This is a genomic window from Streptomyces asiaticus (assembly GCF_018138715.1).
Classification (GTDB): domain Bacteria; phylum Actinomycetota; class Actinomycetes; order Streptomycetales; family Streptomycetaceae; genus Streptomyces; species Streptomyces asiaticus.
Genome location: NZ_JAGSHX010000001.1, coordinates 800,860 through 855,823, shown reverse-complemented (window position 1 = coordinate 855,823; position 54,964 = coordinate 800,860). Strand labels below are relative to the sequence as shown.

The 54,964-nt window shown below is 69.9% G+C and carries 56 protein-coding genes and 3 pseudogenes (2 of these 59 running past the window's edge); 30 read left to right on the top strand and 29 right to left on the bottom strand.

What is annotated here, in order from left to right; translation table 11 throughout:
• A protein-coding gene (locus tag KHP12_RS03435) for a molybdopterin-dependent oxidoreductase (RefSeq protein ID WP_211831385.1) crosses the window boundary here: on the bottom strand, positions 1-33 show its beginning. 3,354 nt of this gene lie to the left of the window's left edge; the window shows 33 of its 3,387 coding nt (coding positions 1-33); it begins with the start codon at positions 31-33; its stop codon lies off the left edge, out of view.
• Between the two features lie 108 nt (positions 34-141).
• On the opposite strand from KHP12_RS03435, the gene KHP12_RS03430 reads away from it, so the two are divergent.
• The 5 genes from KHP12_RS03430 to KHP12_RS03410 all read left to right on the top strand — a co-directional run bounded on the left by KHP12_RS03430 (position 142) and on the right by KHP12_RS03410 (position 4,293).
• Entirely contained in the window at positions 142-834 is a 693-nt protein-coding gene (locus tag KHP12_RS03430; protein ID WP_208652873.1) for a GntR family transcriptional regulator, read from the top strand.
• Positions 831-1,007 (top strand): hypothetical protein, encoded by a 177-nt coding sequence (locus KHP12_RS03425; RefSeq protein WP_208652874.1) that lies wholly within the window; start codon positions 831-833, stop codon positions 1,005-1,007. Before KHP12_RS03430 ends, KHP12_RS03425 begins: the two co-directional genes overlap by 4 nt.
• A gap of 396 nt (positions 1,008-1,403) precedes the next feature.
• A complete protein-coding gene (locus KHP12_RS03420) occupies positions 1,404-1,661 on the top strand; it encodes a hypothetical protein (RefSeq protein ID WP_086880291.1) in 258 nt (85 codons plus the stop codon).
• 225 nt (positions 1,662-1,886) lie between these two features.
• Positions 1,887-2,300, top strand: coding sequence for a DUF5937 family protein (locus KHP12_RS03415; RefSeq protein ID WP_246648395.1), 414 nt, complete (start codon positions 1,887-1,889; stop codon positions 2,298-2,300).
• Between the two features lie 157 nt (positions 2,301-2,457).
• Positions 2,458-4,293, top strand: a complete 1,836-nt coding sequence (locus KHP12_RS03410; RefSeq protein WP_211831384.1) for a hydroxysqualene dehydroxylase — start codon at positions 2,458-2,460, stop codon at positions 4,291-4,293.
• Between the two features lie 202 nt (positions 4,294-4,495).
• On the opposite strand, the pseudogene KHP12_RS03405 reads toward KHP12_RS03410, so the two are convergent.
• The 4 genes and pseudogenes from KHP12_RS03405 to KHP12_RS03390 all read right to left on the bottom strand — a co-directional run.
• Positions 4,496-5,244 (bottom strand): annotated as a pseudogene (locus KHP12_RS03405) (glycerate kinase); the annotation flags it as partial.
• Positions 5,147-5,902 carry a hypothetical protein gene (locus tag KHP12_RS50450; RefSeq protein WP_246648394.1) on the bottom strand — a complete coding sequence of 252 codons (756 nt, stop codon included), beginning with the start codon at positions 5,900-5,902 and terminating at the stop codon, positions 5,147-5,149. The pseudogene KHP12_RS03405 and the gene KHP12_RS50450, both read right to left, overlap by 98 nt.
• A pseudogene (locus tag KHP12_RS03395) lies at positions 5,902-6,348 on the bottom strand (thiamine pyrophosphate-dependent enzyme); the annotation flags it as partial. The gene KHP12_RS50450 and the pseudogene KHP12_RS03395, both read right to left, overlap by 1 nt.
• Before the next feature lie 279 nt (positions 6,349-6,627).
• Positions 6,628-7,020, bottom strand: a complete 393-nt coding sequence (locus tag KHP12_RS03390; RefSeq protein WP_086886026.1) for an allophanate hydrolase-related protein — start codon at positions 7,018-7,020, stop codon at positions 6,628-6,630.
• Positions 7,021-7,263: 243 nt separating this feature from the next.
• Here KHP12_RS03390 and KHP12_RS03385 point away from each other — a divergent pair, with 243 nt between their 5' ends.
• Both KHP12_RS03385 and KHP12_RS03380 read left to right on the top strand, forming a co-directional pair.
• On the top strand, positions 7,264-7,464 hold the full coding sequence (locus KHP12_RS03385) for a DUF3311 domain-containing protein (protein WP_044580669.1): 201 nt from the start codon (positions 7,264-7,266) through the stop codon (positions 7,462-7,464).
• Positions 7,461-8,963, top strand: coding sequence for a sodium:solute symporter family protein (locus KHP12_RS03380; protein WP_211831383.1), 1,503 nt, complete (start codon positions 7,461-7,463; stop codon positions 8,961-8,963). Before KHP12_RS03385 ends, KHP12_RS03380 begins: the two co-directional genes overlap by 4 nt.
• 74 nt (positions 8,964-9,037) lie before the next feature.
• Here KHP12_RS03380 and KHP12_RS03375 read toward each other — a convergent pair whose 3' ends face one another.
• Entirely contained in the window at positions 9,038-10,336 is a 1,299-nt protein-coding gene (locus KHP12_RS03375) for an MFS transporter (RefSeq protein WP_211831382.1), read from the bottom strand.
• A gap of 117 nt (positions 10,337-10,453) precedes the next feature.
• Between KHP12_RS03375 and KHP12_RS03370 the strand changes: the two genes are divergently transcribed.
• Positions 10,454-10,924: a winged helix-turn-helix transcriptional regulator gene (locus KHP12_RS03370; protein WP_086885912.1), complete on the top strand. Its 471-nt coding sequence runs from the start codon at positions 10,454-10,456 to the stop codon at positions 10,922-10,924.
• 117 nt (positions 10,925-11,041) lie between these two features.
• A complete protein-coding gene (locus tag KHP12_RS03365; protein ID WP_086885913.1) occupies positions 11,042-11,614 on the top strand; it encodes a hypothetical protein in 573 nt (190 codons plus the stop codon).
• Positions 11,615-11,633: 19 nt separating this feature from the next.
• Here the strand turns inward: KHP12_RS03365 and KHP12_RS03360 are convergent, their stop codons facing one another.
• Complete coding sequence (locus KHP12_RS03360) at positions 11,634-12,248, bottom strand: NADPH-dependent FMN reductase (RefSeq protein WP_086885914.1); 615 nt, start codon at positions 12,246-12,248, stop codon at positions 11,634-11,636.
• Positions 12,249-12,390: 142 nt separating this feature from the next.
• On the opposite strand from KHP12_RS03360, the gene KHP12_RS03355 reads away from it, so the two are divergent.
• The gene (locus tag KHP12_RS03355; RefSeq protein WP_086885915.1) at positions 12,391-13,260 is read left to right on the top strand and encodes a helix-turn-helix domain-containing protein; all 870 of its coding nucleotides are present in this window, start codon (positions 12,391-12,393) and stop codon (positions 13,258-13,260) included.
• 99 nt (positions 13,261-13,359) lie between these two features.
• Here KHP12_RS03355 and KHP12_RS03350 read toward each other — a convergent pair whose 3' ends face one another.
• On the bottom strand, positions 13,360-14,295 hold the full coding sequence (locus tag KHP12_RS03350) for a LysR family transcriptional regulator (RefSeq protein ID WP_086885916.1): 936 nt from the start codon (positions 14,293-14,295) through the stop codon (positions 13,360-13,362).
• Positions 14,296-14,429: 134 nt separating this feature from the next.
• Here KHP12_RS03350 and KHP12_RS03345 point away from each other — a divergent pair, with 134 nt between their 5' ends.
• Positions 14,430-15,716 (top strand): MFS transporter, encoded by a 1,287-nt coding sequence (locus tag KHP12_RS03345; protein ID WP_086885917.1) that lies wholly within the window; start codon positions 14,430-14,432, stop codon positions 15,714-15,716.
• 197 nt (positions 15,717-15,913) lie between these two features.
• Here KHP12_RS03345 and KHP12_RS03340 read toward each other — a convergent pair whose 3' ends face one another.
• From KHP12_RS03340 to KHP12_RS03275, 14 genes are all read right to left on the bottom strand, one after another.
• A complete protein-coding gene (locus tag KHP12_RS03340) occupies positions 15,914-16,105 on the bottom strand; it encodes a hypothetical protein (RefSeq protein ID WP_211831381.1) in 192 nt (63 codons plus the stop codon).
• Between the two features lie 148 nt (positions 16,106-16,253).
• Positions 16,254-17,216, bottom strand: coding sequence for an electron transfer flavoprotein subunit alpha/FixB family protein (locus KHP12_RS03335; protein WP_210609007.1), 963 nt, complete (start codon positions 17,214-17,216; stop codon positions 16,254-16,256).
• A gap of 84 nt (positions 17,217-17,300) precedes the next feature.
• A complete protein-coding gene (locus KHP12_RS03330; RefSeq protein WP_086882476.1) occupies positions 17,301-18,098 on the bottom strand; it encodes an electron transfer flavoprotein subunit beta/FixA family protein in 798 nt (265 codons plus the stop codon).
• A gap of 53 nt (positions 18,099-18,151) precedes the next feature.
• Positions 18,152-19,012 carry a 3-hydroxybutyryl-CoA dehydrogenase gene (locus KHP12_RS03325; protein WP_211831380.1) on the bottom strand — a complete coding sequence of 287 codons (861 nt, stop codon included), beginning with the start codon at positions 19,010-19,012 and terminating at the stop codon, positions 18,152-18,154.
• 41 nt (positions 19,013-19,053) lie between these two features.
• Positions 19,054-22,284 (bottom strand): fused isobutyryl-CoA mutase/GTPase IcmF, encoded by a 3,231-nt coding sequence (gene icmF / locus KHP12_RS03320; RefSeq protein ID WP_211831379.1) that lies wholly within the window; start codon positions 22,282-22,284, stop codon positions 19,054-19,056.
• A gap of 124 nt (positions 22,285-22,408) precedes the next feature.
• Complete coding sequence (locus KHP12_RS03315; RefSeq protein ID WP_086882479.1) at positions 22,409-23,548, bottom strand: sensor histidine kinase; 1,140 nt, start codon at positions 23,546-23,548, stop codon at positions 22,409-22,411.
• Positions 23,541-24,260: a response regulator transcription factor gene (locus KHP12_RS03310; protein WP_086882480.1), complete on the bottom strand. Its 720-nt coding sequence runs from the start codon at positions 24,258-24,260 to the stop codon at positions 23,541-23,543. Before KHP12_RS03310 ends, KHP12_RS03315 begins: the two co-directional genes overlap by 8 nt.
• Before the next feature lie 68 nt (positions 24,261-24,328).
• The gene (locus tag KHP12_RS03305; RefSeq protein WP_086882481.1) at positions 24,329-25,033 is read right to left on the bottom strand and encodes a VanZ family protein; all 705 of its coding nucleotides are present in this window, start codon (positions 25,031-25,033) and stop codon (positions 24,329-24,331) included.
• Positions 25,034-25,130: 97 nt separating this feature from the next.
• Positions 25,131-26,741: an amidase gene (locus KHP12_RS03300; RefSeq protein WP_086882482.1), complete on the bottom strand. Its 1,611-nt coding sequence runs from the start codon at positions 26,739-26,741 to the stop codon at positions 25,131-25,133.
• A gap of 150 nt (positions 26,742-26,891) precedes the next feature.
• On the bottom strand, positions 26,892-28,190 hold the full coding sequence (locus KHP12_RS03295; protein WP_086882483.1) for a glycosyltransferase: 1,299 nt from the start codon (positions 28,188-28,190) through the stop codon (positions 26,892-26,894).
• A complete protein-coding gene (locus KHP12_RS03290) occupies positions 28,187-29,230 on the bottom strand; it encodes an ABC transporter ATP-binding protein (RefSeq protein WP_086882484.1) in 1,044 nt (347 codons plus the stop codon). The genes KHP12_RS03295 and KHP12_RS03290 overlap by 4 nt, the downstream gene beginning before the upstream one ends.
• Entirely contained in the window at positions 29,227-29,994 is a 768-nt protein-coding gene (locus KHP12_RS03285) for an ABC transporter permease (RefSeq protein WP_211831378.1), read from the bottom strand. Before KHP12_RS03285 ends, KHP12_RS03290 begins: the two co-directional genes overlap by 4 nt.
• Entirely contained in the window at positions 29,994-30,869 is an 876-nt protein-coding gene (locus KHP12_RS03280; RefSeq protein ID WP_086879413.1) for an ABC transporter permease, read from the bottom strand. Before KHP12_RS03280 ends, KHP12_RS03285 begins: the two co-directional genes overlap by 1 nt.
• Positions 30,869-31,951 carry a polyamine ABC transporter substrate-binding protein gene (locus KHP12_RS03275; protein WP_086879418.1) on the bottom strand — a complete coding sequence of 361 codons (1,083 nt, stop codon included), beginning with the start codon at positions 31,949-31,951 and terminating at the stop codon, positions 30,869-30,871. Before KHP12_RS03275 ends, KHP12_RS03280 begins: the two co-directional genes overlap by 1 nt.
• Positions 31,952-32,334: 383 nt before the next feature.
• On the opposite strand from KHP12_RS03275, the gene KHP12_RS03270 reads away from it, so the two are divergent.
• From KHP12_RS03270 to KHP12_RS03245, 6 genes are all read left to right on the top strand, one after another.
• Positions 32,335-32,865 carry a hypothetical protein gene (locus tag KHP12_RS03270; RefSeq protein ID WP_211831376.1) on the top strand — a complete coding sequence of 177 codons (531 nt, stop codon included), beginning with the start codon at positions 32,335-32,337 and terminating at the stop codon, positions 32,863-32,865.
• Entirely contained in the window at positions 32,862-33,944 is a 1,083-nt protein-coding gene (locus KHP12_RS03265) for a sugar ABC transporter substrate-binding protein (RefSeq protein WP_372455156.1), read from the top strand. Before KHP12_RS03270 ends, KHP12_RS03265 begins: the two co-directional genes overlap by 4 nt.
• 48 nt (positions 33,945-33,992) lie before the next feature.
• Complete coding sequence (locus KHP12_RS03260; protein WP_208652818.1) at positions 33,993-34,772, top strand: ATP-binding cassette domain-containing protein; 780 nt, start codon at positions 33,993-33,995, stop codon at positions 34,770-34,772.
• Positions 34,769-36,067 (top strand): sugar ABC transporter permease, encoded by a 1,299-nt coding sequence (locus KHP12_RS03255; RefSeq protein WP_211831375.1) that lies wholly within the window; start codon positions 34,769-34,771, stop codon positions 36,065-36,067. The genes KHP12_RS03260 and KHP12_RS03255 overlap by 4 nt, the downstream gene beginning before the upstream one ends.
• A 118-nt stretch (positions 36,068-36,185) precedes the next feature.
• Positions 36,186-37,544 carry an ABC transporter substrate-binding protein gene (locus tag KHP12_RS03250; RefSeq protein WP_086879410.1) on the top strand — a complete coding sequence of 453 codons (1,359 nt, stop codon included), beginning with the start codon at positions 36,186-36,188 and terminating at the stop codon, positions 37,542-37,544.
• Between the two features lie 139 nt (positions 37,545-37,683).
• Positions 37,684-38,622, top strand: coding sequence for an SDR family oxidoreductase (locus KHP12_RS03245; RefSeq protein WP_086879409.1), 939 nt, complete (start codon positions 37,684-37,686; stop codon positions 38,620-38,622).
• Between the two features lie 20 nt (positions 38,623-38,642).
• Here the strand turns inward: KHP12_RS03245 and KHP12_RS03240 are convergent, their stop codons facing one another.
• Positions 38,643-39,485: a helix-turn-helix transcriptional regulator gene (locus KHP12_RS03240; protein WP_211831630.1), complete on the bottom strand. Its 843-nt coding sequence runs from the start codon at positions 39,483-39,485 to the stop codon at positions 38,643-38,645.
• 598 nt (positions 39,486-40,083) lie between these two features.
• On the opposite strand from KHP12_RS03240, the gene KHP12_RS03235 reads away from it, so the two are divergent.
• Positions 40,084-40,620, top strand: a complete 537-nt coding sequence (locus tag KHP12_RS03235; RefSeq protein WP_308016607.1) for a hypothetical protein — start codon at positions 40,084-40,086, stop codon at positions 40,618-40,620.
• Positions 40,621-41,021: 401 nt separating this feature from the next.
• Entirely contained in the window at positions 41,022-41,555 is a 534-nt protein-coding gene (locus KHP12_RS03230) for an EF-hand domain-containing protein (protein ID WP_086879408.1), read from the top strand.
• Positions 41,556-41,564: 9 nt separating this feature from the next.
• Here the strand turns inward: KHP12_RS03230 and KHP12_RS03225 are convergent, their stop codons facing one another.
• Positions 41,565-41,924 (bottom strand): hypothetical protein, encoded by a 360-nt coding sequence (locus tag KHP12_RS03225; protein ID WP_211831374.1) that lies wholly within the window; start codon positions 41,922-41,924, stop codon positions 41,565-41,567.
• A gap of 489 nt (positions 41,925-42,413) precedes the next feature.
• Here KHP12_RS03225 and KHP12_RS03220 point away from each other — a divergent pair, with 489 nt between their 5' ends.
• On the top strand, positions 42,414-42,851 hold the full coding sequence (locus KHP12_RS03220; protein ID WP_143677730.1) for a hypothetical protein: 438 nt from the start codon (positions 42,414-42,416) through the stop codon (positions 42,849-42,851).
• Positions 42,852-42,965: 114 nt separating this feature from the next.
• Positions 42,966-44,006 (top strand): vWA domain-containing protein, encoded by a 1,041-nt coding sequence (locus tag KHP12_RS03215; protein WP_086879405.1) that lies wholly within the window; start codon positions 42,966-42,968, stop codon positions 44,004-44,006.
• 53 nt (positions 44,007-44,059) lie between these two features.
• Here KHP12_RS03215 and KHP12_RS03210 read toward each other — a convergent pair whose 3' ends face one another.
• The gene (locus tag KHP12_RS03210) at positions 44,060-44,533 is read right to left on the bottom strand and encodes a nuclear transport factor 2 family protein (RefSeq protein WP_211831373.1); all 474 of its coding nucleotides are present in this window, start codon (positions 44,531-44,533) and stop codon (positions 44,060-44,062) included.
• A gap of 86 nt (positions 44,534-44,619) precedes the next feature.
• A complete protein-coding gene (locus KHP12_RS03205) occupies positions 44,620-45,501 on the bottom strand; it encodes an EamA family transporter (RefSeq protein ID WP_244202474.1) in 882 nt (293 codons plus the stop codon).
• 168 nt (positions 45,502-45,669) lie between these two features.
• On the opposite strand from KHP12_RS03205, the gene KHP12_RS03200 reads away from it, so the two are divergent.
• From KHP12_RS03200 to KHP12_RS03170, 7 genes and pseudogenes are all read left to right on the top strand, one after another.
• On the top strand, positions 45,670-46,569 hold the full coding sequence (locus tag KHP12_RS03200; RefSeq protein WP_086879403.1) for a LysR family transcriptional regulator: 900 nt from the start codon (positions 45,670-45,672) through the stop codon (positions 46,567-46,569).
• Positions 46,570-46,760: 191 nt separating this feature from the next.
• Complete coding sequence (locus KHP12_RS03195) at positions 46,761-47,537, top strand: (5-formylfuran-3-yl)methyl phosphate synthase (RefSeq protein WP_086879402.1); 777 nt, start codon at positions 46,761-46,763, stop codon at positions 47,535-47,537.
• An 8-nt stretch (positions 47,538-47,545) separates the two neighbouring features.
• Positions 47,546-48,340, top strand: a pseudogene (locus tag KHP12_RS03190) (aldehyde dehydrogenase family protein).
• Positions 48,337-49,464, top strand: a complete 1,128-nt coding sequence (locus tag KHP12_RS03185; protein ID WP_086879401.1) for an NAD(P)-dependent alcohol dehydrogenase — start codon at positions 48,337-48,339, stop codon at positions 49,462-49,464. The pseudogene KHP12_RS03190 and the gene KHP12_RS03185 overlap by 4 nt, the downstream one beginning before the upstream one ends.
• Positions 49,461-50,381, top strand: a complete 921-nt coding sequence (locus tag KHP12_RS03180) for a class I SAM-dependent methyltransferase (protein ID WP_086879400.1) — start codon at positions 49,461-49,463, stop codon at positions 50,379-50,381. Before KHP12_RS03185 ends, KHP12_RS03180 begins: the two co-directional genes overlap by 4 nt.
• A gap of 29 nt (positions 50,382-50,410) precedes the next feature.
• Positions 50,411-51,526, top strand: coding sequence for an AI-2E family transporter (locus KHP12_RS03175; RefSeq protein WP_211831372.1), 1,116 nt, complete (start codon positions 50,411-50,413; stop codon positions 51,524-51,526).
• A 79-nt stretch (positions 51,527-51,605) separates the two neighbouring features.
• Positions 51,606-51,845 (top strand): DUF6411 family protein, encoded by a 240-nt coding sequence (locus tag KHP12_RS03170; protein WP_086879398.1) that lies wholly within the window; start codon positions 51,606-51,608, stop codon positions 51,843-51,845.
• A gap of 22 nt (positions 51,846-51,867) precedes the next feature.
• Here KHP12_RS03170 and KHP12_RS03165 read toward each other — a convergent pair whose 3' ends face one another.
• Positions 51,868-52,071, bottom strand: a complete 204-nt coding sequence (locus tag KHP12_RS03165; RefSeq protein WP_244202472.1) for a hypothetical protein — start codon at positions 52,069-52,071, stop codon at positions 51,868-51,870.
• Between the two features lie 401 nt (positions 52,072-52,472).
• Between KHP12_RS03165 and KHP12_RS03160 the strand changes: the two genes are divergently transcribed.
• Complete coding sequence (locus KHP12_RS03160) at positions 52,473-53,642, top strand: alpha/beta hydrolase family protein (RefSeq protein WP_086879397.1); 1,170 nt, start codon at positions 52,473-52,475, stop codon at positions 53,640-53,642.
• 115 nt (positions 53,643-53,757) lie between these two features.
• Here the strand turns inward: KHP12_RS03160 and KHP12_RS03155 are convergent, their stop codons facing one another.
• On the bottom strand, positions 53,758-54,216 hold the full coding sequence (locus tag KHP12_RS03155) for a Rid family hydrolase (RefSeq protein ID WP_086879396.1): 459 nt from the start codon (positions 54,214-54,216) through the stop codon (positions 53,758-53,760).
• Positions 54,217-54,342: 126 nt separating this feature from the next.
• Here KHP12_RS03155 and KHP12_RS03150 point away from each other — a divergent pair, with 126 nt between their 5' ends.
• Positions 54,343-54,852 carry a MarR family winged helix-turn-helix transcriptional regulator gene (locus tag KHP12_RS03150; RefSeq protein ID WP_086879395.1) on the top strand — a complete coding sequence of 170 codons (510 nt, stop codon included), beginning with the start codon at positions 54,343-54,345 and terminating at the stop codon, positions 54,850-54,852.
• A gap of 48 nt (positions 54,853-54,900) precedes the next feature.
• On the opposite strand, the gene KHP12_RS03145 is transcribed toward KHP12_RS03150, so the two are convergent.
• Positions 54,901-54,964 carry the 3' end of a hypothetical protein gene (locus tag KHP12_RS03145; protein ID WP_211831371.1) on the bottom strand. 134 nt of this gene lie beyond the right edge of the window, so only the last 64 of its 198 coding nucleotides appear in the window; the start codon falls outside the window, past its right edge; its stop codon occupies positions 54,901-54,903.

Here is a 54,964-nt window from a genome sequence, read left to right as displayed (position 1 = left end):
GCACAGAGTGCAGTACCCCTGCTTCTCAGTCATTATTACTCCTGAGTAACCGGTTACCGGCCACCGGTCGCCGGTAAGACGCTAAGATGCATCCAGGTGGGAGCCGCGTCAAGAAGAGATGAAGAGATGAGCCGAGAACCGATGGCACCCGACGCGCTGGCCGGTCCGCTTCAGCGCACGAACCTGCGCGAACAGGTCCTCGCCCTGGTCCGGCAGGCCCTGGTGTCCGGGGAGATCCGACCGGGAGACATCTATTCGGCCGCGGCCCTGGCGACCAGGCTGGGCGTCTCCAGCAGCCCGGTCCGGGAAGCCATGCTGACACTGGTGAACGAGGGCCTCATGGAGCCGGTCCGCAACCGCGGCTACCGAGTGATCCCCATGAGCGAGCACGACCTCGACGAGGTCTACACCATGCGGTTGCTCTTGGAGGTCCCCGGCACGCTGCAAGCGGCCGCGAATGCCCAGCCTGAGGACCTCACGCGCCTGGCGGTCATCGCAGACGAGATCGAGAAAACGGCTCGGGAAGGCGATGTCGTCGGCTTCCTCGAAGCGGACCGGCGCTTCCACCTCGGCCTGCTCCAACTCTGTGGCAACCGGCGCCTGGTGACCACTGTCGCCGCGATGCGGGACCAGACCCGGCTGTACGGCCTCGAGGCACTTGCGGAACGGGGGGTTCTCGACAGCTCCGCCCATGAGCACCACCACATGCTCGAGGCGATCGCCCGCAATGACATGAACGGCCTGGAAGATCTGATCCGCCAGCACCTGCTGCACATCCGCTCCGACTGGGCCCGGCCCGACAGCGCCTCCCCCGCTCGCGATCGCCGAGCATGATCGAACAGCAGGCGGCGGCGGTCGGAGCGGTGGAAGTCCGCGCCGCCGCGAACGCTGTCGACCGGCTGGACCTCGCCCAGCGCCTCCACCCCACGAGCCAGGCATTCCGGGAACCGCGCGTCCGGCACCACCCACGCGATCTCGATGTCGCTGAAGCCGTCCGCCGCCCCTGATGCCAGCGAGCCGGCCAGCTCCGCGCTCGAGCCCGGGCAACACCGCCTCAGCGCGGAGCACACCTCGGCGGCCAAGGCGGCACGGTCGGTCTCCCTCGCCATGACGCACACCGTAGTCCGCGGTGAGCGGTGGCGGTGGCGGTGGCGGTGGCGGGTGCGAACGGGCCAGGCTCAACCGCGTGAGAGGGTCGCGGCCGGTCGGTTCGGGTGCCGCTGGCCCTGCGGTGCCCGGGGCCGATCGCCGGGGCCTGCTCCGGCACGGTGAGCGCAGGTGTCCTCGGCCGTCGGTCGACCGGGTGACAGGTGTGCCACGAGTCCGGGCCCCTATCCAGGAGTGAGGTTCGCACTCATCGGACCGCGCCCGCGGGGCGGTCGGTGATCGGAAGGGAGAAGGGTATGGCCACGTTCAACACGGAGATCTTCACCGGCGGAGGGGGCTGGCAGCAGGACGAACCCCTCAGTATCAGCATCAGTAACCGCGGAGATGTCGTCCCGCAGGACGGTGGCCCCGCGACAGGGACCACCGTCACATGGAGCGGCTCCAACGCCGGGTCGGGCAGCGTCACCTTCTTCGACGACGGCAGCCGCTTCGAGGGCACCGCCCAGTTCCCGGACGAAGGGCCCGTCGGCTACCGGGGAACCCTGAGCGACTGACCAGCCGCCTTCTGGCGGGGCCGCCGTTCTCGAGAGGGTCCTCTTCGTGGGCGGGTCATCGGCCGAAGGGGCCCGAGCAGCCGGAGCCGACGGCTCCGAGTACGCCGGGCCCCTTCCTGCCGTGCGGCGGCGGGCCCGGACCACGTGGTCTACGCGATGAGCGGGAGCACGCTGATGGTCTGCCCGGCTCTTGACCGAGCCGCGGCATCACCCGATGTTCCACCAGTGGCTTCGACGTCGCCGCCACCGTCTTTCGGGCTCGCCACGCCGACGGACCAGGTGCACGCCGAGCTGGTCGACGCCACGACGGGGCGTGGGGCAGAAATGGGCCGCCGACTGCTCGATGACCCCGACCGAGCCAGGTCCGAGGCCACCGATGCGGTGCGCCGCCTCTGGAAGGCAGCTGTGGAACCGGAGTGGCCGTGCATGCGGCAGGCGCTACGTGCCGAGATGCTGGACCGGGCCATCCAGGTCAACCGGGAGGGGCTGCGCGCGGTCCTGCCGCGCCTGCACCACTCCGCGGCGTGCGAAGGCGACACCATCACCGTCGAGTCGACCGTCGACATCGACCTCGACTGCCCTGAGGGACTCATTCTCGTTCCGTCCTGGACGCGGCCTCGCCGCGAGCCGCGGCCATGACCGGTCTGGGAGCCGCCCGGACCACCTCGCCTGCGTCGGCCCGGCCGCCTGGGGCCAGTGGGAGGGATGGCACAACCGGCTGCGTTTGTGAGGATGCTGTGGGTGACGGGACATAGGGCTTCCGGCTTCCGGAGCCCCTCCATACCCTTCAGTTTTCATGACGAAGGACAACGCGCAGCAGTCCCAGGGGTACAACGGACACGGCCGCAGACGCTTCCTGACGGCGACCGGGGCAGCCGTCGCCGGAGTCGTCGGCGGGGGAACGGTCGGCGCCTTGGGGACTGCCGGCAGCGCGGCCGCGGCCTCCTCCGGCAAGCGCGTCGCCGTCCTCGGCGGCGGAGTCTCCGGCCTCAGCGCCGCCCACGAACTCGCCGAACGCGGCTACGAGGTCACGGTCTACGAGTACTACGACGCCCTCGGCGGCAAGGCCCGCTCCATGGACGTCCCCGGGACCGGGACGGGCGGCCGCAAGCCGCTTCCCGGCGAGCACGGCTTCCGTTTCTTCCCCGGCTTCTACCGGAATCTGCCGGACACCATGCGCCGCATCCCCTTCCCCGGCAACGCGAACGGCGTCCACGGCAACCTCCGCGGCGGTACGGAGGAGTTGTTCGCGCGCGGCTCGGGCCGCCCGGACCTGCACTTCCCGCTCCGCCGGGTCACCACCCCACCCGCTCCCGGCGACCTCACCCCGTCCTGGATCCGCGACCAGATCCTGTCGGTGCTGGATCTCGCCACCCACCTGCCCGCCGACGAGGCCGCCTACTTCGCCGACCGCCTCCTGGTCCACCTCACCAGTTGCGACGCCCGCCGCGAGGGCCAGTGGGAGAAGGTCCCATGGTGGGACTTCATCCGGGCCGGCGAGATGAGCCGCGAGTACCAGGTGCTCCTCGGCATCGGCCAGACCCGTAACCTCGTCGCCACCCGCGCCGAAACGGCCTCCACCCGCACCGTCGGCCGCGTCATCATCGAGGCCCTCATCCTGTGGGGCCTGCTCGGCCGGGGCATGGACGGCGACGCGGACATCGACCGGGTGCTGAACGCCCCGACCAGCGAGGCGTGGATCGACCCCTGGGAGAGTCATCTGCGCTCCCTGGGCGTCGAGTTCGTGCTCGGCACCGAGGTCCGGGAGGTGGTGTACGGCGGCGGCCGGGTGACCGGCGTACGGGTGGCGGCGCGCGACGGCGGCCGGCAGCGCACCATCACCGCCGACCACTACGTCTCCGCCCTCCCGGTCGAGCACGCGCGCGTGACCTGGGGCCCGGCCCTGCGCGCCGCCGACCCGCAGCTCGGGCGGTGCGACGCGCTGAAGACGGACTGGATGACCGGTGTGATGTTCTACCTGCGCACGCCCACCCCCGTCGTGCACGGCCACATCAACTGCCTCGACTCCCCATGGGCGGTCACCGGAATCGGCCAGACGCAGTTCTGGGACGTACGGGACTTTTCGCGCGACTACGGAGACGGGCGGGCCCACGAGTGCCTGTCCACGATCATCTCCGAGTGGGACAAGCCCGGCATCCTGTACGGCAAGACGGCCCGCGAGTGCACCAAGGACGAGATCGTCGCCGAACTGTGGGCCCAGCTGAAGGACGGGCTGAACGACTCCGGCAAGACGACGCTCAGGGACGAGGACCGGCTCGGCTGGTTCATGGACCCGGCGGTGACGGGCCTCGGCGGCCCCGATCCGCAGAACCGCGAACAGCTCCTCATCCACCCCACCGGCACCCTCCACCACCGCCCGTCGGCGAGGACGGCGGTGCCGAACTTCTTCCTCGCGGGCGACTACGTCCGTACGGATGTGGATCTGGCGACCATGGAGGGCGCCAACGAGTCCGCACGACGCGCCGTCAACGCACTCCTGGACGCGGACAATTCGGGCGCCGAACGGTGTCACATCTGGGAGTTGTTCCGGCCGCCGGAGATGGAGCCCCTGAAGCGGGTCGACGAGGTGCGCTATCGGCTGGGGCTGCCCAACACCTTCGACCTGGGTTGACATCCTCTCCCCCCTGAAGGGGGAGATTCCCGCCTACCGCGTCGTTGAACGCTGCGGTGTCGAGTGGGTTCCTGCTTCGCTGCGCGGTCTTCCGGGCCGGTCTCCACGACGAAGGACGCGACGTACCGGCCCGCCGAGTCCTTGACCACCGTCACCGCGGACGGCGTCGACGGCAACGTGCGGGACGGGACCACTTCACCTTTCCGGGGCGAAACCGTGCCCGCAGTGCGGTGCGGGCGCCGAAGCCGGGGCCGTCGGCCGCGCCGGCCCCGGGTTCCCCGGCCGTGCCGAGCGCTCCGCACGTTCGCGCGTAGTGGCGCAGGGCGTCCTCGAGGATGTCCACCTCCTTTGGAGGTGCGCCCTTTTGGGGCCCGTAGACCGCGGCCGCGCCCTTCGGTCGGAGCAGCGGGTTGTCGACGTCGCTCGCCAGTACGAGGTCCACCTCCGCGAGCCGGGGGTCAAGATCGGACAGGTCGGCCTTCGCGAGCCGGGCCAGCGCGGCCCCGCCGGGGCCGACCGAGGCGCCGGAGGCGTCCAGGAACCGCGCGCCGAGCGCCGCCAGCATCCTCGTGCCGCCGGCCGTCGTCGCACTGCCGCCGACGCGCCCAGGGCGATCGAACGGGCACCGGCGTCCAGCGCGGCGCGCAGCACTTCGCCGGTGCCGTACGACGTGGCGGTGAGCGGCGCGAAGCCGCCCGCCGGGAGGTGTCGCAGCCCGGACGCCTCGGCCACTTCGACGACCGCGGAGGCGTTCCGCAGGGCGTAGGCGGCGGTCACCGGCTTGCCCACGGGTCCGGTCATGCGTATCTCGCGCCGGCCGAACCCGGCCATGGCCGCGGCGTCCACCGTCCCGTCACCGCCGTCGGCGACCGGTACGGACACGACCGACGCGTGGGGGGCCGCCCGCCGGAGCCCGGCGGTGAGCCGTTCGGCCACCTGAGCCGCGGTCAGCGGCGACCCCTTGAACTTGTCCGCCGCGATCAGTACGCGCACTCGTTCCCCTCTCCTTCCGGGCCGGGCGGCGATCCATCCGGCGTCGTCCGTCGACGCGGTCAGGGGGCTGTCGCACCAGGTCGCGTACGCGGGCGGCCACGCGCGGCTCGCATCGCTCCAGCGCCTTGGCCAGTCCGTCCGGATCGGTCAGCGGGCGCCCTTCGACGACGTCCCGCGCCCATGCCGGTGCCGCGCCGCACTCGGTGATCAGGATCTGAACCGCCTGGGCGGCGGGCAGCAGGTCGAACCAGCGCAATACGAGCGTGGCGAGGCCGGCGGGGGTGGGCTCGCCGAACAGCCGGAGCCGCGCCAGGCCACCGTCGGGATAGATGGCGAGCTTGACGTGGCTGACGGGGCGGGAGGCGTGGATACGGAAGCGGTGCCGGGTGTCCCGCTGGAGCCGGGTGCGCGGCAGCAGGTCGAACCAGGCCCCGGGGTCGTCCGGGTCCGCCACCGTGGCGTCGATGCCCCACAGCCGTGCCGACCCCGGGGAGTTTCCGATGAAGTACGAGGTGTCGAGCGCCGCTTGGGTGAGATGTCCGCGCGCGGCGAGTTCGACGATCACCCAGTCGTTGCCGCCACCGCGGCGTCGGCGGGTTTCCCATCCGTCGCCCATCACCCGGGGGTGGCCAATTCCTCGAACTCCGCGATGTTGTCGAGTTCGGTTCCCATGGACACGTTGGTGACGCGTTCGAGGATGACCTCGACAACCACCGGTACCCGGTACTCGGCCATCAGCTTCTTGGCCTCTTCGAGGGCGGGCGCGATGCGGTCGGGCTCGAGCACGCGGACGGCCTTGCAGCCCAGCCCCTCGGCGACCTTGACGTGGTCGACGCCGTAGCCGCCCACCTCGGGGGCGTTGACGTTGTCGAAGGACAGCTGGACGCAGTAGTCCATGTCGAAGCCGCGCTGCGCCTGGCGGATCAGACCGAGGTAGGCGTTGTTGACGACGATGTGGAGGTAGGGGATCTGGAACTGGGCGCCGACGGCGAGTTCCTCGATCATGAATTGGAAGTCGTAGTCGCCGGAGAGGGCGACGACGGTGGCGTCCGGATCGGCGGTTGTCGCGGAACTCCGCGGCGCGGCCCGGCCAGGAGACCAGGCCCCGGTCGCCCCCGAGCATGTCCCCGGCGAAGAAGTTCAGGCCGGTCAGGCGGACACCGGCGGCGCGCACCGCCCGCACGAAGGCATCGGCCTCCGCGTCCGTCGGCACGGCCGTCGGGTAGGGCCACCAGAACTCGACCGCGTCGAACCCCGCGGCCTTCGCGGCGGCCGGGCGCTCGAGCAGCGGCAGCTCGGTGAACAGGATCGACAGATTGACCGTGCAGGGAAGACGGCTCTTCACCAGTGCTCCCCGCCGAGGCTCTTCAGGTACGGACGCCAGCCACGGAAGTCGGTGATCTCCTTGTGGACGTCCCTCTCCAGCTCGCTGCGGTAAAGGACCATCGAGAAGGACGCGGAACCGTCCTGGAGCCGGATGATCCCGAACTCCAGTTCCGGCGGCTCGGCGGGCAGCAGTTGGTCGCGCAGCACCTCGTCGGGGATGTCGTAGACCTCGCCCTCCACCGCGGTGCCGACAGCGGGGTCGGGCAGTAGCCCGGGGCAGGTGTCCCGGATCGAGAAGAAGCGGTGGCCGGGGGCGGTGCGGGTCCGGGCGACGAGGGGGGCTCCGCGCAGATGGTGATGGAAGGGGCCGCCCTCCATCGCCTGGCCGTTGAGGAACATGCGCGCCATGGGATCTCCCTTGAGCGTCGGGATCTCGAGCCTTCTGCGATGCGGATAGTATTTTCTGCTACAAAAAGCCTTGACAGGCCCTCACGGCGGACCTATACATCTGCCAATCGAAAAATAAATTCCGCATGACGAAAAGCGCCGCGGCCCCGCCTCATCTGCCGCCGAGGTCTTGCCGGCGGACCCGGTCAGCGGCCCTGGTCAGCCGCCCTGGTGGAGTACGGCCCGGCCCAGGAGGTTCTCGACGTGAAACCCATCCATCTGCTCGGCGCGATCCCGTTCCTCGGGATCCTCGGGGGGATCTTCTTCGCGAACCGGGTGACGCCCTACGTCCTCGGTATGCCGTTCAACCTCTTCTGGCTGGTCATGTGGGTCGTGCTGATCTCGGCGACCATGGCCGTCATCTACCGCCTGGACCCGGCGAACCGTGAGGAGCAGAGCTCATGATCGCCCTCGCCGTCATCTTCGCCTTCCTGCTCGCGGCGCTGGGGCTGGGGCTGCGCGCCCGCCGTGGCAGGGACATGAATCTCGAACAGTGGTCGGTGGGCGGCCGCGGCTTCGGGACGGTCTTCGTCTTCCTGCTGCTGGCCGGCGAGATCTACACGACCTTCACCTTCCTGGGCGCCTCGGGATGGGCCTACGGCAAGGGCGCGCCCGCCTACTACATCCTCTGTTACGCCTCGCTGGCCTACGTCCTGTCGTACTGGCTGCTCCCGGCCGTGTGGCGCTACGCCAAACAGCACCGGCTGATCTCGCAGTCCGACTTCTTCGTCGCCAAGTTCAACAGCCCGCTGCTCGGCGCGCTGGTGGCCCTCGTCGGAGTCGTCGCGATGGTGCCCTATCTCGTCCTCCAGCTCAAAGGGCTGGGGATCATCGTGTCCATCTCCTCCGACGGCCGGATCTCCTCCCACTGGGCCGTCGTGCTCGGCACGGTGGCACTGACCCTCTATGTGACGATCTCGGGCATCCACGGCTCGGCCTGGACCTCGGTGCTCAAGGACGTCGTCATCCTCGCGATCGTCCTCATCCTCGGCATCTACCTGCCGATGCACTACTTCGGCGGTGTCGGGGAGATGTTCCACGCGGTGGACAAGGCCCACCCCCAGCTCCTCACCCTGCCCTCCAGCGGCATGAGCGCCTCGTGGTTCGCCTCCACCGTGCTGCTCTCGGCGGTCGGCTTCTACATGTGGCCGCACAACTTCAGCGCCTCCTACAGCGCCCAGAACGAACGCGTCTTCCGCCGTAACGCCGTCTTCATGCCGCTCTACCAGCTCATCCTGCTCTTCGTCTTCTTCGTCGGCTTCACCGCCATCCTGGTCGTGCCCGGCCTCAAGGGCGCCGACGCGGACCTGTCCCTGCTGCGCATCACCACCGCCACCTTCCCCTCCTGGTTCGTCGGCATCGTCGGTGGCGCCGGGCTGCTCACCGCACTGGTCCCCGGATCCCTGCTGCTCATGACCTCCGCGACCTGCCTGGCGAAGAACGTCTACCGCCTCGCCCGGCCCCACACCAGCGAGCAGCACATCGGCCGCCTCGCACAACTGCTCGTCCCCGCCCTCGCCCTGGTCTCCCTCTACTTCACCTTCAACGGCGGCAGTTCGATCGTCTCGCTGCTGCTCATGGGCTACGCACTGGTCACCCAGCTCTTCCCCGCACTGCTGGCGAGCCTCGCGCCACGGCAGTTCGTCACCAAAGAGGGAGCGGCGGCGGGCATCGTCGTCGGAGTCACCACGGTCGCCGTCGTCACCCTCTCCGGAGCCACGGTGGGCAGCCTCCTGCCGGGACTCCCCCAGGCGGTGAAGGACCTCAACGTCGGCGTCATCGCCCTCGTGCTCAACACCGTGGCCATGGTGGGCATCTCCGCCGTCACCCGCACCGCGAGCCCCGCCCCCGCAACCACCGCCGCCCTGCGCCCCGAACCCGAAGCCACGGCCGGCACCGGCTGACCCGCTCCCCCGGGCCGGGCCCTCATATGGGCGCCCGGCCCGGGGGTCCCGCCGCCAGGTCCATGGCCTGGCGGTCAGTTGACGTCCGGCTCGACTGCCGGGTGGTCGCCGGGCAGCCCCCTACGGCGGGTCGTCGCCCACAGCAGCAGGGCGGCGAGGCTGAAGGACGCGCCGAGAACCGTCACCGCCGGCCAGCCCGCCGTCGCGTAGGCGAGGGAGGAGCCGAGGGCGCCGAGGCTGCTGCCCGCCGAGTAGAAGACCATGTAGCCGCCGATGATCCTGCTGCCCGCGTCGGGCCGGACGGCGTGGATCAGGGTCTGGTTGGTGACGTGGACGGCCTGTACGGCGAAGTCCAGCAGGACGGCGCCGATCGCCAGCGCCCACAGCGATTGCCGGGTCAGTGCGATCGGGAGCCAGGAGAGCGCCAGCAGTGCGAGGCCGACACCGGTCGTGCGCTGGGCGAGTCCCCGGTCGTTCCAGCGCCCGGCCACTCCGGCGGCGACCGCCCCGGCCGCCCCGGCGAGCCCGAACGCTCCGATCGCGGTGTGCGACAGCGACCACGGCGGACCGCTCAGGGGCTGTGCCACGCCGCTCCACAGCGTGCTGAAGGCTGCGAACACCAGCAGGGCGAGCGCGCCCCGGATCCGCAGCAGCGGATGGCGGGCGAACAGGGTGACGGTCGAGGCCACCAGTCGTCCGTACGACGCCTCACGCACCCCGGCGGACGGTGCGCCCAGGGGCAGAACACGACGCAGCAGCAAGGCGAGGACGGCGGTGACGCCCGCGGACGCCAGATAGACCGCCCGCCAGCCGGCGAGGTCGGCGAGGACACCGGCGGCGGCGCGGGCCAGCAGGATTCCGGTGACGATACCGCCGGTGACCGTCCCGACGGCACGGCCGCGCCGGGCGGGCGGGGTCAGAGCGGCAGCCGCCGCGACCATCGTCTGGGCGACGACGGCGAGCAGCCCGACCACGGCGAGCGCGCCGAGCAGCGCCGCCACGCCCGGCGCCAGCCCGGCGGCCAGGAGTGCCAGTGCCAGCAGCCCGAGCTGACCGGTGACCAGCCGCCGGCGGTCGAGCAGGTCGCCGAGCGGCACCAGCGTCAACAGGCCCACCGCATAGCCGAGTTGAGTCACGGTGACGATCACGCCGAGCAATCCTGAGCCGACCGCGAACCGCTCGCCGAGGGTCACCAGCAGCGGCTGGGCGAAGTAGACGGTGGCGACGGAGCTGCCGCAGGCGAGGGCGAGCAGGGGCACGAGCCCGGCGGGCGGCGATGCGTCCGACGCCGACGCCGCGGCAGGCGCCTGGTGACCGCCGGTCCCCCCGGCCCCCCCGGTCCCGCCGCCCGCATCCGAGCATTCGATCGCCATGCCGGCACACCTTCCATTCGGTTGCATCTTGCTACCGACGTGACAGTAGACGTGCGAGGTAGCATGTTGCAACCATCTCTGGAGGAGATCCGGGGAGCCGGAGGAGAGGAGCCACGGATGGTCGCCCGCACCCGTTTCGACGCCGACCCCTGTCCCGTCGCCCGGACCGTGAACGCCATCGGCGACTGGTGGTCGCTGCTGATCGTGCGGGACGCCTTCGACGGCAGCCGCCGCTTCGGCGAGTTCCAGCGCAGCCTCGGCATCGCCAAGAACATCCTGGCGGCACGGCTGCGCGCACTGGAGGAGGCCGGGGTGCTGCGCGGCGAGCCCGCGCCGGACGGCGGGTCCCACCGCGAGTACCTCCTCACGGACAAGGGCCGCGCCTTGTTCCCGGTGATCGTCGCCCTGCGCCAGTGGGGCGAGGAACAGTGCTTCACCCCCGGCGAGGACCACTCCCGCCTACTGGACCGCCGGACCGGCCGCCCGTTGCGCCCTTTGCGGATTCAGGCGGCGGACGGACGGACGGTGGAGCCGGAGGACACGGTCGTGGAGAAGGTGCGGGAGAAGGAGGCCGGGAAGCGAGGGTGATCTCCGGCAGGTGACAGGGTTTGTTGCCGCAGTAGTTGCCGCATCCGAGTCCCGCGCGCACACCGGCGGCAATACGATGCGATCACACGACCCCGCCTCTCCGTCACGGTGGCCATCATGAACAGCGTGTACTCGCCCATCCTGGAGCTCAATCTCCTCCGGGAGTTCGACGACAAGTTCGGGACGCACAGCTACGCGGATGGCTTCGAGCTGCTCGACTACGACGACAAGAACGAGCTCAAGGGCTGGCTGGACGATCCGAAGAACCCCAGCCGCGCCGAGTTCTTCGACCAGCTGATCCCCTTCGCACGGGCCACCGGCAGCGGTTCGGGCTACGCGCTGTGGCGGTTCGACGGCCGGGCCGACCTCGCGGACCTTCCCGTCGTGTTCCTCGGCGACGAGGGCGACGTCTGGGTCCATGCGCGCAACCTGCGAGAGCTGCTCCGGCTGCTCCCCGTCGAACGCGACGTCGCCTACGAGGACGAGGATCTCGACGAGCTCTTCCCGGCACGTCAGGAGTACCTGATCTGGCTGGACCGGAACTTCGGTCTCACCCCGCCAGACGAGGACGAGGAAGCGGCCATCGGCAAGGCGGCCATGTGCGCGTTCGGCCCGCGGTTCGCCACATGGCTGGCACGGTTCACGAACGAAGGCGTGATCGATGACATGGTCAGGCTGCTGGACAGTTGAGCCCGGCGCGGGCGGCCGCTCAGGAGGTCTCGGCCCGGGTGCGACGTGCCTCGTGGAGGAGTTCGCCCCACCACAGCAGCTCGTCGAGCATCGCCTTCGCGGCGCCGTTCGGGCCCTCCGGGTCCCGTAGCTCGCCCTCCGGGCCGAAAAGCTCGTAGTAGCGGGGGAACGTCACGACATTGCGCACCGTGTGGGCCTGGAGTTCGGCGAAGACCTGGCGGAGCTGCTCGATGGCGAGCAGGCCGCCGCTGGCTCCGCTGTAGCCGACGAAGCCGATCGGCTTGGCCTCCCACTCCGTGTAGTGCCAGTCGATCGCGGCCTTCAGGGAGGCGGGGAAGCTGCGGTTGTAGTCGGGCGTCACCACGACCACCGCGTCGGCCCGCTCAAGCCGCCGGGTGAGGTCCGCCATCCCGGCAGGGCGGGCCATACGGGGTTCGAGGGCGGGCGGCACCGCCGGGAGGGCCAGTGGCAGGGCGGTGTCGGCGAGATCGACGAGGCTCACCGTGAAGCGGCCGTACTCCTCGGCGCGTTCCGCGAACCACTTCGCGACCACCGGGCCGAAGCGGCCCTCCCGGACACTGCCGATGATCACCGCGAGGTCGAGGGACGCACCGTTCTGGGGCTCCGTGGTCATGGTTGTTCAGCACCTTTCCTTGTGCTGGGGTCCGTTGGATCGCCTTCGAATCTGCCGGGGCCACCGGGTGCCAGGAAGGCCGGGCCGAGACTGGTAGTGGCACGGCCACCATCCGCACCGGCGCGGCTGTTACGTTCACAGCGTGAGCGACAACGAGCTGGGGCTCTTCCTCCGCAGCCGCCGCGAGGCCGTGGCCCCCGCCGACGTGGGGCTGCCCACCGGGCCGCGCCGCCGGACGCCGGGGCTGCGCCGGGCCGAGCTGGCCACGCTCGCCGGGGTCAGCGTGGAGTATGTGACCCGGCTGGAGCAGGGGCGCGACCGCAGACCGTCCGCGTCAGTGCTCTCCGCGCTCGCCGACGCGCTACGGCTGACCGCGAGCGAGCGGGTCCATCTGCACCGGCTCTCCAAGGGCGCCGAGGGCGGGTTCACCTGCCGGGGCGGAGCGGTGCCCGGCCGTACGGTGCGGCCCACCGTGCGGGCGCTGCTGGACCGTCTCGAGCCCGCCCCGGCCGTTCTGCGCAACGGGCTGGGCGAGCTCCTGGCCTGGACGGAGGCGTACGAACGGCTCACCCGGCCGCTGGGGCTCCTCGATGCCCACGGCGCGGACGGCGGTCCGCCCAGCCTCGTCCGCTACGTCTTCACCGACCCGCGGTCACGCACCGCCTACCCGAACTGGGACCGGGTCGCCGATGACCAGGTGGCCGCGCTCAAGCAGGGGCCGTTCCGCGCGGACCCCCATATCGCGGCGGTCGCCGACGAGCTGACCGTGACCGCCGGTCCGGACTTCGCCGAGCGGGTGGCGACCCTGCCCGGTCTGCCGAGGGCGAACGGCGTCCTGCGTCTCGTTCACCCCGAGGAGGGGGAACTCCGCCTGGCGTACGAGACGCTGGAGCTGCCCGCCGACGACGATCAGCGCCTGGTGGTGCACATCCCCGCCGACGACGCCTCCGCCGCCGCGCTGGACCGGCTGACCGGCCGCCGGTCCGGAGCGCTGCGCGCGGTGTCCGGCTGAGACCGCTGGGGACGGCCGTCGGCCCGACCACGGCGGTCGAGGACGTGGCGGTCACGGCGGTCGAGGACGTGGCGGCGTTCAGCGAGGACGTGGCGGGGTTCAGCGCGGAATCACCCAGCCCGGTGCCCAGGTCCCGGCGGCGTCGTGGCCGGTCGCCGTGGTGGCGAGGTGGGCGCGGAGGGTGGCCAGCGCCGGGTGGGGGTTGTCGCGGTGCCAGAGGAGGGAGTGCGGGTAGACGGGTGTCGGGTCGGTGACCGGGATGCGGCGCAGGCCGTGGCCGGCGGGCCAGACGAGGCGGGTCTGCTCGCTCATGAAGGTGGCCAGGGCCGGGGTGTCGGCGATGGTGTCGAGGAGCGCGTCGGAGCCGAAGTTGGGGCCCGTCGCCTCGATGGTGAGGCCGAACTCGGCGACGAGGTCGTCGTAGTAGGCGGCCCATTCGGTACCGGGGACGATGCCGGGCATCCAGATCCGGTGCCCGGCGAGCTGGGCGACGGTCACCGACCGGGCGCCCGCCAGCGCGTGTGCGGGGCCGGTGAGCAGCTGGAGCGGCTCGTCGAGCACCCGGACGGACTCGATGTCCTCGGGAAGGGGTCGGCCGGGCATGGCGACGGCGCGGAAGGAGGCGTCGATCGTGCCGGACCGGATGGCGGCGACGGCCGTCTCGACATCGAACAGCATCACCACGTCGAGGTCGATCTCGGGGTGCGCACGGTGGAACCCGCGCATCAGGGCCGACTGCGCGGTGCGCGAGGCGATCACGTCGACGCGCAGCGGACGGCGGCCGGCGCGCACGGACGAGACCGCGCGCTCGGCGACGCGCAGCAGCTCGCGCGCGTGCGGCAGGAACGCCTGCCCGTCGATGGTGAGCTCGGCACCGCGCGGAGTGCGGGTGAACAGCCGCACGCCGAGGGCACGCTCCAGCGCGGCGATGCGCTTGGAGACGGCCTGCTGGGTGACCGCGAGCTCGGCGGCGGCCTCCTGGAACTGCCCCGCGTCGGCGGCGGCGACGAAGGTCCGGACGGTGTCGAGGTCCATGCCGAGACCCTAGGGTCACAACCATCGGTTGTGGCAGGCGGCCCCGCGGTTGTTTGATCCCTGGGTCCGGCGCTCGCTTTGATGCTTCCGATCGCGGGTCGGTTGTACGAATGAGTGGCGAGGGGGCGTCGGGTATGCGGAGCGGGCACTGGCCGGGACATCTGCTCGGACATCGGCTGGGGCGGCGGTTCGGGTGGCTCTGGGGGGCGTACGGGACCAGCGCGCTCGGCACATGGCTCGCCTTCGGCGCGTTCCCGCTGATCGCCATCCGGGTGCTGCACGCCGGACCGGCCGAGGTCGCCGCGCTCTCCTCCGTCGGGGCCGCGGTGGGCGCGGCCGCGGCGGTGCCGCTCGGCCCGTGGGTGGAGTTCCGCCGCAAGCGGCCGGTGCTGATCGCGACGGACCTGGTGCGGTGCGCGGCACTGCTGACCATCCCCGCCGCGTTCGCGTTCGGCGCGCTCACCTTCCTCCAGCTCCTGCTGGTCTCGGTCGTCGTCGCGGCGGCCGACATCACCTTCCGCGCCGCCTCCGGCGCGTACCTCAAGGCGCTGCTGCCGGCCGAGGACCTGCTCGTCGCCAACGCCCGGTTCGAGTCCACGGCCTGGACGACCACGATCATCGGACCACCGCTGGGCGGCGCCGCGATCGGGCTCCTCGGCCCGGTGGCGACGGTGGTGGCCGACGCGGTCAGCTACCTGCTCTCGGCCCTGGGCATCCGCGCGATGGGCGGGCACGAGCCGCGCCCGGAGCGCCGGGCGGCCGCGCGCATGAGGACCAGGGACCTGCTCGACGGTTGGCGTTACATCCTCGCCGACACGACGCTGCGTCCGCTGTTCTTCAACACCGCCTTGTTCAACGGCCTGGTGATGGCCGCCCAGCCGCCGCTGGCCGTCCTGATGCTGGGCCAACTCGGGTTCGCGCCGTGGCAGTACGGCCTCGCCTTCGCCGCGCCCTCGATCGGCGGGCTGCTCGGTTCGTGGCTGGCCCGACCGCTCGTCACCCGGTTCGGGCAGCACCCGGTCCTGATCGCGGTCGGAGCGCTGCGCGCGATCTGGCCCGTCGGCCTGGCCTTCGTGGAACCGGGCACCCGCGGACTGCTGCTGGTGATGGGCGTCGAGCTCGGGCTCATCTTCTGCTGCGGGGTCTTCAACCCCGTCTACGCCACCTACCGCCTCGAGCGCACCGCGCCCGATCGGGTCGCCCGCACGCTGTCCGCCTGGGCGGTGACGACCAAGGCCTCGACCGCGCTCCTGACGGCCGTCTGGGGCGTGCTGGGCGGCCTGCTCGGCCCGCGTACGGCCATCGCCCTGGCCGGGGTGCTCCTGCTGGCGACCCCGCTGCTGCTCCCCCGCCGCGCGGCAGCGCGCCTCCCGGAGCCGCAGCCGGAACCGTACTCGAGCCGGTCGAGCGGCAGCGCATGACGGGTCGCGACGAGGCCCGACTCGAGCACGCCGAGCGCCCCGTCCCGAGCCGCCGCTCCTGAGGCCACGACCCCGAGGCCGCCCCGCCGGGCAGATCGCCCCGAAGACCTCACCCGGCAGGGATGGCTTCGCCGCCGCCTTGGCCGCCTCTGACGAAGGACTCGACCATCGTGGCGGCTTCTGGCGTCTCGACCGCCTCAGCGATCACATGGGCTTCGGCCAGCCGTGCGCGTCGCGGCCCGTACCGCTGTCGCGCGCGGGTCGTCGGGCAGCAGTTCGGCCGCGTTCTTGCGCAGTACCGCGGTGCACGACGGCTCCAGCCCGAGCAGATCGGGCACCGCGCCACCGCCACGCCGAGCGCGGACGACCTCCACCAGGCGGACGCCCATCCCCTCGATCGCCACCGGGCGGCGCGGCAGCAGGGTCGGTACTCAGGGGCAAGGGCCCATCGACCAGCGCCGCTTCTACGAGCGGCTCACCGGGGATGAGCCAGGCCATATCGAGGGCGACCGCATGCCATCGGCGGGCGAGCAGCGGTCAGCCCTTGCGGGTCTTGACCTCCTCGGTCAGCTGCGGGACGACCTCGAAGAGGTCACCGACCACGCCGTAGTCGACCAGGTCGAAGATCGGGGCCTCGGCATCCTTGTTGACGGCCACGATGGTCTTCGAGGTCTGCATACCGGCCCGGTGCTGGATCGCCCCCGAGATACCCGCCGCGATGTACAGCTGCGGCGAAACGGTCTTGCCGGTCTGGCCCACCTGGTTGGTGTGCGGGTACCAGCCCGCGTCCACCGCGGCGCGCGAGGCGCCCACGGCCGCACCCAGGGAGTCGGCGAGCGCCTCGACCACGGGGAAGTTCTCCGCGCCACCCACACCACGGCCACCGGAGACCACGATCGCTGCCTCGGTCAGGTCCGGACGCCCGGTCGACTCACGCGGCGTACGCGCCACGACCTTCGTACCGGTCGCCTTCTCCGAGAAGGACACCTCAAGCGCCTCGACCGCGCCCGCGGCCGGGGCCGCCTCCACCGCCGCCGAGTTCGGCTTCACGGTGATCACCGGAGTGCCCCTGCTGACCCGGGACCTGGTGGTGAAGGCGGCGGCGAAGACCGACTGCGTGGCCACCGGACCCTCCTCACCGGCCTCCAGGTCCACCGCGTCGGTGATGATGCCCGAGCCGATACGGACCGCGAGCCGGGCCGCGATCTCCTTGCCCTCCGCGGAGGACGGGAACAGCACGGCGGACGGCGAGACGGCCTCAAACGCGGCCTGGACCGCATCCACCTTCGGAACGACCAGGTAGTCGGCGAACTCGGGCGCCTCCGCGGTCAGGACCCTCACCGCGCCATGCTCGGCGAGGGCGGGCGCGGTGTTCTCGGCACCGGAGCCGAGGGAGACCGCGACCGGCTCGCCGATGCGGCGGGCCAGGGTCAGCAGCTCCAGAGTGGGCTTGCGGACGGCACCGTCCACGTGGTCGACAAAGACAAGGACTTCAGCCATGGGAATCGCTCTCCTGCGACATGCGAAAGATCTGGACGGTAGGGACGGCGCGGCTCAGATGAACTTCTGACCCGCCAGGCAGCGTCAGATGAATTTGCGCTCCGCGAGAAAGGCGGCGAGCTGCTTACCGCCCTCGCCCTCGTCCTTGACGATCGTGCCCGCGGTGCGGGCCGGACGCTCGGTGGCGCCCTCCACGGCCGTCCAGGCACCCTCCAGCCCCACGTCCTCGGCCTCGATGTCGAGGTCGGACAGATCCCAGGAGGCCACCGGCTTCTTCTTCGCCGCCATGATGCCCTTGAACGACGGGTAGCGGGCCTCACCGGACTGGTCGGTCACCGACACCACCGCCGGAAGCCGCGCCTGAAGCTGCTCGGTCGCGGTGTCCCCGTCACGGCGCCCCGTCACCGTGCCGTCCTCGACCGACACCTCCGACAGCAGCGACACCTGCGGCACACCCAGGCGCTCCGCCAGCATCGCCGCAAGCACGCCCATCGTGCCGTCCGTGGAAGCCATCCCGCAGACCACCAGGTCGTAGCCGGTCTTCTCGATGGCCCTGGCCAGCACCAGCGAGGTGCCCAGCGCGTCGGTCCCGTGCAGATCCTCGTCCTCGACGTGCACGGCCTTGTCCGCCCCCATCGACAGCGCCTTGCGCAGCGCGTCCTTGGCGTCCTCCGGGCCGACGGTCAGCACGGTGATCTCGGCGTCATCACCTGCCCGCTGACGCTCCTCGGCGATCTGGAGGGCCTGCTCGACCGCGTACTCGTCCAGCTCCGAGAGCAGGCCGTCCACGTCGTCGCGATCGACGGTCAGGTCTTCGGCGAAGTGCCGGTCGCCGGTGGCGTCGGGCACGTACTTAACACAGACAACGATCCTCAAGCTCACAGCGCGTTTCCTTCCTCTGCCCCCTGTTTGCCGGCGACCAGCGCCCTGAGGGCTCAGGCATCGTAGGTGTAGAAGCCACGACCGCTCTTGCGGCCCAGGTGACCTGCCGCGACCATGCGGCGCAGCAGGGCGGGCGGTGCGTACAGGGGTTCCTTGAACTCCTCGTACATCGACTCGGCCACCGCCTGGGCGGTGTCGAGTCCGATGAGGTCGAGCAGGCGGAGCGGCCCCATGGGGTGGGCGCAGCCGAGTTCCATGCCCCGGTCGATGTCGTCCGGCCGTGCCGAGCCCGATTCCACCATCCGCACCGCGCTCAGCAGGTAGGGCACAAGGAGGGCGTTGACGACGAAGCCGGAGCGGTCGGGTGCCTGGATGGCCTGCTTGCCGAGCTGCTGGACGAGGTCGCGGGTGCGCTGCACGGTCTCCTGGCTGGTGGTGAGAGCGGGGATGACCTCGACCAGCTGCTGCACGGGCACGGGGTTGAAGAAGTGCATACCAATGAGCTGGGCGGGCCGTTCTGTGGCGACGGCGAGGTCGACGATGGGAATCGAGGAGGTGTTGGTGGCCAGGATCGCCGCCGGGTCTTCCACGACCTTGTCCAGGGCGCGCAGGACGTCGGTCTTGATGTCGCGGTTCTCGGCGACGGCCTCGATGACGAACTGGCGGTCGGCCAGGTCACTCAGGTCGTGGGCGAAGGAAAGCCGGGCGAGGGCCTGGTCTCGCTGCTCCTCGCTGAACTTGCCGCGCCGTACGCCCCCGTCGAGGGAGGCGGTCAGACGACGGCGGCCCGCCTCGACGGCGTCCGGGGTGGCCTCGGCGACACGGACATCGATGCCGTTGCGGGCGGCGACTTCGGCGATGCCGGAGCCCATGAGACCGCAGCCGACGACGCCGAGACGGGTAACGGGATACATCTGAGGTCCTATCCGGTGAGCAGGTGGTGTGCCTGGGCTGGTCAGACGTTGCGGCGGTACTGGCCGCCGACCTCGAAGAAGGCGTCGGTGATCTGCTGGAGCGAGCAGACCCGGGCGGCGTCCATGAGGACGGCGAAGACATTGCGGTCACTCACCGCCGCGTCCTTGAGGGCGGCCAGCGCGGCGTGGGCCGTCTCGTGGTGGCGGGACTGGAAATCCCGTACCCGCGCGAGCTGGGACTTCTTCTCGTCCTCGGTGGCGCGCGCCAGCTCGATGGCGTCGGGCGCGGCGGTGTCCGCATGCGGGTCGCGGAAGGTGTTGACGCCGATGATCGGCAGGGTGCCGTCGTGCTTGCGCTGCTCATACAGCATCGACTCGTCCTGAATACGGCCACGCTGGTAGCCGGTCTCCATGGCGCCGAGCACACCGCCGCGCTCGCTGATCCGCTCGAACTCCGCGAGTACGGCCTCCTCCACCAGGTCGGTGAGCTCATCGATGATGAACGACCCCTGGAGGGGGTTCTCGTTCATCGCCAGACCCCACTCCCGGTTGATGATCAGCTGGATGGCCAGGGCCCGGCGGACCGAGTCCTCGGTGGGGGTGGTGACCGCCTCGTCGTAGGCGTTGGTGTGCAGGCTGTTGCAGTTGTCGTAGATCGCGATGAGCGCCTGAAGGGTGGTGCGGATGTCGTTGAAGTCCATCTCCTGGGCGTGCAGCGAGCGGCCGGAGGTCTGGACGTGGTACTTCAGCTTCTGACTGCGCTCGTTCGCGCCGTACTTCTCCTTCATCGCCACGGCCCAGATGCGGCGGGCGACCCGGCCGAGGACGGAGTACTCGGGGTCCATGCCGTTGGAGAAGAAGAACGACAGGTTCGGGGAGAAGTCGTCGATGTCCATGCCCCGGGCGAGGTAAGCCTCGACGTAGGTGAAGCCGTTGGCCAGGGTGAAGGCCAGCTGGCTGATGGGGTTCGCGCCGGCCTCGGCGATGTGATAGCCGGAGATGGACACCGAGTAGAAGTTGCGGACCTTGTGGGCGATGAACCACTCCTGGATGTCGGCCATCATCCGCAGGCTGAATTCGGTGGAGAACAGGCAGGTGTTCTGCCCCTGGTCCTCCTTGAGGATGTCGGCCTGCACCGTGCCGCGCACGTGTCCCAGGGCGTGCGCACGGATTTCGGCCGTCTCCTCGGGCGACGGTTCGCGGCCCTCGGTCTCCCGGAACCGGTCGATCTGCTGGTCGACGGCGGTGTTGAGGAAGAAGGCCAGGATGGTCGGCGCGGGTCCGTTGATCGTCATGGAGACCGAAGTTGTGGGCGCGACCAGGTCAAAGCCGTCGTAGAGCGCCTTCATGTCCTCCAGCGTGGCCACCGAGACGCCGGATGTGCCGACCTTGCCGTAGTTGTCTGGGCGTTCGTCGGGGTCACGGCCGTAGAGGGTGACGGAGTCGAAGGCGGTGGACAGGCGGGTGGCCGGCTGGCCCTCGGAGAGCAGCTTGAAGCGCCGGTTGGTGCGGAACGGGTCGCCCTCGCCGGCGAACATCCGCGCCGGGTCCTCGCTGTCGCGCTTGAAGGGGAACACCCCGGCGGTGAAGGGGAAGTGGCCGGGCAGGTTCTCCCCGCGCCAGAACCGCACCAGTTCCCCGTGGTCGGTGAAGCGGGGCAGGGCGACCCGGGGGATCTTGTTGCCCGACAGCGACTCGCGGGTCAGCTTGGTACGGATCTCCTTGTCCCGGATCTTCACGACCTGCTCATCGCCGGAGTAGGAGGCGATGACGGCGGGCCAGTTCTCGATCCGCTCCGTGATGTCGTACGGGAGCTGCCTGCGGGCGTCCTCGAGCAGCGACCGCACGTTCCCGGCGTCGGAGCCCGCCTCCTCGAGCTCGGCCGTGACCGCCTCCAGACGCTGTACGCGCCGTGCCGCTTCGGCCAGTTGACCGGTCTCGGCGTGGTACCCGCGGACCGTCTCGCTGATCTCGGCGAGATAGCGCACCCGCTCCGCGGGAACCACCTGCCGGATGCCGGAGGAGTGACGCACGTCGACCGGCGCCAGGCTGCCCTCGGACAGCGGCAGGCCCTTCTCGGCCAGGACGGTCTTCAGGTGCTGGTGGAGCGCGGTGACGCCGTCGTCGTTGAACGTGGCCGCCGAGGAGCCGTACACCGGCATGTCCTCGGGCCGCATGGTGAACGCCTCGCGGTTGCGGACCAGTTGGCGGGCCACGTCGCGGAGGGCGTCCTTGGCGCCGCGCCGCTCGAACTTGTTGATCGCCACGACGTCGGCGAAGTCGAGCATGTCGATCTTCTCCAGCTGCGAGGCGGCACCGAACTCGGGAGTCATCACGTACATCGAGGTGTCGACGAACGGCACGATCGCCGCGTCGCCCTGGCCGATGCCCGGGGTCTCCACGACCACCAGGTCGAATCCGGCCGCCTTCACCACATCGATCACGTCGGACAGGTGCTCGGGCAGCTCACGGCCGCCGCGGGTGGCCAGACTCCGGAAGAACACCCGGTTGCCGTCGAGGGAGTTCATGCGGATGCGGTCGCCGAGCAGCGCCCCTCCCCCGCGGCGGCGGGTCGGGTCGACGGCGATCACCGCGATCCGCAGCTTGTCCTGCTGGTCCACCCGGAAGCGGCGCACCAGCTCGTCGGTGAGCGACGACTTGCCCGAACCGCCGGTGCCGGTGATGCCGAGCACCGGGGTGACCCGCGCCCCGGCCGCGGCGCGCAACTGCTCCAGGAAGACCGGTGGCAGCTTGCCGAGTTCGGCGCCGGTGATGGCGCGGGCGATGGCGAACCGGTCGCCCGCCAGCACGTCGGCGACATCGGCCGGTTGACGATCCCAGAGGCCGAAGTCGCAGTCCTTCATCACCGAGTTGACCATCCCGGCCAGGCCCATCCGCTGCCCGTCCTCGGGAGAGAAGATGGTCACTCCGCTGTCGCGCAGCCGGTTGATCTCCTCGGGCACGATCACACCGCCCCCACCGCCCACGACACGGACGTGGTCCGCGCCTTGCGCGCGCAGCGACTCCACGAGGTACTCGAAGTACTCGACATGGCCGCCCTGGTAGGACGAGACCGCGACACCGTGCGCGTCCTCCTCCAGCGCCGCGTCCACGACCTCCCGCACCGACCGGTTGTGACCGAGGTGGATCACCTCCGCGCCCTGGGACTGGAAGATCCTTCGCATGATGTTGATCGACGCGTCGTGCCCGTCGAACAGCGCCGAAGCGGTAACCAGGCGGACGGGGTGCACGGGACGGTGCAGATCGCTCATGAGGGCCTTCCAGACGGGTCAGAGGCGCCGACTGAAAAGATACTAGGACGTCCTAATAAATTACTGGAGGCGAGGAGAGTGTGAAGAGAAGCACAGCAGCAGGACGAGTGGTGCCCGCGTCCGGTCAACGATCCACCGGGCCCCCGCTCGGGGACGGTGCCCGCGGCGTGCCGGGCAGCCGAACCGTGACGAGGAGGCCGCCGGTGGGACGGGGTGTGAGGTCGAGGGTGCCGTCGTGTGCTCGGACGACGCTGTGCACGATGGCCAGCCCGAGGCCGACGCCGGCGTGCTCGTCGGTGCGTATGCGTTCTGTTACGCGCTGGAAGGGTTCGGTGAGGGCCGGTACCAGCTCCGATGGGAGCGGATGGCCCGTGTTCTCGACCCGCAGCACGCTCGCGTCGTGCCGCCGTTCGGTGTGGACCGTTACGGTGCCGCCCACGGGGAGGTTGTGGACGATGGCGTTCTGGACGAGGTTCGTCACCATCCGCAGGATGAGCGCCGCGGAGCCGACGGTCCGCGTCGTCTCGCCGGTGACGTCGAGCGTGATCTGGCGCTTTTCGGCGAGGGGAAGCAGCGTTTCGGCGGCTTCTTCGGCTATGAGGGAGAGGTCCACGGGCTCGCGGGTGAAGCTCCCGCGGTCGGCGCGGCTGAGCAGCAGGAGGGCCTCGGTGAGGTTGATCGCCCGCGTGTTGACCGTGTGGAGGCGTTCGATGAGTTCGCCCTGGTCCCGCGCGGGGTCGTTGCGGGCGGCGTCGAGGAGTGTACGGGAGATTGCCAGCGGGGTGCGCAGTTCGTGGGAGGCGTTCGCGGCGAACCTCCGCTGCTCGGCGACCTGGGACTCGAGTTGTTCGAGCATGGTGTCGAACGCGTCGGCGAGTTCGCGGAATTCGTCCCGGCGGCCCTTCATGCGGATCCGGTGGGCCAGCGAGCCGTTCGCGGCCGTCCGTGCCGCGTATGCGATCCGTGTGAGGGGTGCGAGCATCCGGCCGGCGAGGATCCATCCTCCCAGGAGGCCGAACACGAGGAGGAAGGCCAGTGCCGTGGCCACGGCGGGGGCGAAGCCACGCAGGAGGTCGGCGCGGTTGGGGCCGGTGATGATCACGGCGCCGAACCTCCTCTGGATGGATCCGGGGTCGCCGTCCGGTAGCCAGCGCAGCACGAATACCCACATCACGGCCAGCAGGAGAGCGCCGGCGAGGAGGAGGAAGCCGGCGTAGCTGATGGTGAGCTTCATTCGGGCGCTGAGCCCTGGGCGTCTATTCATGAGTGCCGCCGGGGTGGGTGGTGTCCATGCCGGTGTCCATGCCGGTGTCCATGCCGGTGTCGATCCGGTAGCCGACGCCGGGCACCGTGGCGATGAGCCATGGTTCGCCGAGTCGTTTGCGCAGTGCGGAGACGGTGATGCGGACGGCGTTGGTGAAGGGATCGGCGTTGTTGTCCCAGGCCCGCTCCAGCAGCTCTTCGGCACTGACGACACCGCCTTCGGCGGCGACGAGGACTTCGAGCACGGCGAACTGCTTGCGGGTGAGCGCGACGTAGCGTCCGTCGCGGAAGACCTCCCGGCGGAAGGGGTCAAGACGCAGGCCCGCGATCTCGCGGACCGGGGGCCGGGCGTACGCGCGTCTGCGGTCGAGCGCCCGCAGCCGCATGACGAGCTCCCGCAGCTCGAACGGTTTGGTGAGGTAGTCGTCGGCGCCGAGCTCGAACCCGGAAGCCTTGTCGTCGATCCGGTCGGCGGCGGTGAGCATGAGGATCGGGATGCCACTGCCGGAAGCGACGATGCGCCGGGCGATCTCGTCCCCGGAAGGGCCGGGGATGTCGCGGTCGAGGACCGCGAGGTCGTAGGAGTGGATACTGAGCAGTTCCAGGGCGGAGTCGCCGTCGCCGGCGATGTCGGCGGCGATCGCCTCCAGCCGCAGACCGTCCCGGACGGCTTCGGCCAGGTAGGGCTCGTCCTCCACGATCAGCACGCGCATGTCCGAAGCCTAAGCAGCACCACATATCGCCGACGTATGCAAAGACGTGCGCCCACCGGACACGCGACTCAGCCTGCCGGTGCCGGCGCGGGGCGGGGCTGGTCCGACGGCGCTTCGGCCGTAGTGCGCCACCAGCGGCGCGACGCCAGCGCGGCCAGCACGGCGCCGGCGGCGTTGACCAGGACGTCGTCCACGGACGACACCCGGTCCAGCCGCAGGACGTACTGTGCGGTTTCGACCAGGGCCGAGCAGCCCGCCCCGAGCGCCAGGATCCGCGGCACGGACGCCAGCGCCGCGAACCGCATCGGGGCGAAGAACCCCAGCGCCGCAAAGACCAGCAGGTTGCCGGCGATCCCGAACGGCCCCATCGTGACCAGGTCCCGCAGCGGTACCAGGCTCACCCGCGGCGGGACGGTGCCGACCCCGGCACCCGGCATCAGGGTCATCCACAGGAACGGCACCGTCCCGTGGACCAAACCCACCTCGGCCAGCGACATCCGCCACGCCGACGCGACGCCGGCGGCACGGCGACGGCGCGCCAGAGCCCACACCACGAGCGCGGCCGGCGGCAGCGCGACCAACGTCATGAGCACCACGCCGTTGAAGGTGTCGAAACAGCCGTGCCACCGCCCGGCCACGCACATCGGAGCGGCCATCATGAGCGGCCGCCGCACGACGAACACGGCGCTCGCCATGACGAGGACCGCCAGGCCGAGGAGCGCGATCGTGCGCGTGCGGCGGGGCGGTGCGGACAGGGATGCGTTCTGGTTCATGCCCCCATGGGAGACGGAGGGCCGTTGCGGTGGCGTATGCGGTTTTCGATACGCCCGCGATACACGCAATCAGAAGCGCCGCACCTCGCGGGCCGGGTCAGAAGCCCACGTCGGCGGGGCGGTATGTCGGCGCTCTGCGGACCCGGCCGACCTGCTCGTAGGCGTAGGCCAGGCGGAGCAGGGTCGGCTCGCTCCACGCCGTGCCCATGAACGTCAGGCCGACCGGCAGGCCGGAGGCGAAACCCGCCGGGACGCTGATCGCGGGGTATCCGGCGAGTGCGGCGGGCGTGGACGCGCCGCCGCCGTAGCTGTCCCCGCGGACCAGGTCGATCTTGGCCGGCGGTCCGGTGGTCGGCATCACCAGCGCATCGAGGCGGAAGCGCCGTAGCACCGCGTCGATGCCTTCGGCACGCGACAGCCGGTGGTTGGTGGCCAGCGCCTCGCGGTACTCGCTCTCGGTGAAGTCCAGCCGGTGCACGGCCTCCAGACCGTCCTGCCGCACATAGCGGAGTTCGCGGTCGGCGTGTGCGCGATTGAACGCGATCAGCTCCGCCAGACCGCGCGGGTGGTCGCCGGGGGCGCCGTCCAGATAGGCGTTCAGCGCCCGCTTGATCTCGTACACCTGAACGATCTTCGAGCTGGGGAGGTCCTCCAGCTGCTCGGCCGTCGGGATGTCGGCCGGGTCGACCACGGTCGCGCCGGCGGCGCGCAGCGTGGCGATCGCCCGCTCCGCGATCTCGTCGGCGTGGTCGCTGTAGCCGAAGTACACGGTTCGCGGTACGCCGATCCGCGCACCACGCAGTCCGTCGGCGTCCAGGAAACGGGTGTAGTCACGAGGGAAGTGGCCACGACCCGCCTCGGTCGCCGGATCACGGTCGTCGATGCCGACGAGGACGCCCAGCATGATCGCGGCGTCGCGGACCGTGCGCGCGATCGGGCCGACACTGTCCTGGCTGGGCACGCCGGGGATCACTCCGCCGCGCCCGACCAGGCCAACGGTCGGCTTCACCCCGACGACGCAGTTCGCCGAGGCGGGGTCGATGATCGAACCGTTGGTCTCGGTACCGATCCCGGCGACACACAGGTTGGCCGCGGCGGCGGCCGCCGTACCGGAGCTGGACTCGTTCGGGGACCGGTCCAGCTTGTAGGGGTTCCGGGTCTGCCCACCGCGGGCGCTCCAGCCGGCGTGGTGGGTGAGCGACATCCCACCGGCCCACTCGCTCAGGTTGGTCTTGCCGAGGATGACGGCACCGGCCGCGCGCAACCTGGCCGCGACCGTGGCGTCCCTTGCCGGCCGGAGGCCCTCCAGGGCGAGTGATCCGGCCGTTGTGTGCATGCGGTCCGCGGTTTCCACCAGGTCCTTCAGCAGAATGGGCATGCCGTGGAGCGGCCCACGGGGATGCTGCCCGGCGTCCAGTCGCCGGGCCTCCCGCAGCGCGTCGGGATTGACCTCGATCACCGCGTGCAGGAGCGGATCGATACGTTCGATCCGGTCCAGGTAGTAGCGGGTCAGCCGTTCCGCGTCGAGCCGCCCTGCGTCCATCCGCTCGCGAAGCTCGGTGATGCCCAGTTCGTCCAGGGTTCCGGTGCCAGGGCTGGCCTGGGCGGGGGCCGCGCCAAGCAAGGGCGTGGCCGCCGCGGCGGTGCCGAGCGCGAGCATGCTCCGGCGCGTGGCGTTGATCCGGTCAATTCGGTACGGGGTGGTCATAGTCCGGCACGCTAGAGGTGCCACCGATGTACCGCGCTCCGACTGTCCCCCGGCTCTTCACTGGTGATATCCCCCTGCCGCACCGGGGGAACGCCGGAGACCGGGACCGCTCTCAGGCGGTACCGGTGAGGCCGAGCCGTAAGGGCAGCTTCATCTTCCCCGCCTTTCGTGGCCGTGCCGCTCGATGAGGTCGGCGGCGGTGCGCAGCCCGTCGCGGGCCCGGATGGTCGTGGAGGCTTCCGCGAGCCGGTGCCGCAGGCGGGTGTCGCCGAGCAACTCCGCCAGCGCGCCGTGCAGTTGGGCGTCGGTGAAGCGGTACGGGTCGAGGCGGAGACCGTAGCCGAGTTCGGCGACCCGCTGTGCGTTGTCGTACTGGTCCCAGAACAGCGGGAGCACGATCATGGGCTTGCCGAAGTGGAAGCTCTCGGTGGTCGTGTTGTTGCCGCCATGGGTGATGACGAGGTCGACGAGCGGGAGGATCCACGTCTGCGGGAGGAACTCCGCGCCCCACATGGTGGGAGGCAGCTCGATCTGGTCGTGCAGCGGCCCCTTGGAGACGATGCAGCGGTGCGGGGTGCGCGCCAGGGAGGCGATGATCCGGCGCATGAGGCCGACGTCGGCGGAGCCGAGGGAGCCCAGGCTGAAGTAGATCAGCGCGCTGCCCTCGGGCCGTTCGGCCAGCTCCGGCGGCAGGGTGAACTCCTCGTCGGTCTCGCGCACCGAGGAGTCCAGCCGGTGCCAGGCAGGGCCCAGCGGGCGAGCTTCGGCGTAGTCGGCGATCTCCGGGCAGACGTACAGGTTCAGCTCGCCGTCGTGGATGAACTCCAGGTCGGGCAGCGGCCTCGCGCCCTGGTCCACGACCCAGGCGTTGAACTCGTCCCAGAGCTCGCGGTGCGTGCGGTCGTACTCGGCGCGGAACGCGGCCCAGCCCGCGCGGTCACCGGCCGGGTACCCGGAGAAGGGCGGGGGAACGTGTTCGCCCTTCACCTCCAGCGGGTTGCAGGAGACGATCCGCACGAAGGGCGCGTCGGCCGTGGTCAGCGCGGGGAAGCAGACGACGTTGTCCTCGACGATCACATCCGGCCGGACCCGGTCCACGATTCTCTTGAGCTGGGGTTCGCAGTACCGGGCGCCGGCGACCAGTTCCTCCCAGACCGGTCTGACCCACGTGCCCAGCTGTTCGATCGTGGGCTTTTGGAATTCGGGGGCGGTCTCCCGTACGAAGTCCTTCCAGAACTGGCCCGCCTCCTGGGGTGTTTCGGGCGGCGGGGCCAGGTCGACCAGGTCCTCCTCGAAGCCGAGCGGGGCGAGCCTGCCCTTCCAGGACGCCTCCGCCGCGAACACCACGCGGTGGCCCCGCCGGCGCAGTACGTCACCGATGCCGACGCAGTTGTTGGTCGGGCCGTACGCGCTCTCCGGCGCGAAGAGGATGGTCAGGGGTCCGCTCAAGGGGTGTCTCCCGTCGTCTCGATCAGTACCGCGCTCTCCGGGTCCCACGACAGCGCGACGCGGGCCCCGGAGGTCACCGTGGCCGGGCCCGGAACGGTCAGCAGGACCGGCCGGTCCAGACCGGGGACCGTGACCGCGATCCTCGAGGAGCCGCCGAGGTAACTGATGTCCAGCACTTCGCCGTGCAGGTAGGCGTCCGCGCCCTGGGCGGCGAGCCGGATGTTCTCCGGACGTACGCCGACCAGCCCCGCCGCGTCACCTGCCGGGGCGGGCAGGACGCCGACGCCGGGTACGTCGAGTCCGCCGGAGGGCAGCAGCCGTCCGGAGAAGAGGTTGTTGGCGCCGACGAAGCCCGCGACGAACCGGCCCCGGGGGTGCCGGTAGAGCTCGACGGGGGTGGCGACCTGCTGGACGCGCCCGGCGTCCAGGACGGCGATCCGGTCGGCGAGCGACATGGCCTCCTCCTGGTCGTGGGTGACGACGAGGAAGGTGACGCCCACCTCGTGCTGGAGGCGCTTGAGCTCCAGCTGCATCTCGGCGCGGACCTGTTTGTCGAGCGCCGACAGCGGCTCGTCGAGCAGCAGCACACGGGGCCGCTTGACGATGGCACGGGCGAGGGCGACCCGCTGCCGCTGCCCGCCGGAGAGCTGGTGCGGCCGTCTGCGGGCCTGCGCGGTCAGTCCGACGGTGGCGAGTACGGCCGCGACCCGTTCGCCGATCTCCGCCCGGGCGAGCCCTTCCCGCGCCAGCCCGTACCCGATGTTCTTCTCCACGTTCATGTGCGGGAACAGCGCGTACGACTGGAACATGAGGTTGACCGGCCGCCGGTGCGCGGGCACGCCCAGCAGATCCAGGCCGTCCAGGGTGACCGTGCCGCTGTCCGGGGCCTCGAATCCGGCGAGGACGCGCAGCAGGGTCGTCTTCCCGCAGCCGCTCGGTCCGAGCAGGGCGAAGAACTCGCCCTCCCCGATCTCCAGGCTCACCCCGTCCAGGGCGGTGACCTCGCCGAACCGCCGGGTGACGGCATGGATACGGATCACAGCGCCTCCGTCAGCCGGCTGACGCGCTGGGCGGCGATCACCACGGTGAAGCTGACCGCGAGCAGCAGGGTGGCGAGCGCGTTGATCTCCGGGGTCACGCCGAACCTGATCATCGAGTAGATGACGATCGGCAGGGTGGGGTCCTTCGGCCCCGCGGTGAAGAAGGCGATGACGAACTCGTCGAGCGAGAGGGTGAACGTCAGCAGCGCGCCCGCCACGATGCCGGGGGCGAGGGTCGGCAGGGTGATGCGGAGGAACGTGGTGACCTCGCCCGCGCCGAGGTCGCGCGATGCCTCCTCCAGGGAGGGGTCGACATGGGCGATCCGGGTGCGTACGACGGCCGTGACGAAGGCGAGGCCGAAGACGGTGTGGGCGAGCAGCACCGAGTGCAGGCCGAGGGTGGCCGAGACGAGCGAGTAGAAGGCGAGCAGGCCGATCGCGAGCACGATGTCCGGCAGGACGGCGGGCACCACCGACAGGGCGGGCAGCAGCCGCGACCGGCTCGCGTGGCGGGCGAGCCCCACGGCGAGCAGTGTGCCGAGGACGGTGGACAGGGCGGTCGCGCCCGCGGCCACGATCAGCGTGTTGACCAGGCCCCGCAGGACCTCGTCGTCGCCGGCCAGCGTGCCGTACCAGGCGGTGCTGAACCCGGACCACTCGTAAGGGCTGTCCGAGCGGTTGAAGGACATCACCACGAGCACCACGACGGGCGTGTAGAGGAACGCGTACGTCAGCCACAGCGGGAGGAACGTCGCCCGGCGCATCAGCGGCCGCCCAGCCGGCGCCCGGCCCAGGCCTGCGCCATGAGCAGCAGGACCAGGAACGCCATGAGGGCGAGGGCGAGCACCGAGCCGAACGGCCAGTCCCGTGCGGTGAGGAACTGGTCTCTGATCAGATTGCCGACCATGACCGTGTGCCCGCCGCCCAGCAGTTCGGGGACGACGAAGTTGCCGAGGCTCGGCACGAAGACGAAGACGCAGCCGGTCAGCACGCCGGGCAGGGTGTGCGGGAGGGTCACGCTCCACAACGTGCGGGCCGGGCGGGCGCCCAGATCGGCCGAGGCTTCGAGCAGCCGGGGGTCGACCCGCTCGATCGCCGAGTACAGCGGCAGCACCATCAGCGGGAGATAGGCGTAGAGCAGTCCGAGGACGACGGCGGGTTCCGTGTAGAGGAGTTTCAGCGGCCGGTCGATCACCCCGATGCCGGTGAGGGCCGAGTTGACCACACCTCGGCTGGACAGCAGCACGATCCAGGCGTAGGTGCGGATCAGGAAGTTGGTCCAGAACGGGAGCACGACCAGGACCAGGGCGACCGTGCGCCATCTGCCGGGCAGACGGCTGATCGCGTACGCGGTCGGGTAGCCGAGGAGAAGCGCGAGCAGGGTGGTGACGGCGGCGATGCGCAGCGAGTCGGTGAGGACACCGGCGTAGAGGGGGTCGGTGAGCCGCGCGAAGTTCTCGCCGGTGCTTCCGTCCTCGTACGCGATCCCGCCGAAGCGGCCCCGCCGGAAGGCCGTGTAACCGATCAGCAGGGCCAGCGGCAGCAGGAGCAGGACGGCCAGATAGGACAGGCCCGGGCCGAGCAGGACGAGACGGGCTCGCGACGGTGGTCCTCCGGCCGCCCTCCCCCGCCCGGCCATCAGCCCGCGGTGACTTCCGTGACGATCCGGGTGTACGCCGTCGCGGCGTCCCCGAGGTCGACGACGGACTCACCCTTGAGCAGTTGCTCGGGGGTCATGGCGAGCACGGGGTGGCTCTTCACCAGGGCCGGGTCGAGTTCGGCCATGGCGGCGGTGTTGGGGACCTTGTAGAAGATGTTCGAGGCGACCCAGGAGTGCGTCTTCGCGTCGAGGACGTAGTCGATGAAGGCGTGCGCCGCCTCTTTGTTCTTCGACGACTTGAGGATGACCATCGTGTCGGTCCAGAGGTCGCTGCCCTCCTTGGGGACGACGAAGCCGATCCTCTTGTCGTCGGTCGGGCACCACCCGTCCCAGGCCTCCGCCAGCACGGCCTCCCCGGACTTCAGCCGGTCGCCGAACGTGGTGTCGTCGTACGCGAGGAGCCCGTCCTTCGCGGTGAGCAGCAACTCCTTGACCTGCGCGAGCTGTTGCTCGTCGGTGGTGTTCACCGAGTAGCCGAGCGCCTTCTGCGCGGGGAGGAAGAGCCAGCGTTCGGTCTTCAGCATGGTGGCCCTGCCCTTGACCGCGGCGCGCGGCTTCAGCAGGTCGTTCCAGCTGTCGGGGGTGTAGCCGACGAGGTCCTTGCGGTAGCAGAGCCCGGTGGTGCCCCAGGTGTACGGGACGGAGTAGACGTTGCCCTTGTCATGGGCGAGCCGGGCGGCGAGCGGGTCCAGGTTCTTCAGGTGCGGGACCAGATCGTGGTGGATGGGTTCGAGCAGCCCCTGCGCCGCGAGCGCCTGCGCGTACTGGCCCGATACGAACGCCACGTCGATGCCGCTGTCGGCGGAGGCGGTCAGTTTGGCGACGATCTCCTCGTTGGTGCTGTGCTTGGCGACGGTCATGGGCGTGCCGACGGCCGACGTGAACCGGGCGGGAAGGTCCTTCGGCATATAGCCGTCCCAGTTCGAGACGGTGAGCCGCTGCTTGCGTAAGTCCGCCTCGGGGTCGAGCGACGCGGAGGCGGCGGGGCCGCTTCCGCCCGGTTGGCCGTCGCCGCCGCATGCGGGGAGAAGGAGCGCCAGGACGGCCGCCGTCGCCGCCATGGACACGTGCCTGAACCTCAGTGCGCCTAACACGCCACTCCCCTTGCTGTCGAGATCAGCCGGCTGAGCGTGGGTCGCGCCCGGTTCGCCGAACGGCTCACGGGCAGGCATCGATGTCCGGAGTTTCGCATCATTGGCATGCACTGGGCAAGATGGCCTATTCGCCCGGCCTCGTTCTCACCTCGTAGGCAGAGCCGCCGCAGGGTCCGGCATGCGTGGCGCATTTCACACCACATGTACCATTTGTGGAGTAAGTGACCTGCCACTCCTTGGCGGCGCGGTCCGATACCGCCGGGTTGTGTTCCCGCTCCCCGTCGCCGCCCGCCTCCCGACGACCTCCACTTGCCCGTATCCGCGGCAGGGAGGGGAGACAGACAGCGGACATGCCCAATGACGACGGGACCCAGGTGGAGGTCCGGAAGCTGTGGGCCCACCAGGCCGCGCCGAAGAGCACCGACCAGGGATCCATCGCGCCAGAGCCCGCCTCAAGGGATGTGCCGGAGCCCGCCTCGAGGGAGCGGTTCCTGGTGTTCGCCGGAGCGGCGCCGGCGGCCCGCTGCGCGCTGGGCGACGAGGACGACGTCCTCCGGCTGATCGAGACCGCCGGGCCGGACACCCCTGCCCGGTACGGGGTGCCGAAGCGCTGCCCGGCGTCCGGTCGCTCTCCCCTCGCCGATGCGGAGGTCTCCTGGGTCCAGGGGCTGACCACCGCACTCGCCGCCGTGCTCGAACCGCCGCACACCGACGCCTGGCCGGAGCCGTGGCACCCGGAACAGCGGTCCGCGAGCCCTGAGACACCGATCGGCGCCCTGCCCACCCTTCGGTCCCCGGTACGGGAAGGCCGTACGCGCCTGTGGCCTGCGGGTTCCATGCTCGAGCCAGGTCTGGCGGGGAAAGGGGGGCCGGTGACGTGAAGGCCCGTGTGTGGAGCACCTTCGCCGCCGTGACCGCGGGATTCATGGCCGTGGCTCTGACCGGCTGCGGTAACGACGGCGAGCCCAGCGGGGACAGCTACACCATCGGCCTGCTGCTGCCGAGCCGCGAAGTCCCCCGCTACGAGCAGTTCGACCGGCCCTTGATCGAGAAGAGGGTGAAGGCGCTGTGCGCGGAGTGCCATCTGACGTACGCCAACGCCGGGGACGATGTGACGAGCCAGCAGCGCCAGATGGACTCCATGATCACCAAAGGGGTCGGGGCCCTGATCCTCGACGCCGTCGACGTCAAGGCGCTCCGCTCCTCGGTCGCCGCGGCACACGAGGCGGGTATCCCGGTCGTCGCCTATGACCGGCTCGCCGAGGGCCCGGTCTCGGGCTACGCCACCTTCAACGGCGCGACGGTCGGCAAGCTCCAGGGCAAGGCGCTCCTCGATGCCCTGGGCAGCAAGGCGGGCCGCAGTCAGATCGTCATGATGAACGGCGATCCGGTCAGCCCCAACGCGGGCTGGTTCACGAGGGGAACGCTCTCCGTCATCAGAGGAAAGGTGAAGATCGCCAGGTCATACGACGTTCCCGACTACCGGAAGTCCACGGCCCACGAGAACATGGCCTCCGCCATCGCCGCCCTGGGCCCCGGCCGGATCGACGGCGTCCTGGCGGCCAACGACAGCATCGCCGCCGGTGTCGTCTCCGCGCTCAAGGCCGCACGCATCTCACCGCTGCCACCCGTCACCGGTCAGGATGCCGACCTCAGCGCCGTACGGCGCGTCGTCAAGGGCGATCAGTACATGACCGTCTACAAGCCCTTCAGGGCCGAGGCGGACGCCGCCGCGGCGATGGCAGTCGCGCTGAGGGGCGGCCAGAAGCTCGAAGGCATCGCCAGGACGACGGTCGACAGCCCTACCACCAAAGACATCCCGGCCGCCCTTCTGGCTCCGGTCGCCGTCACGGCCGACAACATCAAGCAGACGCTCGTCAAGGACGGTGTCTACACCATCGACAAGATCTGTACCCCTGAGCTCCGGCACGCCTGTGGCAAGGCCGGACTCACCCGCTGAGGCTCCGTCTTCCGCTCGGACGGGACTCTTGGAAAGGAGGTGGCCCCCATGCCGGTCGCGCCCCTGCTGGCGCTGCGCGGCGTCTGCAAGCGATTCGGCGGCGTCCAGGCGCTCACGGATGTCGAGCTGGAGATCCGGGCCGGTGAGGTCGTCGCCCTCGTGGGTGACAACGGCGCCGGCAAGACCACCCTCGCCAAAGTGATCGCCGGCGTCGGCCCCGCCGACACCGGCGTCATCGAGTGGAAGGGCCGGGCCGTCGAGATCAAGCGGCCCTACGACGCCCAGGAACTGGGCATCACGGCTGTTTACCAGGACCTCGCCATGTGCGACAGCCTCGACATCGTCGGCAATCTCTTCCTCGGCCGCGAAATCCACAAGCTCGGCGTCCTCGACGAGGTGGAGATGGAACGCCGTGCCCGCGAGCTCATGCGCACCCTGACCGTCCGCATTCCCGATGCGCGGTTGCCCGTCTCCTCCCTGTCCGCAGGCCAGCGGCAGGCCGTGGCGATCAGCCGCTCGCTTCTCGGCGCGCCCAAGGTCCTCCTCCTGGACGAGCCCACCGCCGCCCTGGGCATGGAGCAGACCAGCCGGCTCCTCGACCTCGTCGAGGAGCTGCGCGACCGCGGCCTCGGGATCCTCCTCATCAGCCACAACATGGGAGACATCAAGGCCGTGGCGGACCGTGTCGCCGTACTGCGCCTCGGCCGGAACAACGGGCTGTTCGAGGTGAACACCACATCCCAGGAACAGATCGTTTGCGCCATCACCGGCGCGGCGGACGACCTCGTCGCCCACCGCATGCCGAGCGCACAGGAGGTACAGCCATGAGCAGGAGGGAGACAATCCCACAGGCACGCCCCGGCCGGGCGGGCAGCGGCATCGCGACCGTGTCCACCACCGGCGGCCGGAGCCTGGTGGCGCGAGGGCGGAACGCCAGGGAATACGCCGACGCGGCCTGGAGCAGACTGCACAGCGGTGAGCGCGGTCCGATCCTGGTCACCCTCGGCCTGGTCGCGCTCTGGCTCGTCTTCTACGGCCTCAACGGAAACTTCCTCTCCCCCCGTAACCTGTCCAACATCAGCGTGGACATCGTGGGGACCGGCCTGGTCGCCGTGGGCATCGTCTTCGTGCTGCTGATCGGCGAGATCGACTTGTCGGTCGGCTCGGTCAGCGGGCTCGCGGGAGCCACGTTCGCCGTGCTCAATGTCAGCCTCGGCATGCCGGAATGGCTCGCCGTCATCGTGGCGGTGGCCTCGGGCATGGCGGTGGGAGCCGTCCACGGGTTCTTCTTCGCCAAAGTCGGCATACCGGCGTTCGTCGTCACCCTCGCGGGACTGCTGGCCTGGAACGGCCTGACCCTCCACCTGCTGGGCACCGGCGGCACCATCGACATCGACGAGGGCGGCCTGGTCGCCGCGCTGACCAGCTACTACTTCAGTGCCACCAGCGCCGCGTACAGTCTGGCGGCGCTCGGCTCCGCCGCGTACTTCCTGGCCTCCTACCGGAGCGCCAAGCGCCGCAGGGCGGCCGGGATCCCGTACCGGCCGCTGGGCGAGATCTTGGTACGGACGGGCGTCCTGGCGGGGGTCGGGTTCACCGCCGCGTATGTGGTCAATCAGTTCCAGGGCCTGCCGCTCGCCCTCCTGATCTTCCTGGTCGTCCTCGTCGGCTCGGACTATGTCCTGCGCCGCACCTGCTATGGGCGCAAGATCTTCGCGGTGGGCAGCGGCGCCGAGGCGGCCCGCCGCGCCGGCGTCAACATCGTGCGGCTGCGGATCTCGATGTTCATCGTGTCGGGGACACTGGCCGCCATCGGCGGCCTGTTCGTGGCCTCAGGGCTCACCTCGGCGAGCCCTACGACGTCCCGTGCGGCGGGCTCCGGCATGCTGCTGATCAACGCCGTCGCCGCGGCTGTCATCGGCTGCACCAGCCTGTTCGGCGGGCGGGGCTCGCCATGGTCAGCGCTGCTGGGGGTGCTGGTCATCCAGTCCCTCGCCTCGGGGATGGCATTTCTGGGAGTGGAGGACTCCGTTCAATTCATGATCATCGGTGCCGTGCTGCTCGCCGCCGTGGCCACCGACTCGCTCGCCCGGCGTTCCCAGGGGACGCGCGACCGGGCATGACGATTGGCCATGCCCGGCATGATGTGGCTATGCTTCCGACAAGTTGCCATAGTCAGGCAATTGGGATATTTCCCCTGAGGGAGCCGACGGACGGGCCCGCCGCGCCCATCGGAGTCCAATGAAGAAGCGCATCCCCGTCATCCATGTGGCTGTGAGCATCGCGGTTGCCGCGAGCCTGGTCCTTTCCGGCTGCGACGGCGTGGGGCCGCGATCCTCCGGTGGATCCGAGAGCATCAACGTGCTCACCGTCAATGTCCCCCAAATGGAGAACCTGAAGAAGCTCACGAGGAAGCACTTCACCGCGGAGACCGGCGTAACGGTCAATTACACCCTGCTGCCGGAGAATGAGGCGCGGGCGCAGATGAACAAGGAATTCTCCAGCCAGTCCGGACGATATGACGTCGCGAGCGTCAGCGCCTACGAAGTGCCGATCTACTCGAAGAACCACTGGCTCGCCCCGTTGGACCAACACGCGAAGGCGGACCCGTCATTCGACCAGAGCGACATCTTCCCCAATCTGACCGCCGCCCTGAGCGGCACGGACGGGAAGATCTATGCCGAGCCCTTCTACGGCGAGGGGTCCTTCCTGATGTACCGCAAGGACCTGTTCCGCAAGGCCGGGCTGACCATGCCGCGAAACCCCACCTGGACGCAGGTCGCCTCACTCGCGGCCAAGGTCGACGGCTCGAACGGCGCGAAAGGCATCTGTCTGCGCGGTCTGCCCGGCTGGGGCCAGAACCTCGCCCCCATCAACACCGTCGTCAACACCTTCGGCGGCACCTGGTACGACATGAAGTGGAACGCCCAGCTCACCGCGCCGGAGTTCAAGAGAGCGATTCGCTTCTACGTCAATCTGGTCCGCAAATACGGTGAGACCAACGCCGCGCACAGCGGTGTGCTGGAAATCCTCGACCAATTTGTGCAGGGCAACTGCGCCATGATGTACGACGCCACTTCGACCGCCCAGACGGTCGAGGCCGACGGCTCGACCGTCAAGGGAAAGGTCGGCTACGTCCCGGCGCCGCACGAAAGGACCAAGAAGGCCGGCTGGCTGTGGACCTGGGCATGGGGTATTCATAAAGCCAGCAAGAAGCAGAAGGCCGCCTGGAAGTTTATCTCCTGGGCCTCCTCCAAGGAGTATCAGAAGCAGGTCGGCGATACGCTCGGCTGGACCCTGGCCCCCGCCGGAACCCGGAAGTCACTCTATGCCAACCCCGCCTACCAGAAGGCCGCCGCCGCCTGGTACCGGCAGGAATACGCAGCGGTGAAGAACTCCGACGATCCGAAGAGCCCGGGCGTCAGCCCGCGCCCCTACACGGGTATCACGTTTGTCGGCATCCCCGAATTCGCCACCCTCGGCACCGAGGTCTCCCAGTACATCAGCTCGGCCATCGCCGGAAAGCAATCGGTGGACGCGGCCCTGAAACGCTCCCAGAAGCTCGCGCAAGCGGCGGCCGCGAAGTACCGCACCCACTGACCGGCGCACACCGACGCTGCCGAGGGGCGGATCGGCGATCAGCGGATGGCCGGGCCCTGAATCCGCAGACGGCGGGGTTCGAGCATGGACTCACACGCCGGCCCGCGGCCGATTCGCCGCAGAACGAGATGGACCACCCATGCCTCGGAACATCGACATCGCCATCCCCGACCTGTCCGGAAAGCTCGCCGTCATCACCGGTGCGAGCGACGGGATCGGGTTCGCCATCGTCCCACGCCTCGTCGAAGCGGGTGCGGAGGTGATCATGCCGGTCCGCAACCCGGCCAAGGGCGAGAAGGCCACCGACCTCATCCGCGGCCTCGTCCCGGGTGCGAAGATCTCCACCCGGGCTCTCGACCTGGCCTCACTCGACTCGGTGGCCGCCCTCTCGGACCAGCTTATGAGCGAGGGCCGCCCGATCGACATCCTCATCAACAACGCCGGCGTGATGACCCCTCCCAGCCGGCAGGTCACCAGGGACGGATTCGAGCTACAGTTCGGCACCAACCACCTCGGCCACTTCGCCCTCACCCTGGGGCTGCTGCCACTGCTGCGCGAGGGCGAGGCCCGGGTCACACACCAGACGAGCATTGCCGCCCGACGCGGCGCGATCAACTGGGCCGACCTGAACTGGGAGCGCCGCTACGACGTGCGAAAGGCCTACAGCCAGTCGAAGATCGCCGTCGGTCTGTTCGCCCGCGAGCTCGACGCGCGCAGCGCCGCGGCGGGGTGGGGCATCACCAGCAACCTCTCCCACCCCGGCATATCCCCCACAAACCTGCTGTCCGCACAGCCGGGCATGGGACGGCAGAAGGACACCGGCTCAGTCCGCCTGATCCGCGCGTTGTCCCGCATGGGCGTCCTCGTAGGCACCGCCGACACCGCCGCCCTCCCCGCGCTGCCGGCCGCGACCGGCCCGGACTCGCGGGGCAGCCAGTTCTACGGCCCCAAGGGACGCGGCAACCTCGGCGACGCTCCCGCACAGCAGGAGCTGTGGGCTCCGCTGCGCGACATGGACGACGCCCGCAGGCTCTGGGAGGCTTCCGAGCGGCTGGTCGGCGTGCGATTCCCCGCCTGACCTCCCAGAGAACGGATCTCTCAGCGAAGCGCCTGCGGTCCTATGACGGACAGCAACTGGAGCCTTTCGTAGCTCTCGCTGCCGGGAATGGCGGTGTAGACGATGAGAATATGCGACTGGTCGGGGTCGAGGAGCGTCTGGCAGTTCAGCTCCAATGCGCCGACCTCGGGGTGGACGAAGTGCTTCACCTCGTCGGGGCGGATACCGACCTCGTGGTCGTTCCACACCTGTCGGAACTCTTCGCTTTGAGCGAGTAGCAGCTCGACGTAGTGGGCCGCGCGGGAACCAGGGCCCCGCAGCGTGGCCACCCCGCGCAGGCCCGAGACGAACATACGGGTGAGGAACGCATGGTCGTCGGGGGCGTAAAGCTGTCGCGTGGCGGGGTTGGTGAACCATCGGTAGCCGAGGCTGCGGGCCGGGCCGCTGAAGACCGTCAGATCGCCGGTGAGCGCGACGGCCGGCGGGGTCTGCCGCAGAGTCTCGCCGAGCTCGGTGACGATCTCCGCGGGAGTGTCGTGCAGACGGTCGAGGATGCGCAGCAGGCCGGGGCTGATGTGCTCGCTGTCCGCGCCCCGTGTGGGTGGAGTGTGTCCGGCGAGCCGGAACAGGTGATCGCGCTCATCGAGGGAGAGATGGAGTCCCTGCGCGATGGAGGCGATCATCTGCTCGGACGGCTGGGGACCGCGCTCCCGTTCCAGCCGCGCGTAGTAGTCGGTCGACATGTGGCAGAGGAACGCCACTTCCTCCCGCCGTAGCCCATGGGTGCGGCGGCGTCGTCCACGCGGGAGGCCGACGTCTTCGGGTTGCAGCGACTCCCGGCGGCGCCGGAGGAACTCCGCCAGACCCGTCCGGTCGATCACTATGCGCACCTCTTTCACCTGCGTGCCTCCTTCGAGGCATCATTTCTACCGTCCACAGATCTCGGCATCCACGGATTGTCGATCCCCCCTTCTCGTGTTGATGCGGCCGCGGCGCCGTCCGCAGTCATTCCCTGCTGGTGTCCTTGTTCGATGGTGGCCGCGTGGCCGTCCCTGGCGAGAACAGCGGATGAGCCGAGCGGCGCGAGGGCGGCCGCCGCGGCCGCATGCGTGGCGGCCAGAGTTCGCTCCCGGCACCCGCGGTGAACGGGACAGGAACCTCGGTGCTTGCGATCGTCCGGCGCCAGTCGGCCTTCGCGTGGTCGTTGAGGAGGGCGAGCTCGCCTGGAGGCGCATCCCTCGACGCCACGGCGGCGGTGACACGGGCGGCGGTAGCGGCCGCGCGGCCTTGAGGCAGTCGGGCAGGCCAGGACAGCTGTGGCCCTTCGTCGGCAGGCATTCGACCGAAGGGCGTGCGCGCCCGCGAAGCAGCGCCGGATCCCAGCGCAGCCGTCCACGCCATGGCAGAGTCATGCGCACGCAGACCTTAACGCCAGGGGCGTGCAGACACTTCATTGCGACCGCCCTCTTCCTGGGTACTGTCGTGTCTCTGACCGCCTGCGGTGAGCAGCGCGGCACGGACGTGGCGGCCAGTTCCTCGACCACATCCCCGAGTTCCAGCTCCAGTTCCCCTGTCGCTTCTCCTTACGTGGAGCCCGGGATCGTCGACGGTGCCCCGCACCACGGCGACAACAATGCCTACCGTCGCTCCGGCGAGATGTCCGCCGCCAGTGCCAAGGACGCTCAGAAGGAAGCCGACCGCATCGAGCCCGTGCTCAAGCGACTATGGGGGCAGAAGAAGTGGGACCCCAAGAGCGTGCGCGCGGCACTACGTGAACTGGGGTACGAGGAGGAGCGGACCGGGCCGAAGGGAGAACGCCTCGGCGGGACGCTTACCGTACGGAAGATGCATCCACGCTACGAGATCGACCACAACCTCACCCCCGAAGGCGCCCTGATAGGCCTTCGCGTCCATGACGACGCCTGCGTCACGGCGTTCGTGCAGAAGACCAACTTCGAGGTCAAGACCAACGGGCCATTCATGGAGAGCGGCTGTTTCGAGCCGCCCTACGGCCACTGAGAGACGGTGCGGGGCACGTTCGACGAGGCTCCCTGCTCTGCGCCAGCAGCCGCCCCTACCACGGTGCCCGGCGCGGGGACCCGCCGTCTCCTACGCCCGCGGCCGCGCCGCCGACCTGGCCACCGCCGGCCGGGTCTTCAGCGCCCCGTACGACCGCTACATCGACCATGAGGTGGAAGAGCCTCCGTCGGAACGCACAGCGGCTGCCGCAATGCGGCGACGTCGCACCCGATTCAAGCGGCAAGGGACGACGCCGACCAGTCCGCCTTTCGAGTGAATAAAGAGGAATACCCGCCGCATGAGCAAGCCGTCGGCCAAATAGTGAGCAAGACAACCGGACACGAACTTCCGGTCGGGCCCAAACACGGCAGCCCACGGATCGAAGAAGGGTGACAACATTCATGCGCACGGAGGCCACCAACCGGGTCGCACACGTCTTCTCCCTCTTCGACGCCAACGGCAACGGCGTCCTGGAAGCCGATGACTTCGACCTCATGGCGAACAACGTCATCGAGGCCGCGCCCGACGCGGACGAGGCGGCGAAGGACGCGATGCGTGCGGCGTTCCGCGAGTACTGGACGACCCTGGCCACGGAACTGGACGCCAACCGCGACGGCAAGATCAGTGACGAAGAGTTCGAAGCCTGCGTGCTCTCGCCCGAGCGCTTCGACTCGACGATCGGCGTGTTCGCCGAGGCGCTCGCCGCGCTCGGCGACCCGGACGGCGATGGACTCATCGAACGCCCCGCGTTCGTCGCGTTGATGACGGCGATCGGCTTCAAGCGCGCGAACATCGACGCACTTTTCGACGCCTTCGGCCCCTCAGACCTGGACCGGATCCAGGTGGCCGTCTGGGTCGCCGGGATCAAGGACTACTACGCCCCGGACAAGGCGGGCATCCCGGGCGACCTCCTGGTCCCGGGCCCGGCGATCTGACGAGTACCGTCAGTCGCTGACCAGCTTCCGGAACTTGCGCACGAGCTTGACGACACCCCAGACAACGAGGCACCCCAGAACCAGCAGAAACAGGATCGCCTGCCACAGGGGCATCTTCTTACCGGTGGACGAACCGCCGTCGTTGCCGCCCGAGGAGTAGCCGCCGCTCCTCGACTTCTTCTTGTAGCCACCGCTCTTGCTCACACCACCGCCGCCCTTGCTGACGCCACCACCGCCGCCGCTGCCACCGCCTCGCTTCGACGACAGCGCGACGTACGAGACGGAGTCACGCGCCGACGCCGCCTGGGCCGTGGCGGGCGCCACTGCGAACAGGGCGCCGATCAGGAGGAGTGTGGTTGCCAAACGCATGAGAGATCCCTGTGATGGTAGGCCGGAAAGATACGCGCCAGGGCGCGGCGTTGCACCCTAGGCCATGGATCGGCGCTGTCGAAACTCGGGGTCCGGTCCGCCCGCGGGCCGGACTCCCGTCGTGGCGGAAGGGGCTTGGTGAGCTGTGCGCGGCATGTGACCGTCACCCGGAGCGGGAGCGGCTGGATTCGACCGCCACGAGAGCGATCCGAACTGGGGCGGACGGCCGACCATGATGGACCGGCTCGACTGGATCGACGGCTGGCCGACCGTGCGCGCGGGCGCCTGGACCAGCGAGGATCGGCAGACCGCACCCGCGGGCGACTGGGGCTCGGGGAGCACCTTCGACGACGGCCGGCCGACTTCGACATCCTCGGACACGGCTCCTGGACCACGGAGTCGGATCCCGACTCGGGACGCTACGCCCGCGGCCGGTCCCGGGCCACGGTCCCGCAGCTGCTGCTGCCGCGGCGGGCCCCGGACGGCGATGTGAGGATCGAGGCCGACGTCCGGCTGCGCGACGACGACGGCCGGGTCGGTCTTGTCCTGGCGTCCGCGGGCCGGTCCGACCACGCCGTGGCCTGGCTGGATTCCACCGGCACCCTCTCCGTCGAGGTCACCCGGGACCGGAAGGTGGTGCGGAAGCGGACCGCTCGCCTGCACGCGAACACCGATCCGCGTACCTGGCACTCGCTCACGGCCGAGATGCGCGACGGGGCGGCGCACGTACAGGTCAGCTCGGCCATGCTCGACATGCCGCTGGCCGAGCTGACGGTGGACGTACCGAAGGGCTGGCGCCGCGGCGGTGTCGCCTCGACCCGCGGCGCCGGCGAGGCGGACAACGTCGGTGTGACCCGGCTCTACACACCGGTGACCGTCAAACAGCCGGTGACCGCACGCTTCGACTATGTGCGCTTCTCCTCCTGACGCCGCGTCACTCGCCTGCACGGGCACCGGCTCCCACGCATCGCAGTCCAAGATCGATTGTCAGTGGTGGGTGAGAAGGTAGGAGCATCGAGAAGGAAAAAGAGGGGGCGCGGCATGTCCGGAGACCAGAACTACATCAATCACGTTGCTCTTGTGCTGGACGCCAGTTCGTCCATGTCACACCTGCGCGGAAAGGTCGTCGAAGTCGCCGACCAGCAGATTGCGTATCTGGCCCGCCGATCGAAGGAGCTGGACCAGGAAACCCGCGTTACGGTGTACGTCTTCGCCGACAAGGTGGAGTGCGTCATCTACGACAAGGACGTGCTGCGGATGCCGTCCCTGAAGCAGCTTTACCGGGTCGGCGGAATGACGGCTCTGCTGGCGGCCACACTGAAGTCGCAGCGGGAGCTGGCGCAGACCGCCCAACTGTACGGCGACCACAGCTTCCTGACGTTCGTGCTGACGGACGGCCAGGAGAACGCGAGTCACCGCTGCCCCGATGCCCTCACCAAAAGCCCACGTGAACTGGTGCGGGCCGTGGCCGAGTTGATGGAGACACAAGAGGACAACTGGACGCTGGCCGTCCTTGTGCCGGACCAGATGGGCAAGCGCGAGGCCATGCAGTGCGGCTTCCCGAAGGACAACATCGCCATCTGGGACGCCACGAGCACTCAGGGCCTGGAGGAGGCGGGGCAGGTTATCCAGCAGGCCACCGAGAACTTTATGGTGGGCCGGGCCCAGGGCATCCGGGGATCGCGGGCGGTGTTCTCCACGGGTGCGGAGGCGGTCAACAAGGACACCATCAAGGCAGCCGGCCTCACCCCGGTGGACCCGTCGAAATACCAGCTGATTCCGGTGGCCCGCGAAGCGGCGATCCGGGAATGGGTCATCGAATGCGGGCACACCTTCCGTACCGGTTGTGCGTTCTATCAGCTGAGCAAGTCGGAGAAAATCCAGGCGCGGAAGCAGATAGCGGTGCTGGAGAAGAAGACGGACCGGGTGTACACGGGGCCGGAGGCCCGATCCCTGCTGGGCCTGCCGGACACGGAAGTTCGCGTCAAGCCGGATCACAACGACGACTTCACGATATTCGTGCAGAGCACCAGCGTGAATCGGAAGCTGACACCGCACACGCGGCTGCTGCTCATGATCTGAGGCCGTGGAGGCCCCGCCGGTCCGACGGGCGGGGCCTCCTCCCCCGGCAACCGCTACCGCCGTGCGGCAGCCTGGTGCGCATGGCGACTCACATCGCCGATCAGGTTGATGCGGACCCGTCGCTCCGCGAAGCGCCACTGCCCGTCACGGCGCTCGAAGCGGTCGTGGTACCGACCCGCGGCGATGGGTTGCAGGGGCAGGTCGGGCAGTGCCTGGAACACGGTGACGTACGAGCGCGAGACCGCCGTGTTCGCTTGTTCATCGACCTCGATGGCGACATTGGTGGTGGCGTGGTGGGTTCGCGGCGTGCCGTCGGCGTAGACGATCAGAGTCTCCTTGAACATCTCCTCGATCGCTTCGCGCCCGCTGACCGGCTCGCCGCTGCCCGTGAAGGTGGCGTCAGCGAGCAGCGTGCCGAGTCCCGCGAAATCGCCGTCGTCCACGAGTTCGGCGTAACGTGCGATCAAGTTCTCGATGGCTCGATAGCTCAACGTCGGATCGGCGGGCGTGCCGATGGATGTGGACATGGTCTCCTCCAAGCGAAGCGGGAGATCTTCAGCGTGCTGCCCCAGGCGACAACAGGACCGGACCGCAATCGACCGGTTGCGACACGTTAGCTTGCCACGTTCGATGACACCTGATCGCGTCGTACGGACTCCCGGCCGGGCTCATGCCGGGAAGCCGGCGCCTCTTTGGAGGGTGCCGGGGGACGGACACCGGCGCGGGTGGCGCCGACGCTGGCCACGACCACGAGAACCAGACCGAGTGTCGCGGCCGTCCCGGGGCGCTGGCCGAGAACGAGCAGACCGACCATGAGGGCGATGGCGGGCTCGAGGCTCATCAGCGTGCCGAACGCGGACGTGGTCAGATGGCGCAGGGCGAGAAACTCGAGGGCGAAGGGGATGACGGGGCTGAGCACCGCCAGAGCCAGCATGGTCCACAGCGGTGACCACGTGATGCGGTCGGCGAGGTCCGGGGCGGCGATGGCCAGCCCCACCACCGCGGCGACCGGCATGGAGACGGCCAGTCCTTTCAGGCCGGTGACGCGATCACCGACCCGTTGGGTCAGCAGAATGTACGCGGCCCAGCATCCCGCGGCGAGCAGCGCGCTCCCCACCCCCAGAAGGTCGGCGCCGCCGTGCCAGGGTTCGGTCAGCAGCACGACGCCCGTCGCCGCCGCGGCCGCCCAGATCAGGCGTCCCTTCCTCGGCCCGAAGAGGGAGACCGTGAGCGGTCCCAGGAATTCCAGCGCGCTCGCGGTTCCCAACGGGAGACGGGCGATCGCCTGCATGAAGAAGACCATCATTCCGGCGGTCACGAGACCGAGCAGCATGCAGGCGAGAAGATCCCGTGAGCTGAAATCACGAGGCCGGGGGCGGATGGCGACCAGCAGAATCAGCCCCGCCCAGCCCAGGCGCAGCCCCGCGGTTCCCAGCGCGCCGAGCTGTCCGAACAACGGAACCGTCAGAGCCGATCCGAGCTGCACGGTACACATCGCGGTGGCAGCCATGAGGGCACCGGCGCCGGCATGGCGCGAGCGACGGGAAGGAGGAGTCTCGGGCGGTTCGGGAGCGTTCATGGGCTCCAGTAGAGAGCCTCGACACCGTTCACGTCCACGTGTCGATCCCGAATGATTCGTTCGGGATTCATGGACAATAGAGGGATGGAAACACGTCGCCTCCAGATGCTGGCCGAGCTGGCCCGGCGAGGCTCGATGCGCGCCGTGGCCGAGGCCACCGGCACGACCACCTCGACCGTTTCCCAGCAGGTCGCCGCCTTGGCTCAGGAAATGGGCACGGCACTGATCGAGCCGCATGGACGCAGGGTCAGGCTCACACCGGCGGGCCGCCGACTGGCGGAACACGCCGTGACGATCCTTGCGGCGGTCGAGGCCGCACAGCGGGACTTGAGCCCCGACGCCCCGCCGACCGGCACGGTGCGCGTGGCAGGCTTCGCCACGGCCATCCGAGCCCAACTGCTGCCCATCATCGGCAACTTGTCGACGAGCCATCCTCAGCTCAGCATCCTGGTCCGTGAGCACGAGCCCACCGAAGCCCTCCAGTTGCTGGCGAACGACGAGGCCGACCTCGCGCTCACCTACGACTACAACCTGGCACCGGCCGAGCCGGACCCCGCGGTCGTGATCACCCCCCTGTGGACCGCTCCCTGGGGTCTGGGCGTTCCTGACCACGCCGCCCGTCCCTCAGTACCGGGCGCCCCTGAGGTCTTCCGCCGGTTCCGCACGGCGGACTGGATCGGCAACTCGCGCAACCCCGGTGACGAGACCGTCATCCGGACACTCGCCTCCATGGCCGGTTTCACCCCCCACCTCACGCACCAGGCGGACAGCCTCGACCTCGTACAGGGCATGATCGCGGCAGGGATGGGCGTAGGGCTGCTGCCGATGGGCACCTCCACGTTGCCCGGTGTCCAGCTGGTGCCGCTCACCGCGCCGGACGTTGTCCTGCGCGCCTTCGCCGTCGCCCGCCGGGGTCGCGACAGCTGGCCCCCGCTGGCCCTGCTGACCGACCTGATCATTCGGCAATCAGCGCGGAGCGCATAGTCTCGGCGGAACACATCGTCTCGATCGCCGCACCGGCTACCGGCGTGGACGGCGCGCCGGGGGCGCGGAACGTCATGACAACGCCCCGTCCGGACTCCGCGCGCCCTGCCGTGGGCCACGGGACGCGGCAATGATGAGCGGACCGCGCGTGATCCACACGACTCCGCACAGCTGCCCCCTGGGCAGGTGGTATGCGGTGGAAGGAAGCCACGTTGTTGCTTCTCATCTCCCCCGACGGCGTCGAGGAGGCCCTCGACTGCGCGAAGGCGGCGGAACACCTCGACATCGTCGATGTCAAGAAGCCCGACGAGGGCTCGCTCGGCGCGAACTTCCCCTGGGTCATCCGGCAGATCCGCGACACGGTCCCGGCGGACAAGCCGGTCTCCGCCACCGTGGGAGACGTCCCCTACAAGCCCGGCACAGTGGCCCAGGCGGCGCTGGGTGCGGCGGTCTCCGGCGCCACCTACATCAAGGTCGGCCTCTACGGATGCACGACGCCCGAACAGGCCATCGATGTCATGCGCGGGGTCGTCCGGGCGGTGAAGGACTACCAGCCGGACGCGTTCGTCGTCGCCTCCGGCTACGCCGACGCCCACCGGATCGGCTGCGTCAACCCGCTCGCGCTGCCCGACATCGCCGACCGCTCCGGCTGTGACGCGGCCATGCTCGACACCGCGATCAAGGACGGCACACGGCTGTTCGACCATGTTCCGCCCGACCTCTGCGCGGAGTTCGTCCGGCAGGCCCACGAGGCCGGTCTGCGCGCCGCCCTCGCGGGCAGCGTCAAAGCCGCGGACCTCGGCGCGCTCACCCGCATCGGCACCGACATCGTGGGGGTGCGCGGCGCGGTCTGCGAGGGAGGCGACCGCGACACCGGAAGGATCCAGCCGCGGCTGGTGGCCGCCTTCCGGGCGGAGATGGACCGGCACGCCCGGGAACACGCGGCGTCCGTCGCCACCGCGGGCTGAGGCCCGGCATGCCCACATCCCGGCCCCGTCGGGCGCCCGCGGCCCGTGGCGGGTGCTTCGCCGTCCTCGATCCGGCCACCGGCGAGTCCTTCGACGAGGCCCCCGACCAGCGGCCGGATGAGCTGGACGCCATCGTCGGCCGGGCCCGCGCCGCCTGGCGCGGCTGGTGCGCCGACCCCGCCGCCCGCACCACCGCGCTGCTCGCGGCAGCGGACGCCGTGGAGGCGGCCGGGGCCGACCTCGCCCCGCTGCTCACCCGTGAACAGGGCAAACCCCTGGCCGAATCGCACGCGGAGGTCGCCCGCACGGCGGCACGCCTGCGCTATTTCGCCGAGCTGGCCCCCGATACCCAGCCGATCAAGGACGACCGGCCGATACGCGGTGAGGTCCACTGCCGACCGTGCCGTGGCCGGCGGCCACCGGCTGGACCGGCCGGGCTACTTCTTCGCCCCCATCATCCTGGGCGATGCCCCGCCCGACAGCCCCGTGGTCACGCAGGAGCAGTTCGGTCCGGTCCTGCCGGTGCTGCCGTACGTCAGCCTCGACGAAGCCATCGAAGCGGCCAACGACACCGGCTTCGGGCTGGGCGACTCGGTATGGGGCACCGCCCTGGACCGGCCGAGGCGGTGGCCGGCCGGCTGGAATGCGGAACCGCGTGGATCAACCACCACGCCGAAACCTCCCTCGCCCAGCCCTTCGCGGGCATCAAGGACAGCGGTGTCGGCGTGGCGGGCGGGCCGTGGGGGCTGTACGGCAATCTCAGCCCGTTCGTCGTACACCGTCCGGTTGAGGTGCGCGGATGAGGTTCGCCGCGGCGGTACTGCGCTCGTACGAGAGCCGGTTCACCCTCGAGGAGGTGATGCTGCACGCGGGGCCGGGCGACGGCGAGGTCCTGGTGAAGATCGCGGGCTGCGGGATGTGCCGGACCGATCTCGCGGTGCGGCACTCGGCCGGCCGCTCACCACTGCCCGCGGTGCTCGGCCACGAAGGGGCCGGAGTCGTCGTGGAGACAGGCGGCCCTGGCACCGGCCTGAGCACCGGCGACCACGTCGTGCTGAGCTTCGACTCCTGCGGACACTGCCGGAACTGCATGGGCGCGGCGCCCGCCTACTGTGACTCCTTCCCCACGCTGAACCTCTTCGGCGGACGGCGGGAACACGCGGCACGGTTCACCGACGCGGACGGAGGCGCACTGGCCCCCCGCTGGTTCGGCCAGTCCTCCTTCGCCGAATACGCGATGGTCCCGGCCCGCAACGCCGTCCGGGTCGATCCCACGCTGCCCATCGAACTCCTCGGACCGCTCGGCTGCGGCTTCCTCACCGGCGCCGGAGCGGTCTTCCACTCCTTCGGTGTCGGCCCCGGCGACACCATCGCGGTCTACGGCGCCGGAGCGGTCGGCCTGGCCGCGGTGATGGCGGCCACCGCCGCCGGGGCAGTGACCGTGGCCGTCGACCGGCACCCCGGGCGGCTGGCCCTCGCCGAGCGGCTCCAGGCGATCCCGCTGCACGCCGCATCGGGCGGCCTGCCCGACCTGTCCGACCTTCCCGACCGCGTCCGGCAACTGACCGACGGCGGCACACACTACGCGCTGGACACCACAGGCTCCCCCCAGCTGATCAACAACGCCCTCCGGGCCCTGCGCCCGACCGGCCACCTCGGCCTGGTGGCACGCCTCCATACCCCACTGCCACTTGAACCGGGGACCTTGGACCGGGGCCGGAGGATCTCCCACATCTGCGAAGGGGACGCGGTGCCCGGACTGCTGATCCCACGGCTGACCAGGCTCTGGCAGGCCGGGCGGTTTCCCTTCGACCAGCTGATCCGCACCTATCCCCTCACCGACATCAACCAAGCCGAACGCGACTGCGACGCGGGCCGCGTGGTCAAACCCGTCCTGATTCCCGCGGGGCCAAGGGAGGACACATGACCGACACAGCGCATCACAACACCGGTGTGGATGGCGTGGAAGGGGGTGTCGGCCTGACCGCTCTCATGGTCGCCGCGGCCCGGGCGATCGAGACCCACCGCCACGACAGCCTGGCACAAGACATCTACGCGGAACACTTCGTCCACGCCGCACCGGCCTCCGCGGACTGGCCGGTGCGCATACACCAGGTCCCGGACGGAGACGCGAACCCGCTGTGGGGGCGCTTCGCCCGCTACTTCGGCCTGCGGACCAGGGTCCTCGACGACTTCCTCCTCCAGTCGGTGCGGGCGGGAGGGGCGCGCCAAGTGGTCCTGCTCGGGGCGGGGTTGGATGCGCGGGCGTTCCGACTCGACTGGCCTCCCGGCTGTGTGATCTTCGAGATCGACCGGGAAGGCGTGCTGGACTTCAAGCACAAGGTGCTCGGCGGACTGCCGACCACCCCGAAAGCGGCCCGCGTACCGATCCCCCTCGACCTGCGCGCCGACTGGGCCGCGGCACTGACCGACGCGGGCTTCGACACGGCCGCACCGACCGCCTGGCTGGCCGAAGGGCTGCTGTTCTACCTGCCCAGCACCTCCGAGACGAACCTCATCCGCACGGTGGACCGGCTGAGCGCGGGCGGAAGCACGCTGGCGTTCGAGGTCAAACTCGACAAGGACTTGCTCGAATACCGCGACAGCCCCCTCTACACCGCGACGCAACACCAGATCGGCATCGACCTGCTCAACCTGTTCAGCCGGGAACCACGGCCCGACTCCGCGGGCGACCTCGCGGACAAGGGCTGGACCACAACCGTCCGGACCCCCTTCGACTACACCCGCCGGCACGGACGCGGCCCGCGCCCCGAACACAACGACGCACTGGCGGGCAACCGATGGGTGTTCGCCCACAGGCCCCGCCCCGGACAGCGGCGATAGCACAGCACGAACGGGGTACCGGTGGGTCCATGCCTGCCCCGTTGAATCCGACGAGAACCCGCGCCGCGCTCCGCCTGTCAGCGCGAATCTCCCTCGAACTGCTGCTGATCCTCGCCATGGCCGCGGTGGTCCTATGGGCTCTGGGCCGGATGTGGCCGGTCCTGTGGCCACTTGTCCTCAGCCTGCTCCTCACCACCCTGACCTGGCCCCCGGCCCGCTTTCTGCGCGGGCGCGGGTGGCCTCCCGCGCTGGCCTCCTCGGTCGTGACCGTGCTGTTCCTCCTGGTCGCCACGGGCATCGTGGCGCTGATCGCCGTACCGGTGGCCGCCCAGTCCGGCGAACTGACCGACGGTGTCACCGAAGGCATCCACCAGATACGCCAATGGGCCGCCGGACCACCGCTGAACATCGGCGACGCCCAGCTCGCGAAGGCCTCCGACACCGCGGCCGCCCGACTCCAGAGCAGCACCGGCAACATCGTCACCACTGTCGTCACCGGGGTGAGCACCGTGGTCGACGGCCTGATCACCACCGTCCTGGCGCTGTTGCTGATGTTCTTCTTCCTCAAGGACGGCCCGCGGTTCCTGCCCTGGCTCACCCGCCAGCTGCCCGGCCGGCTGGCCACCGACGTCCCCACCGTGGCCGCACGCGGCTGGGACACCCTCGGCGCCTTCGTGCGTTCCCAGGCGCTGGTCGGCCTGCTCGACGCCATCCTCATCGGGCTCGGACTGTGGGCCTTGGGAGTACCACTGATCCTGCCCCTGGCGGTCCTGACCTTCATCTCCGCGTTCGTCCCCATCGTGGGAGCCCTGTTCGCGGGCGCGGTCGCGGTACTCATCGCGCTGGTGTCCAACGGCCTCACGGACGCGCTCATCGCGCTGGCCATCATCGTCGTGGTGCAGCAGCTCGAGGGCAATGTGTTCCAGCCCATGATCCAGAGCCGCGGCCTGGGCCTGCACGCCGCGGTCATCCTGCTGGCGGTCACGCTGGGCAGCAGCCTCGCCGGGATCGTGGGCAGTCTGCTCGCCGTACCGGTCGCCGCACTGATCGCCGTGGTCTGGAACTACCTGCGCGAACAACTCAGCCACCCACCACAGCAGCCAGAAGACAACGATCGGCACTCCGGTGGCACGGTCGCGTCGTAACACCTGAGCCGTCGCGGCATGCGGCCGCACCCACGGGGGTACCCGGCGGCGGACACACCTCACACGGGAGTACTTCGCCATGATCTTCGCCATTGTTGGTATCTGTGCCGTCCTGGCCGTACTGGCCTTCCTGGTCCCACGCCTGTCCCGGCACCCTGAACGCGGCACCCAACGCACCCTGGGCGCCGGATCACGCGCCGGCGGCAAAGCCCCCGGGCTCCTGGGACGTATCCTCAGCAAACCCTTCCGCAGCAGTTCCAAGGCAGTCGGCCGCAGCGGCTCCGCCGGGCGGCGCGCCCGAGGCCACATGCCGTTCTAGACCATCACCGGACAGCCGCCACTCAGGTGCTCCTGAGCGGCGGCCCGCACGATCCGCCCGACCCGGCGGGGACCTCGCGGGCGGCGGTCCCGGCGTCCAGGTCGGGAATCGGCGTATCGACGCCGTAGATCCCGAACAACGCCTCCATGAACTCGCGGAGGATGACCGGGTGCTGGTCGGTGACGAAGTACGCCTGTCCCGGCCGGCCGTTTCGCCATTCGAGCACAAGGCCCTCTGCTCGGCGACCGCCTTCACCGCAGAGTAGGCGGCTTCGGAGTCCGGCCGCAGCGGCGCGCTCTCGTCGACGGATCCCTCCGTGAATTGGTCAAGGCCACCGGACTCCTGATTGCGGGCGCGGGAACGAGAGGTGGGGGTGGCAGGGCCACCCAGGTGATGAGGCGCTGGCCGGTACGTTGCTGCTGGAGGACGAGGCGGCGGCGTACCTGGGTGGTCGCGGTGAATGAGGAAGCCGGGCAGAGTGGGCGTCAAACGGTGGACGGTCTCCGTCATCCGGGTGGTTCTGCACCGCCCGCCCGGCGGCGCCCGGTGGCAGCCGGGAAGATCGAGTTCGCACCTGTCCCCGAGAGGGAATCGAGCAGACGGTTCCAGCAGCAGAAGGGCTCGACGATGAAATTCCTCTACGACGACGAATCCTTCTCCTTCGAGGCACTGCGCTCCGCGGGCTACGCCGTCTATGGCGGCGCCGACCTCGGCGAGGTCCTGGTCACCTGCCGGCAGATCCCGGAGGGTGACGAGGAGGCCTGGTCGGCCCAGTGGGCCGCGACGGCGGCGCGCATCGAGCGCATCGGCCGGGACGCGCTGGCCGCCGGTCACCGGGTCAGCGCCCGGGAGGCGCTGCTGCGCGCGTCCAACTACTACCGGACCGCCGACTTCTACCGCCGCGAGAACCCCGCCGCCGACGCCGAGTCGGCGCGGCTCGCCAAGGCCTCCCAGCAGACGTTCGCCGAGGCGGCCGCCCTGCTCGACCCTCCGGCCCGCGCCCTGCGCATCCCGTACGGGGACACCACGCTTCCCGGCTACCTGTTCCTCGCCGACGATTCGGGCACCCCGCGCCCGACCCTGCTCTACCACGGCGGGTACGACTCCACCCTCGAGGAGAACTACCTGGCACTGGCCGCGGGCGCGCTGCGGCGCGGCTACAACGTCATCGCGTTCGACGGGCCCGGCCAGGGCAGTACCGTCCGTGAGCAGGGCTTGCGCTTCCGGCCGGACTGGGAGGCCGTGGTCACCCCCGCCGTCGACTTCGCGCTCACCGTGCCCGAGGTGGACGCCGGGCGACTCGTGCTGGTCGGCACGAGCCTCGGCGGCATCCTCGCCGCGAGGGCGGCCGCCTTCGAGCACCGCCTCGCCGCGTGCGTGCTGCACGACGGCGCCTACGACTTCCACGCGGTCATCGCCGCGACCGCCGACCGCGCCGCTTCGATGCCCGGCGGTATGGAGGCGTTGATGGCGCGGAACACCATGGTGCGATGGGTGGTGCGCAACGGCCGGTGGACTTTCGGTGTGTCCGACATCGACGACCTGGTCAAGGCGACCGAGGCGTACACCATGGCGGGTATCGCCGACCGCGTCACCTGCCCGACACTCGTACTCGAAGCCGAGAACGACCAGTTCTTCCAGGGGCAGCCGCAGCGTCTGTTCGACGAGCTGACCTGTCAGAAGGAGCTGATCTCCTTCCGTGAGGACGAAGGCGCGGGCGAGCACTGCCACGAGGGCGCGCTCTCCCTGTTCCACCAGCGCACCTTCGACTGGCTCGACACCGTGCTCGCCGGCTGACCTCGCGGGCCGGCCTGTGTCGCCCGGGGAGTCACCGGACTCGGCGAAACCGCCCCTGACGGAGTCCTACTGGGCGGGGGGGTAGGCCGCGGCCACGTGGACTGCGCCAGGTCCTTCACGAGGCCGGGGTGGCCGGGATGCCGGTCCGGCCGTTCCCGGAGCCGACGATGGCGGTGACGCGGATCTCCACGCGCATGGCGGCGAGGCCGAGGACCGTGACGCCGGTCTCGGTCCAGATCGGCGCGCGGCCGTCGAGGCGACGGCGGAACTGCTCGGCCATGACCGTGTTGTGGTCGTCGCCGATGGCGTCATCTCCCGGTGTGACCTTGTGGTAGGAGTTGACGTGGATGACGTCCTTCCATGTCGCGCCGACCGTGTCGAGCGTGCGCTCCACGTTGTCGAAAGCCTGGATGATCTCGTCTTCCAGCGAGTCGGGGATGACCAGGTCGTCATCCACCCCGGCCTGACCGGAGATCTCGACCCGGTCGCCGACGCGGACGGCCCCGCTGTAGCCGAGGGCCTCGTGCAGCTTCTCGCCGTAGCCCGGAGTGATGCCGAAGGTGACGGTGCTCATGATGCTCCATCTTCCTGTCCATAGGGTGCGTTTCCTCTTACATGAGTTCACGCGTAAAGTGAGACTAACGGGCAATGACTTCAAGCGTAAAGTGATGCCGACCGTCACCGGAGAGCCGGGAGATCCATGACCTGCACGGGAGGGCCCATGAGCGGCGCGGGCGAACACGAGGACCATGAGGAGCTGCGATGGCTCGACGAGCAGGAGAAGGCGGCGTGGACGGGGATGATCTCCCTTGTCCTGCTGCTGCCCGGCAAGCTGGAGTCGCCGCTGCGGCAGGAACACGGCCTCACCCTGTTCGAGTACCTCGTGCTCAGCCACCTCTCCGAGGCCCCGCAGCGCAAGCTGCGGATGGGAGAACTCGCCTTCCTCGCCAGCGGGTCGCTCTCCCGCCTGTCCAACGTCATCAAACGCTGTGAACAGCGCGGCTGGGTCGTACGGACACCTGACCCGGCCGACGGCCGTTACACCCTCGCCGAACTCACCGACGCCGGCTTCGACATCGTGCACCTGGCAGCGCCCACCCACCTGCGCGCCGTACGCCGCATCGTCCTCGACTCGCTCAACGCCGCCGACCAGAAGGCCCTCGCCCGCATCGCACAAAAACTCCGCATCGTCCCCGACGACTTCGGCTGACAGCCGTCCCACGCGACGGCCCGAGACGAGCAGGCGCCGAGGTGAGAGTCAGCGTGCCGGCAGTACGGCGTAGACCGCGGGGCGCAGCCACCCCTGCCCTACTGGTGTCGGG

Excerpts from the sequence above, each read along its gene's own strand:
- KHP12_RS03345 (WP_086885917.1), top strand. The coding sequence starts at position 14,430 with ATGCGGAGCGGGCACTGGCCGGGACATCTGCTCGGACATCGGCTGGGG.
- KHP12_RS03175 (WP_211831372.1), top strand. The coding sequence starts at position 50,411 with ATGCCTGCCCCGTTGAATCCGACGAGAACCCGCGCCGCGCTCCGCCTG.
- KHP12_RS03270 (WP_211831376.1), top strand. The coding sequence starts at position 32,335 with ATGCCCAATGACGACGGGACCCAGGTGGAGGTCCGGAAGCTGTGGGCC.
- KHP12_RS03180 (WP_086879400.1), top strand. The coding sequence starts at position 49,461 with ATGACCGACACAGCGCATCACAACACCGGTGTGGATGGCGTGGAAGGG.
- KHP12_RS03370 (WP_086885912.1), top strand. The coding sequence starts at position 10,454 with ATGGTCGCCCGCACCCGTTTCGACGCCGACCCCTGTCCCGTCGCCCGG.
- KHP12_RS03315 (WP_086882479.1), bottom strand. The coding sequence starts at position 23,548 with ATGAATAGACGCCCAGGGCTCAGCGCCCGAATGAAGCTCACCATCAGC.
- KHP12_RS03350 (WP_086885916.1), bottom strand. The coding sequence starts at position 14,295 with ATGGACCTCGACACCGTCCGGACCTTCGTCGCCGCCGCCGACGCGGGG.
- KHP12_RS03230 (WP_086879408.1), top strand. The coding sequence starts at position 41,022 with ATGCGCACGGAGGCCACCAACCGGGTCGCACACGTCTTCTCCCTCTTC.
- KHP12_RS03380 (WP_211831383.1), top strand. The coding sequence starts at position 7,461 with ATGATCGCCCTCGCCGTCATCTTCGCCTTCCTGCTCGCGGCGCTGGGG.
- KHP12_RS03255 (WP_211831375.1), top strand. The coding sequence starts at position 34,769 with ATGAGCAGGAGGGAGACAATCCCACAGGCACGCCCCGGCCGGGCGGGC.
- KHP12_RS50450 (WP_246648394.1), bottom strand. The coding sequence starts at position 5,902 with ATGGGCGACGGATGGGAAACCCGCCGACGCCGCGGTGGCGGCAACGAC.
- KHP12_RS03335 (WP_210609007.1), bottom strand. The coding sequence starts at position 17,216 with ATGGCTGAAGTCCTTGTCTTTGTCGACCACGTGGACGGTGCCGTCCGC.
- KHP12_RS03200 (WP_086879403.1), top strand. The coding sequence starts at position 45,670 with ATGGAAACACGTCGCCTCCAGATGCTGGCCGAGCTGGCCCGGCGAGGC.
- KHP12_RS03155 (WP_086879396.1), bottom strand. The coding sequence starts at position 54,216 with ATGAGCACCGTCACCTTCGGCATCACTCCGGGCTACGGCGAGAAGCTG.
- KHP12_RS03425 (WP_208652874.1), top strand. The coding sequence starts at position 831 with ATGATCGAACAGCAGGCGGCGGCGGTCGGAGCGGTGGAAGTCCGCGCC.
- KHP12_RS03390 (WP_086886026.1), bottom strand. The coding sequence starts at position 7,020 with ATGGCGCGCATGTTCCTCAACGGCCAGGCGATGGAGGGCGGCCCCTTC.
- KHP12_RS03300 (WP_086882482.1), bottom strand. The coding sequence starts at position 26,741 with ATGACCACCCCGTACCGAATTGACCGGATCAACGCCACGCGCCGGAGC.
- KHP12_RS03280 (WP_086879413.1), bottom strand. The coding sequence starts at position 30,869 with ATGGCCGGGCGGGGGAGGGCGGCCGGAGGACCACCGTCGCGAGCCCGT.
- KHP12_RS03215 (WP_086879405.1), top strand. The coding sequence starts at position 42,966 with ATGTCCGGAGACCAGAACTACATCAATCACGTTGCTCTTGTGCTGGAC.
- KHP12_RS03365 (WP_086885913.1), top strand. The coding sequence starts at position 11,042 with ATGAACAGCGTGTACTCGCCCATCCTGGAGCTCAATCTCCTCCGGGAG.
- KHP12_RS03360 (WP_086885914.1), bottom strand. The coding sequence starts at position 12,248 with ATGACCACGGAGCCCCAGAACGGTGCGTCCCTCGACCTCGCGGTGATC.
- KHP12_RS03170 (WP_086879398.1), top strand. The coding sequence starts at position 51,606 with ATGATCTTCGCCATTGTTGGTATCTGTGCCGTCCTGGCCGTACTGGCC.
- KHP12_RS03275 (WP_086879418.1), bottom strand. The coding sequence starts at position 31,951 with ATGGCGGCGACGGCGGCCGTCCTGGCGCTCCTTCTCCCCGCATGCGGC.
- KHP12_RS03420 (WP_086880291.1), top strand. The coding sequence starts at position 1,404 with ATGGCCACGTTCAACACGGAGATCTTCACCGGCGGAGGGGGCTGGCAG.
- KHP12_RS03430 (WP_208652873.1), top strand. The coding sequence starts at position 142 with ATGGCACCCGACGCGCTGGCCGGTCCGCTTCAGCGCACGAACCTGCGC.
- KHP12_RS03340 (WP_211831381.1), bottom strand. The coding sequence starts at position 16,105 with ATGGGCGTCCGCCTGGTGGAGGTCGTCCGCGCTCGGCGTGGCGGTGGC.
- KHP12_RS03195 (WP_086879402.1), top strand. The coding sequence starts at position 46,761 with ATGCGGTGGAAGGAAGCCACGTTGTTGCTTCTCATCTCCCCCGACGGC.
- KHP12_RS03375 (WP_211831382.1), bottom strand. The coding sequence starts at position 10,336 with ATGGCGATCGAATGCTCGGATGCGGGCGGCGGGACCGGGGGGGCCGGG.
- KHP12_RS03260 (WP_208652818.1), top strand. The coding sequence starts at position 33,993 with ATGCCGGTCGCGCCCCTGCTGGCGCTGCGCGGCGTCTGCAAGCGATTC.
- KHP12_RS03185 (WP_086879401.1), top strand. The coding sequence starts at position 48,337 with ATGAGGTTCGCCGCGGCGGTACTGCGCTCGTACGAGAGCCGGTTCACC.
- KHP12_RS03205 (WP_244202474.1), bottom strand. The coding sequence starts at position 45,501 with ATGTGTACCGTGCAGCTCGGATCGGCTCTGACGGTTCCGTTGTTCGGA.
- KHP12_RS03305 (WP_086882481.1), bottom strand. The coding sequence starts at position 25,033 with ATGAACCAGAACGCATCCCTGTCCGCACCGCCCCGCCGCACGCGCACG.
- KHP12_RS03245 (WP_086879409.1), top strand. The coding sequence starts at position 37,684 with ATGCCTCGGAACATCGACATCGCCATCCCCGACCTGTCCGGAAAGCTC.
- KHP12_RS03250 (WP_086879410.1), top strand. The coding sequence starts at position 36,186 with ATGAAGAAGCGCATCCCCGTCATCCATGTGGCTGTGAGCATCGCGGTT.
- KHP12_RS03210 (WP_211831373.1), bottom strand. The coding sequence starts at position 44,533 with ATGTCCACATCCATCGGCACGCCCGCCGATCCGACGTTGAGCTATCGA.
- KHP12_RS03325 (WP_211831380.1), bottom strand. The coding sequence starts at position 19,012 with ATGTATCCCGTTACCCGTCTCGGCGTCGTCGGCTGCGGTCTCATGGGC.
- KHP12_RS03225 (WP_211831374.1), bottom strand. The coding sequence starts at position 41,924 with ATGCGTTTGGCAACCACACTCCTCCTGATCGGCGCCCTGTTCGCAGTG.
- KHP12_RS03150 (WP_086879395.1), top strand. The coding sequence starts at position 54,343 with ATGACCTGCACGGGAGGGCCCATGAGCGGCGCGGGCGAACACGAGGAC.
- KHP12_RS03285 (WP_211831378.1), bottom strand. The coding sequence starts at position 29,994 with ATGCGCCGGGCGACGTTCCTCCCGCTGTGGCTGACGTACGCGTTCCTC.
- KHP12_RS03160 (WP_086879397.1), top strand. The coding sequence starts at position 52,473 with ATGAAATTCCTCTACGACGACGAATCCTTCTCCTTCGAGGCACTGCGC.
- icmF (WP_211831379.1), bottom strand. The coding sequence starts at position 22,284 with ATGAGCGATCTGCACCGTCCCGTGCACCCCGTCCGCCTGGTTACCGCT.
- KHP12_RS03310 (WP_086882480.1), bottom strand. The coding sequence starts at position 24,260 with ATGCGCGTGCTGATCGTGGAGGACGAGCCCTACCTGGCCGAAGCCGTC.
- KHP12_RS03410 (WP_211831384.1), top strand. The coding sequence starts at position 2,458 with ATGACGAAGGACAACGCGCAGCAGTCCCAGGGGTACAACGGACACGGC.